This window comes from Mesorhizobium sp. M7A.F.Ca.US.007.01.2.1, from assembly GCF_003998165.1.
In the GTDB taxonomy this organism is placed as follows: domain Bacteria; phylum Pseudomonadota; class Alphaproteobacteria; order Rhizobiales; family Rhizobiaceae; genus Mesorhizobium; species Mesorhizobium ciceri.
Genome location: NZ_RZQP01000023.1, coordinates 1 through 50,768, shown reverse-complemented (window position 1 = coordinate 50,768; position 50,768 = coordinate 1). Strand labels below are relative to the sequence as shown.

General features: G+C 62.8%; 44 protein-coding genes, 1 tRNA gene, 2 pseudogenes and 1 riboswitch. Of the genes and pseudogenes, 23 read left to right on the top strand and 24 right to left on the bottom strand.

What is annotated here, in order from left to right; all coding sequences use genetic code 11:
• A pseudogene (locus EN949_RS07040) lies at window positions 1–418 on the top strand (dihydroorotate dehydrogenase (quinone)); the annotation flags it as partial.
• Window positions 419–686: 268 nt separating this feature from the next.
• Here the strand turns inward: EN949_RS07040 and EN949_RS07035 are convergent.
• The gene (locus tag EN949_RS07035) at window positions 687–2,060 is read right to left on the bottom strand and encodes an MATE family efflux transporter (protein WP_082826726.1); all 1,374 of its coding nucleotides are present in this window, start codon (window positions 2,058–2,060) and stop codon (window positions 687–689) included.
• A 132-nt stretch (window positions 2,061–2,192) separates the two neighbouring features.
• Between EN949_RS07035 and EN949_RS07030 the strand changes: the two genes are divergently transcribed.
• Complete coding sequence (locus EN949_RS07030; protein WP_063170026.1) at window positions 2,193–3,098, top strand: histone deacetylase; 906 nt, start codon at window positions 2,193–2,195, stop codon at window positions 3,096–3,098.
• A gap of 76 nt (window positions 3,099–3,174) precedes the next feature.
• Here the strand turns inward: EN949_RS07030 and EN949_RS07025 are convergent, their stop codons facing one another.
• On the bottom strand, window positions 3,175–3,438 hold the full coding sequence (locus EN949_RS07025; RefSeq protein ID WP_013533620.1) for a DUF6460 domain-containing protein: 264 nt from the start codon (window positions 3,436–3,438) through the stop codon (window positions 3,175–3,177).
• A gap of 457 nt (window positions 3,439–3,895) precedes the next feature.
• On the opposite strand from EN949_RS07025, the gene EN949_RS07020 reads away from it, so the two are divergent.
• The 10 genes from EN949_RS07020 (at window position 3,896) to EN949_RS06975 (ending at window position 13,428) form a co-directional block, all read left to right on the top strand.
• Window positions 3,896–4,513, top strand: coding sequence for an outer membrane protein (locus EN949_RS07020; RefSeq protein WP_082826646.1), 618 nt, complete (start codon window positions 3,896–3,898; stop codon window positions 4,511–4,513).
• A gap of 315 nt (window positions 4,514–4,828) precedes the next feature.
• On the top strand, window positions 4,829–5,221 hold the full coding sequence (locus EN949_RS07015; RefSeq protein ID WP_013533622.1) for a hypothetical protein: 393 nt from the start codon (window positions 4,829–4,831) through the stop codon (window positions 5,219–5,221).
• Between the two features lie 40 nt (window positions 5,222–5,261).
• Entirely contained in the window at window positions 5,262–5,936 is a 675-nt protein-coding gene (locus tag EN949_RS07010) for a response regulator transcription factor (protein WP_013533623.1), read from the top strand.
• Complete coding sequence (locus EN949_RS07005; RefSeq protein ID WP_063170024.1) at window positions 5,933–7,432, top strand: HAMP domain-containing sensor histidine kinase; 1,500 nt, start codon at window positions 5,933–5,935, stop codon at window positions 7,430–7,432. Before EN949_RS07010 ends, EN949_RS07005 begins: the two co-directional genes overlap by 4 nt.
• Before the next feature lie 80 nt (window positions 7,433–7,512).
• On the top strand, window positions 7,513–8,502 hold the full coding sequence (locus EN949_RS07000; RefSeq protein WP_181172679.1) for a glycosyltransferase family 2 protein: 990 nt from the start codon (window positions 7,513–7,515) through the stop codon (window positions 8,500–8,502).
• Window positions 8,495–9,196, top strand: a complete 702-nt coding sequence (locus EN949_RS06995) for a class I SAM-dependent methyltransferase (protein ID WP_063170022.1) — start codon at window positions 8,495–8,497, stop codon at window positions 9,194–9,196. Before EN949_RS07000 ends, EN949_RS06995 begins: the two co-directional genes overlap by 8 nt.
• Entirely contained in the window at window positions 9,174–9,641 is a 468-nt protein-coding gene (locus tag EN949_RS06990; protein ID WP_063170021.1) for a GtrA family protein, read from the top strand. The genes EN949_RS06995 and EN949_RS06990 overlap by 23 nt, the downstream gene beginning before the upstream one ends.
• A 40-nt stretch (window positions 9,642–9,681) precedes the next feature.
• Window positions 9,682–11,163 (top strand): hypothetical protein, encoded by a 1,482-nt coding sequence (locus EN949_RS06985; protein WP_063170020.1) that lies wholly within the window; start codon window positions 9,682–9,684, stop codon window positions 11,161–11,163.
• A 196-nt stretch (window positions 11,164–11,359) separates the two neighbouring features.
• Window positions 11,360–13,273: an acyltransferase family protein gene (locus tag EN949_RS06980; protein ID WP_063170019.1), complete on the top strand. Its 1,914-nt coding sequence runs from the start codon at window positions 11,360–11,362 to the stop codon at window positions 13,271–13,273.
• An 81-nt stretch (window positions 13,274–13,354) separates the two neighbouring features.
• Window positions 13,355–13,428, top strand: a tRNA-Gly gene (locus EN949_RS06975).
• A 2-nt stretch (window positions 13,429–13,430) separates the two neighbouring features.
• Here the strand turns inward: EN949_RS06975 and EN949_RS06970 are convergent.
• Both EN949_RS06970 and EN949_RS06965 read right to left on the bottom strand, forming a co-directional pair.
• Window positions 13,431–13,667, bottom strand: coding sequence for a hypothetical protein (locus EN949_RS06970; protein WP_024503153.1), 237 nt, complete (start codon window positions 13,665–13,667; stop codon window positions 13,431–13,433).
• 130 nt (window positions 13,668–13,797) lie between these two features.
• Window positions 13,798–14,787: a LysR family transcriptional regulator gene (locus tag EN949_RS06965; protein ID WP_027161714.1), complete on the bottom strand. Its 990-nt coding sequence runs from the start codon at window positions 14,785–14,787 to the stop codon at window positions 13,798–13,800.
• 311 nt (window positions 14,788–15,098) lie between these two features.
• Here EN949_RS06965 and chvE point away from each other — a divergent pair, with 311 nt between their 5' ends.
• From chvE to araD1, 4 genes are all read left to right on the top strand, one after another.
• Window positions 15,099–16,169 carry a multiple monosaccharide ABC transporter substrate-binding protein gene (gene chvE, locus EN949_RS06960; protein WP_027161715.1) on the top strand — a complete coding sequence of 357 codons (1,071 nt, stop codon included), beginning with the start codon at window positions 15,099–15,101 and terminating at the stop codon, window positions 16,167–16,169.
• A 123-nt stretch (window positions 16,170–16,292) separates the two neighbouring features.
• Window positions 16,293–17,825 (top strand): multiple monosaccharide ABC transporter ATP-binding protein, encoded by a 1,533-nt coding sequence (gene mmsA / locus EN949_RS06955; RefSeq protein WP_063170018.1) that lies wholly within the window; start codon window positions 16,293–16,295, stop codon window positions 17,823–17,825.
• Window positions 17,822–19,108, top strand: coding sequence for a multiple monosaccharide ABC transporter permease (gene mmsB / locus EN949_RS06950; RefSeq protein ID WP_013533634.1), 1,287 nt, complete (start codon window positions 17,822–17,824; stop codon window positions 19,106–19,108). Before mmsA ends, mmsB begins: the two co-directional genes overlap by 4 nt.
• A 305-nt stretch (window positions 19,109–19,413) precedes the next feature.
• Complete coding sequence (araD1, locus tag EN949_RS06940) at window positions 19,414–20,406, top strand: AraD1 family protein (RefSeq protein WP_013533635.1); 993 nt, start codon at window positions 19,414–19,416, stop codon at window positions 20,404–20,406.
• A gap of 52 nt (window positions 20,407–20,458) precedes the next feature.
• On the opposite strand, the gene EN949_RS06935 is transcribed toward araD1, so the two are convergent.
• Together EN949_RS06935 and EN949_RS06930 are read right to left on the bottom strand one after the other, a co-directional pair.
• Complete coding sequence (locus tag EN949_RS06935) at window positions 20,459–21,232, bottom strand: ABC transporter substrate-binding protein (RefSeq protein ID WP_050596217.1); 774 nt, start codon at window positions 21,230–21,232, stop codon at window positions 20,459–20,461.
• A gap of 100 nt (window positions 21,233–21,332) precedes the next feature.
• Complete coding sequence (locus EN949_RS06930; protein WP_127365488.1) at window positions 21,333–22,427, bottom strand: 2'-deoxycytidine 5'-triphosphate deaminase; 1,095 nt, start codon at window positions 22,425–22,427, stop codon at window positions 21,333–21,335.
• Between the two features lie 74 nt (window positions 22,428–22,501).
• Window positions 22,502–22,579: riboswitch (SAM riboswitch) on the top strand.
• A gap of 57 nt (window positions 22,580–22,636) precedes the next feature.
• Between EN949_RS06930 and EN949_RS06925 the strand changes: the two genes are divergently transcribed.
• Window positions 22,637–23,827, top strand: a complete 1,191-nt coding sequence (locus EN949_RS06925) for an O-succinylhomoserine sulfhydrylase (protein WP_064995695.1) — start codon at window positions 22,637–22,639, stop codon at window positions 23,825–23,827.
• Window positions 23,828–23,834: 7 nt separating this feature from the next.
• Here EN949_RS06925 and EN949_RS06920 read toward each other — a convergent pair whose 3' ends face one another.
• The gene (locus EN949_RS06920) at window positions 23,835–24,986 is read right to left on the bottom strand and encodes a ceramide glucosyltransferase (RefSeq protein WP_127365489.1); all 1,152 of its coding nucleotides are present in this window, start codon (window positions 24,984–24,986) and stop codon (window positions 23,835–23,837) included.
• Between the two features lie 233 nt (window positions 24,987–25,219).
• Here EN949_RS06920 and apaG point away from each other — a divergent pair, with 233 nt between their 5' ends.
• A complete protein-coding gene (apaG, locus tag EN949_RS06915) occupies window positions 25,220–25,612 on the top strand; it encodes a Co2+/Mg2+ efflux protein ApaG (RefSeq protein ID WP_013533640.1) in 393 nt (130 codons plus the stop codon).
• Window positions 25,613–25,659: 47 nt separating this feature from the next.
• Here the strand turns inward: apaG and EN949_RS06910 are convergent, their stop codons facing one another.
• The 3 genes from EN949_RS06910 to EN949_RS06900 all read right to left on the bottom strand — a co-directional run bounded on the left by EN949_RS06910 (window position 25,660) and on the right by EN949_RS06900 (window position 28,930).
• Complete coding sequence (locus EN949_RS06910; RefSeq protein ID WP_127365490.1) at window positions 25,660–26,691, bottom strand: Hsp33 family molecular chaperone; 1,032 nt, start codon at window positions 26,689–26,691, stop codon at window positions 25,660–25,662.
• Window positions 26,692–26,801: 110 nt separating this feature from the next.
• The gene (argF, locus tag EN949_RS06905) at window positions 26,802–27,713 is read right to left on the bottom strand and encodes an ornithine carbamoyltransferase (protein ID WP_013533642.1); all 912 of its coding nucleotides are present in this window, start codon (window positions 27,711–27,713) and stop codon (window positions 26,802–26,804) included.
• Between the two features lie 17 nt (window positions 27,714–27,730).
• Entirely contained in the window at window positions 27,731–28,930 is a 1,200-nt protein-coding gene (locus EN949_RS06900) for an aspartate aminotransferase family protein (RefSeq protein WP_063170013.1), read from the bottom strand.
• Window positions 28,931–29,288: 358 nt separating this feature from the next.
• Between EN949_RS06900 and EN949_RS06895 the strand changes: the two genes are divergently transcribed.
• Window positions 29,289–29,807, top strand: a complete 519-nt coding sequence (locus tag EN949_RS06895; RefSeq protein ID WP_127365491.1) for a GcrA family cell cycle regulator — start codon at window positions 29,289–29,291, stop codon at window positions 29,805–29,807.
• 146 nt (window positions 29,808–29,953) lie between these two features.
• On the opposite strand, the gene EN949_RS06890 is transcribed toward EN949_RS06895, so the two are convergent.
• The 3 genes from EN949_RS06890 to EN949_RS06880 form a co-directional block, all read right to left on the bottom strand.
• Window positions 29,954–30,964, bottom strand: a complete 1,011-nt coding sequence (locus EN949_RS06890; protein WP_013533645.1) for a magnesium and cobalt transport protein CorA — start codon at window positions 30,962–30,964, stop codon at window positions 29,954–29,956.
• A gap of 90 nt (window positions 30,965–31,054) precedes the next feature.
• Complete coding sequence (gene phoU, locus EN949_RS06885) at window positions 31,055–31,780, bottom strand: phosphate signaling complex protein PhoU (protein ID WP_013533646.1); 726 nt, start codon at window positions 31,778–31,780, stop codon at window positions 31,055–31,057.
• A 112-nt stretch (window positions 31,781–31,892) separates the two neighbouring features.
• Window positions 31,893–33,158 carry an ATP-binding protein gene (locus tag EN949_RS06880; protein ID WP_164753417.1) on the bottom strand — a complete coding sequence of 422 codons (1,266 nt, stop codon included), beginning with the start codon at window positions 33,156–33,158 and terminating at the stop codon, window positions 31,893–31,895.
• 121 nt (window positions 33,159–33,279) lie between these two features.
• On the opposite strand from EN949_RS06880, the gene ppk2 reads away from it, so the two are divergent.
• On the top strand, window positions 33,280–34,188 hold the full coding sequence (ppk2, locus tag EN949_RS06875) for a polyphosphate kinase 2 (RefSeq protein ID WP_013533648.1): 909 nt from the start codon (window positions 33,280–33,282) through the stop codon (window positions 34,186–34,188).
• A 49-nt stretch (window positions 34,189–34,237) separates the two neighbouring features.
• Here ppk2 and EN949_RS06870 read toward each other — a convergent pair whose 3' ends face one another.
• From EN949_RS06870 to EN949_RS06860, 3 genes are all read right to left on the bottom strand, one after another.
• Window positions 34,238–34,987, bottom strand: a complete 750-nt coding sequence (locus tag EN949_RS06870) for an enoyl-CoA hydratase-related protein (protein ID WP_013533649.1) — start codon at window positions 34,985–34,987, stop codon at window positions 34,238–34,240.
• 14 nt (window positions 34,988–35,001) lie between these two features.
• Complete coding sequence (locus tag EN949_RS06865; RefSeq protein WP_013533650.1) at window positions 35,002–35,640, bottom strand: acyl-homoserine-lactone synthase; 639 nt, start codon at window positions 35,638–35,640, stop codon at window positions 35,002–35,004.
• 96 nt (window positions 35,641–35,736) lie between these two features.
• Complete coding sequence (locus tag EN949_RS06860) at window positions 35,737–36,468, bottom strand: LuxR family transcriptional regulator (RefSeq protein ID WP_024503165.1); 732 nt, start codon at window positions 36,466–36,468, stop codon at window positions 35,737–35,739.
• A gap of 249 nt (window positions 36,469–36,717) precedes the next feature.
• Between EN949_RS06860 and EN949_RS06855 the strand changes: the two genes are divergently transcribed.
• The gene (locus EN949_RS06855; protein ID WP_063170010.1) at window positions 36,718–37,566 is read left to right on the top strand and encodes a transporter substrate-binding domain-containing protein; all 849 of its coding nucleotides are present in this window, start codon (window positions 36,718–36,720) and stop codon (window positions 37,564–37,566) included.
• A gap of 12 nt (window positions 37,567–37,578) precedes the next feature.
• Here the strand turns inward: EN949_RS06855 and EN949_RS06850 are convergent, their stop codons facing one another.
• A complete protein-coding gene (locus tag EN949_RS06850) occupies window positions 37,579–37,986 on the bottom strand; it encodes a tellurite resistance TerB family protein (protein WP_013533653.1) in 408 nt (135 codons plus the stop codon).
• A 165-nt stretch (window positions 37,987–38,151) separates the two neighbouring features.
• Here EN949_RS06850 and EN949_RS06845 point away from each other — a divergent pair, with 165 nt between their 5' ends.
• The gene (locus EN949_RS06845; protein WP_063170009.1) at window positions 38,152–39,798 is read left to right on the top strand and encodes a lysine--tRNA ligase; all 1,647 of its coding nucleotides are present in this window, start codon (window positions 38,152–38,154) and stop codon (window positions 39,796–39,798) included.
• On the opposite strand, the gene EN949_RS06840 is transcribed toward EN949_RS06845, so the two are convergent.
• From EN949_RS06840 to EN949_RS06810, 7 genes are all read right to left on the bottom strand, one after another.
• On the bottom strand, window positions 39,764–40,615 hold the full coding sequence (locus EN949_RS06840) for a thermonuclease family protein (protein WP_348629878.1): 852 nt from the start codon (window positions 40,613–40,615) through the stop codon (window positions 39,764–39,766). The genes EN949_RS06845 and EN949_RS06840 overlap by 35 nt on opposite strands.
• Window positions 40,616–40,624: 9 nt before the next feature.
• The gene (locus EN949_RS06835; RefSeq protein WP_013533656.1) at window positions 40,625–41,275 is read right to left on the bottom strand and encodes a helix-turn-helix transcriptional regulator; all 651 of its coding nucleotides are present in this window, start codon (window positions 41,273–41,275) and stop codon (window positions 40,625–40,627) included.
• An 82-nt stretch (window positions 41,276–41,357) separates the two neighbouring features.
• Window positions 41,358–43,577, bottom strand: coding sequence for a 3-hydroxyacyl-CoA dehydrogenase NAD-binding domain-containing protein (locus EN949_RS06830; protein WP_127371432.1), 2,220 nt, complete (start codon window positions 43,575–43,577; stop codon window positions 41,358–41,360).
• A gap of 14 nt (window positions 43,578–43,591) precedes the next feature.
• Window positions 43,592–44,800, bottom strand: a complete 1,209-nt coding sequence (locus EN949_RS06825; RefSeq protein WP_013533658.1) for an acetyl-CoA C-acetyltransferase — start codon at window positions 44,798–44,800, stop codon at window positions 43,592–43,594.
• Between the two features lie 33 nt (window positions 44,801–44,833).
• Window positions 44,834–46,006, bottom strand: a complete 1,173-nt coding sequence (locus EN949_RS06820) for an acyl-CoA dehydrogenase family protein (RefSeq protein WP_013533659.1) — start codon at window positions 46,004–46,006, stop codon at window positions 44,834–44,836.
• A gap of 46 nt (window positions 46,007–46,052) precedes the next feature.
• Window positions 46,053–47,843 carry an acyl-CoA dehydrogenase gene (locus tag EN949_RS06815; protein WP_013533660.1) on the bottom strand — a complete coding sequence of 597 codons (1,791 nt, stop codon included), beginning with the start codon at window positions 47,841–47,843 and terminating at the stop codon, window positions 46,053–46,055.
• Between the two features lie 307 nt (window positions 47,844–48,150).
• On the bottom strand, window positions 48,151–48,609 hold the full coding sequence (locus EN949_RS06810) for a MerR family DNA-binding transcriptional regulator (RefSeq protein ID WP_013533661.1): 459 nt from the start codon (window positions 48,607–48,609) through the stop codon (window positions 48,151–48,153).
• Between the two features lie 455 nt (window positions 48,610–49,064).
• On the opposite strand from EN949_RS06810, the pseudogene EN949_RS06805 reads away from it, so the two are divergent.
• Window positions 49,065–50,768 (top strand): annotated as a pseudogene (locus EN949_RS06805) (peptidoglycan-binding protein); the annotation flags it as partial.

The window sequence follows — 50,768 nt, the reverse complement described above, 5'->3', positions numbered from 1 at the left end:
GCTGGAGGACATCGCCGCCGAAGTCACGGAAAAGCGGGTGGACGGCGTCATCGTCTCCAACACCACCATCTCCCGACCGCCACTGCGCAGCGGCGACACCGCGCGCGAGAGCGGGGGGCTCTCCGGCAAGCCGCTGTTCGAGCGTTCGACCATCGTGCTGGCGAAGATGCGCAAACTGCTCGGGCCGGAGCTTGCCATCGTCGGCGTCGGCGGCGTCGATTCCGCCGATACGGCGCTGGACAAGATCCGTGCGGGTGCCGATCTGGTGCAGCTCTACACCGGCATGATCTATGCCGGGCCTTCGCTGCCAGGCCGTATTCTTTCCGGAATGGCCCGTTTCGTCGAAAAAGAACGGCTGAAGTCGATTTGCGAGTTGCGCGACAGCCGCCTCGACTTCTGGGCGTCCAGGCAACTCTGAACTGCTCTCAGGAGCGCAGGTCGCGGCTGACGGCCCGCTCGCAGATGGTGCAACGAACTCGGGTCAAAGGGTTCCTTCGGAGCTTTCGCCGGGCGTTGGCTGACGGCGCATCAAACAAAAAACCCGCCAGTGCGGCGGGTCATTGGCGCAAATCAGCACCATGGGCAAAAATCTACCACAGCTGAGGTCACCGAGTCAAGAAAAAATTCCTATCGCGAAGCTGCCGCTCAGTGTCCTGGACGGCGCAGGGCCTTCCGGGGGACACCGTCTAAAACGCCGTCCGCACCCTGAGCCGCAGGATCGTCAGCAGGCTGAAGCCTCGCACCAGCAGGAAGACGTGCAGCGCCGCCCAAAGTCCAGTGTTGCCGAAGGCCGGCGCAAGGGTCAGCAGCGCGGCCGCGAAAACCAGGAACGACAGCAGCATCATGTTGCGCATGTCGCGGGACCAGGTCGCGCCGATGAAGACGCCATCCATCTGGAACGCCAGCACACCGCTCAGCGCCGTGAATGCCGCCCATGGCAGGTAGATGTCGGCCACCGAACGGACGTCCTCCGATGTCGTCACGAGAGCGACCAGATTGGCGCCACCAGACAGCATTACCAGCGTCGCGGCTCCCGCCAGCCCGAAACCCCAGAACAGCGTCAGCCGCACGGCCTGGCGGAACGGTGCGGCGGCACGTGCGCCGACGGCACGGCCCGCCAGCTGTTCGGCGGCGGTGGCAAAGCCATCGAGGAAATAGCCGGCGACGAGGAAGAAATTCATCAGCACGGCGTTGGCGGCCAGCGTCACCGTGCCGAACTGCGCGCCCTGGCGGGTGAACAATGCAAAGGCGGCGAGCAGCGAGAACGAACGGATCATGATGTCGCGGTTGAGCGACAGCATGCGCAGGAAGGCGGTCATGTCGAGCAGGCGATGGCGCGGCAAGGGCGGGGCCGCGCGAAACCGGCGGATCACGATGGCCAGGCCGAGCAGCATGGCCAGGAACTCACCGGTGACGGTCGCCCAGGCAACGCCGGCGACGCCCCAGCCAAGTTCCAGCCCAAGCAGGAAGCACAGCGCGATGTTGATGCCGTTCAGCACCAATTGCAGCACCAGTCCAAGCCCGCCCTCGCCCCGCCCCAGCACGTAGCCGAGGATGGCGTAGTTGATCAGCGAAAAGGGGGCTGCAAGCAGCCTGATCCTGATGTAGACGCCCATCGCCTCGCTGACGCGCGGTTCGGCGCCCATGAATTTTTGCCCGGCGATGGCGACCAGCGGCGCAAGGGCAGCGAGCACGATGCCGGCGATAACCGCGATCAGCACGGCGCGCCAGAACACCGCCTGTTCCTCCAGGGCATCGCCACGCCCGAACGCCTGTGCGACAAGGCCGGTGGTGCCCGAGCGCAGGAAATTGAAAGAGGTGAAGACGACGTCGAAGATCAATGCGCCGGCCGCCAGGCCGCCAAGCAAGGCGGCATCGCCGAACTGGCCGACGACAGCCGTGTCGACCAGGCCGAGCATCGGCGTCGTCAGATAGGCTAGCGTCATCGGCACCGCGATGGCGAGCACGGAGCGGTTGGTGACGACAAATGATCCGGAGTGAATCGGCGATCCCGAGAGGATCGGGGATCCGGCGTCGGCTGGGGTTGCACCTTTGTCCAAGGATTGCTGCCTTGCTGATTGCGGCTTGATGGAACCGTCGATGTGCCCCATTTTCCGGCCACCGCGCAATCACCTATCCCTTGACGGCCAACCGAAATCCCGGTCTGGCGTGAGCCAGCCGGATACGAGTTCATGCCTCTGCAGATCGTCCATCATCCCGACTACGACGCCGGCTTCGCCGTCAACCATCGCTTTCCGATGAGCAAATATCCCCTGCTGATGGAGGCGCTGCGGACACGCGGCCTCGCCGGCCCCGAGGCGCTCAGCACCGCCGAACCGGCGCCGGCTTCATGGCTGGAGCTTGCCCATGCGGCGGACTATGTCGACCAGGTCGTCAACTGCCGCGTGCCCGAAAAGATCGAACGCGAGATCGGTTTTCCGATCGGCCCCCGCGTCTCGCTGCGCGCGCAGCTTGCCACCGGCGGCACGGTGCTGGCGGCGCGGCTGGCCTTGCGCCACGGTATCGCCTGCAACACTGCCGGCGGCAGCCACCATGCGCGGCGCGCGCAAGGCGCGGGCTTCTGCACCTTCAACGATGTCGCCGTCGCCGCATTGGTGCTGCTGGCCGAAGGCGCGGCACGAAACATCCTGGTCGTCGATCTCGACGTGCACCAGGGCGACGGCACGGCGGATATTCTCGCCGATGACCCGCGCGTGTTCACCTTTTCCATGCATGGCGACCGCAACTACCCCGTGCGCAAGATCGCCTCCGACCTCGATGTCGCGCTGCCCGATGGCACGGGTGACGCTGCCTATCTCGAGAGGCTCGCCGCCATCCTGCCGGAGCTGTCCGCCCAGGCGCATTGGGACATCGTGTTCTACAATGCCGGCGTCGACGTCCATGCAGATGACCGGCTTGGCAGGCTGTCGCTGTCGGATGACGGTCTGCGCGCCCGTGACGACATGGTCATCAGCCATTTTCGCGCGCAGGGCGTTCCGGTCTGCGGCGTCATCGGCGGTGGCTATTCCACCGATGTGCCCGCCCTTGCCGCGCGCCACGCCATCCTGTTCGAGGTCGCCGCAGGCTACGCCCGGTAGTTCTTCAAGCATGATCTCGGGACAAACGGTTTCCGTTTGTCCGAGAAAACCGGTTCCCACTTTTCGGGATCATGCTCTACTTCCGGTAGTTGGCAAGCCTGAGCAGGATGAAGGCCGGCACGACGATAGCCGCGCCCAGCAGGATATAGCCGAGGAAGCGGTCGATGGCGTGGAAGCCGAGATTCCACAGGTCCATGAAGAACTTCCGGATGCCGTAGAGCACATCCATCGGCGACCAGCCGAAGGCATTCATGACCAGGCCGACGAGGAAAGACACCACCAGCAGTTTCAGGATCACCTTGAGCGGCGAGTCGCCAAGAAAGCGCGTCAGTGCGGACAAGGCTCGTCTCCCGATTGAGGCACCCAGGCTCGAGGGCGTCGGCCAGACATACGCACTTGGCTTGTCCGCTTCAAGCCGGGAGTTTTGCGGGATGCCAACGGCCTGCACCGCGCGATTGCATGGCAGGCTTGTGCTGCCAAACGGACTAAACCCGCGCCAGACTGTTAAATTTGCGTAAACAACATCGCTTTAATTTATTGAAAACAAAGCGAAAAACCTTCATTTTTCGATTTCCCGCAATGTGCGTGCAATTTTCGCCTGCGAGACGGTCGGCGTCTTTCAGGCGATTGGCCGCGCGGGCGATCTGACCCCCTACCACAACTGGCGAAAGCCAGTCCCAGGACCGCGCAACCATCCCTGAAAGACACCAAATCGGAGCCCGACCGCCTCAACGGTCGAGTTCTTCGGGAAACCTGCGCATCGATTGCCGGATGCGCGCGTGTGTTGGAGTAATGCAGTGTTCTCTCAAGCAAAGATCATCCTGACGGCAAGTGCCCTTGCCATGTACCTCCTGGGGCCGGCGATGGCCGCCGACCTTTCGCCCGCCTACAATGATCCCCCCGCGTTCCAGTGGAGCGGCGCCTATGTCGGCGTGCATGGCGGCACGGCGTTCACCGGGATGCCGAACCCGTTTGCCGGCAGGAATGGTCTCAGCGGCGGCGTTCAGGCCGGCTACAACCAGCAGATGGGTCCAGCGGTTCTCGGTGCCGAGATCGAGGGCTCCTATCTGGGCGGCGCCGAGCACGACGTCCGGGGCGGCAAGATCAAGGAAAAATGGCGCGGTGCCGCCAAGGCCAAGGCCGGCTTGAGCTTCGACCAGACGCTGCTGTTTGGAACCGGCGGCGTCGCCATGACCAAATTCGACAAGGGCGACAAGGTGAACGATATCGACGGATGGAAACTCGGCTATCTGGTCGGCGGCGGCATCGAGCAGGGTTTTGCCGGCGGCCTCTCGGCCAAGGTCGAATATGACTATGTGCGCACCCCAGGCGTCGAAACGACGTCCGCCCTGGGCAAATCCAAGGCGACGATCGGCAGCCATGAACTGAAGGCCGGCATCAACTACCGGTTCTAGGGCAGGCCATGGGTTCCGTTGAACCTGTTCTGTATTCTGCTTGAACGACCTTGCGCGGCGCCCGGATGCAACGGGGCCGCGCGATTGCTTTGCCTCCATCCGCACCGTCATCGACGCATGTCGGCAGACCGCATTTGGGTGCCAGGTCCTGCGTAATGCCGATGCAATCTTCACGTCCTAAAGCGCGTCGCATCGAAACGGATCATGCGGCCCGCTTCAGGTTTTGTTTTGTGCATGTCGTTGTCCCAAAACCGGGACCGCTTTTGGGCGACATGCATTCGGTGCCGCGGATGACCTTGATGACGGGAATCGGATATGTCCAAACGCAGCGCAAACCATCTGGTGTGGATCTCCAAGGCGTTCTTCATCGCGATCGTGCTGGTGCTGACGGGATGCGCCTCCGACATCATGAAGAACTACATCGGGCAACCGGTCGAATCGGTCATTCTGGACTACGGGCCGCCGACCGCCGTCGTTGATCTCGGCCGGGGCGAGCGGGCCTATCAGTGGCGGAAAATATCCACCAATGCGGTTTCCGGAAGCTCCAGCGGCGAAGTTCGCCACACAAAACACGGAACCGTCTACGAAGAAACCGAAACGCCTGGCTATATCGAGCGCCAGGAATGCTTCTATACGTTCTATGCCCGCGCCTCGGGCGGCAGATGGTTCATCACCAATTTTCGTCAACCGAAGCTGGAATGCGAATGAATTGCCACAGCGTGCCGGCTGCCTGTGACGGAGAGTGCGCATGCGCATCCTGCTGATCGAGGACGAGCCGGAAATGGCCTCGGTGCTGAAGACCGCGCTCGAGCGCCAGGACATCATCGTCGACCATGCCGCGACACTGGCGGATGCCGAAGCCGTGGCGCGGCTCGGCCACCATGACGCGGTGGTGCTGGACCGCCGGCTGCCGGATGGCGATGGCCTCAGCCTGATCCCGCGCCTGCGGGCCTTGCATCTGGACGTGCCGGTGATCGCGTTGACGGCGCTCAGCGGGCTCGACGATCGCGTGGCGGGGCTCGACGCCGGCGCCGACGACTACATGGTCAAGCCGTTCGCCACGGTGGAACTGGTCGCCAGGCTCAATGCCTTGCACCGGCGTTCGTTCACCACGCGTGCCAATCAGGTGATGGTCGGCCGCCTCACCTATGATTTCCGCCATCGCGAGGCGCTTGTCGAGGACCAGGCGCTGGAACTGCCGCGGCGCGAGCGGCTGGTGCTCGAAACGCTCATCCGCAGGCCGGGGCGGACGATCATGCGCGGGGCGCTGGAAGAAGCCGTCTATGCTCTCGACGACGAGATCGGCTCCAATGCATTGGATGCGCACATTTCGCGGCTGCGTCGCAAGCTCGACGACGTCGCTGCCGGCATCGAGATCAGGGCGATCCGCAACCTCGGTTATCTCTTGCGGGCCGCCTCGTGAAGAAGTCGCGCACGCGATCGCTGCAATGGGTGCTGGTGCGGCGGATGATCCTGTTGCAGGCGGCGACGCTTCTTGTCTTCATCGTGCTGTGCGCGGCCGCGCTGTGGATCGCCGATCCACGGCTTCTTGTCGACAACGAGGCTGCCGTCGCCACCCTCAAGGATGCCGTCGATCGTGACGGCAACGGCAGATTGATCGTCCATGAGACCGATGGATTGCGTTCGTTTCGTAAGGGGTTCCCCAATGTCTGGTACATCATCCGCGACAACAACGGCCAGAGCATCCGCTTCGGCAGCATACCCGACGTCTACACCAGGAATTTTGGCGATCTGCTGGGCCAGGCCGATCACGCCACCATCGGATTTTCCGAAGATGATTTGAGGCCGGAGGCCTACCTCGAAAAAGTTTCGACCAAGGCTGGCACGGTTCAGATCATTGCCGCGACGCGATCGTCGCGGGAAGAGACCGACGGCCTCGAAGTCACCATTTCGGCCACCATCGACGTCGCCAAGAACCCGGACGGCAGCAGGAACTGGGAGAAGGCGCTTCCCGCTCTCGCGGCCATCATCGTCATCCTGCTGCTGCCGATCGTCCTCGTCATGGGAGCCACGACCCTGGTGACGACGCCAGCCGTCGTGCGCCGGTCGTTTGCCGGCCTCGTCGACACCGTCCAGCAGGCCGCGCGCATCGACATCGGCACCCGTGCGATGCAGCTGCCGGTCAAGAATGTGCCGCAGGAGATCGCGCCGCTGGTGCATGCCTTCAACCAGACGCTGGCGCGCCTCGCCCAGGGCTATGACCGGCACAACCGCTTCCTCACCGACGCGGCGCACGAACTGCGCACGCCGATCGCCATCCTGCGCACGCGCGCCGAATTGCTGAAGCAGGAACCGCAAAGCGCGCGCCTGCTGCATGACATCGAGCGCCTGTCGCATCTTGCGCAACAGCTGCTCGACCACCAGCTGCTCGACCGCCCGGCGGACCAGCGCCAGATCATAGACCTCTGCGATCTTGTCGGCCGGGTCGCCGCCGACTTCGCCCCGCTCGCCATCGAAGCAGGCTACGATCTTGCCTTCGAGCCGCCAGCCAACAAGGTCCATGTCGAGATCAACGTGCTGCAGATCGAGCGGGCGCTGGCAAATCTCGTGCGCAATGCCATCGATCATGGCGGCGGTTCCGGCACGATCACCATAGCGATCGATGAAAACGGCGGCGTCGAAATCCGCGACGAAGGCCCAGGCATTCCAGCCGATGAGCACGAGAACGTTTTCGAGCCCTTCTACCGACTGCGGCCGCAATCGCGCGGCGCGGGCCTGGGATTGAACCTTGCCCGGCAGATCGCACTGCTGCACGATGGCTCCATCCGGATATTGGCCGGCTCCTGGCAAGGCGCCCGCATCCGCATGGAGTTGCCGGTTCGGGCGGTGGCCGCGTGCGGCAGAAATGATGGCCGGCCCACGGTTGCGGCCGATCCCGCTGGCTTATCTGTTTTCTAACCAATTGCCGCTATTCCCAATCGGATAGCGGGAGCAAGGCTTTGGTGGAGACGGAGAGAAACACCGCGCGACGCGGCGTCATGCTGTCGGTGGTCATCCCATGCTACAACGAGCTGGATGGCGTGGCCGAACTGCATCGGCGGGTAACGGCCGCATGCCTTGGGCAAGGCCCTTCCTACGAGATCGTCCTTGTCGTCGATGGCGCGACCGACGGTACGCGCGAGGCCATTCTGCAGCTGGCCGAAAAGGACGACCATATCGTCGCCATCGACCTTGCCCGCAATTACGGCCACCAGATCGCGTTGAGCGCCGGGCTCGAATTCTGTCGCGGCCAGCGCATTCTCATTCTCGATGCCGACCTGCAGGATCCGCCTGAACTGCTCGGCGCGATGATGACGAAGATGAACGAAGGCTTCGATGTGGTTTACGGCCAGAGGCTGACGCGCGATGGCGAAAGCTGGTTCAAGCTCGCCTCCGCATCCATGTTCTATCGCTTGCTGCGCCGGATGGTCGACGTCGACATAGCCCCGAATACCGGTGATTTCCGACTGATGAACCGTCGCGCGCTCGACCATCTGAACGCGATGCCAGAACGTTACAGGTTCATTCGCGGCATGGTGAGCTGGATCGGGCTGAGACAGGTGGCTTTCCCCTATGAGCGGCACCGCCGCTTTGCCGGCACCACCCACTATCCGCTGAAGAAAATGCTTCTTCTGGCGGTCGACGCCATGACCAGCTTCTCCATCGTGCCCTTGCGGTTCGCCTCGCTGCTCGGAATGATGTTCGGGCTTCTGGGGCTGGTCGTGCTCGGCTACACGCTGCTCGAATGGTCGGTCGGAAACGTGTTGCCCGGCTGGACCAGCCTCGCCGCGATCGTGCTGATCCTCGGCAGCGTCCAGCTTATGGTGCTTGGAATCTTCGGCGAGTATCTCGGGCGCATGTACATGGAGACAAAGCGGCGGCCGCTCTACTTCGTCAACGAGATCGTTTCGCGCAGCCAGGCGGTGGAGGACGGCGAATTGCCGGTCCATCGCCTGCAGGAGATGGCAAAGAGGGCCGCACGTGCTTGAGGCGGAATTCGACCAGTTTGCGCGGGAATATCAGGAGCAGCATGCCGCAAGCATAAGGCTGAGCGGCGAAAACCCGGATTTCTTCGCCAGGTACAAGATCGACGACGTCGCCGCGACGCTGCGGCGGGCCGGTGTCAAACCGCGACGAATACTGGATTTCGGCGCCGGCGTCGGCAATTCGCTCGGCCATATGCGCAACGCGTTTCCCGACGCGGAGATCACCTTGCTCGATCCTTCGCGGGAATCGCTCGACATCGCCAGCAAGCGCTTTCCCGGCCAGGCCGCCTTCACGCATTTCGACGGCAAGACAATTCCCTTTGCCGACGGCAGCTTCGACCTGGCCTTCGCGGCCTGCGTCTTCCACCATATCCCCGAGAACCTGCAGATCGGACTGTTCGCCGAGATCGGCAGGGTGCTGGCCTATGGCGGCAGCTTCTTCGTCTTCGAACACAATCCTTGGAACCCGCTGACCACGCACGCGGTGAGGAACTGTGCCTTCGACGAAAACGCGGTTTTGATAAATTCGCGCGAGATGCGCGGGCGCATGGCCGAGGCGGGCCTTGCCAATACGAGGATCGTCTACCGGATTTTCTTTCCTCGGATGCTTGCGAGACTGAGGCCGTTCGAGCGCTTCCTCACCAAGGTACCTGTCGGAGCCCAATATTTTGCGCATGTGGTCAAGCCTGCCGTTTGACTTCCCGAGGATGCTGCGATTTGGCGCCGTCGGTCTGTTGAACACGGCGCTGGGATACGCGGTCATTCTGGCCGGGCTTGCGCTGGGTCTGGGCGACATCCTTGCCAACGCCACGGGCTATGCCGCCGGCCTTGTCCTCGGCTTCTTCCTCAACCGCCAATGGACCTTCAGCAGAGCCGATGGCTTCAAGCCCGGGACCGCGCTGCGCTATGGGGGTGTCTTTCTGGTCGCCTACAGCATCAATCTGGCCGTCGTAATCGCCGCCCGTTCAGCAGGCATCGTCGAAAACCCGCTGGTCCACCTCGCGGGAATCTGCGTCTATTCGGTTGTTTTCTATCTTGGCTCGGCTCGCTTCGTGTTTGTGGGGCGTGGGGACGACAGCACCGACCGCACAGTTCGGGTGGCCGACAAGCCTCGGCGGCAGCCCGCCAATCCAACACCTTGAACACCCAACTGTCACCGGAACCGATTAGAGGCGGCGCAGCATGAACGACGCTCAGGCCAGTGCGGCGGCCGCGACATACAACGAGCGGAGCAGGCTGATCTTCTGCCTGCTCGCGGCCTTGGCGATGGCGGGTGCGTTGGGTGCCCAGGCAGGCGCCACCCTGCAGGATCCCGACAGCTGGTGGCAAGTGAAGGTCGGTCTGGATTTCCTGACTAACCGGACATTTCCGACCGTCGATCCCTATTCCTACACGTTTGCCGGCCAGCCCTGGATTGCCAAGGAATGGCTGGGGCAGGTCCTGCTGGCTCTTGCCTACCGGGCGGGCGGCTGGAACGGGGTCGTCAACGCGATCATCGCCTCGATCTCCCTGACGGTTTTCCTGATGGGGTGGTTTCTCAGCGCATGGCTGAAGCCGATCCTGGCGATTACACTGGCGTTCGCCGCGGTGTTCCTGATCAACCCGATCTTCACGGCGCGTCCGCATGTCTTCACCTTCCCGATCATCGTCATCTGGACAGCGGTCCTCTTCGGTGCGGCAAGGGAAGAACGGGCGCCGCCCTGGTGGCTGCTTGTGCTGGTCGTATTATGGGCGAACCTGCACGCCACCTTCACCTTGAGCTTCGTCATCGCGGCTTTCGCCGGTCTCGATCTGCTGGCGCGCACGGGCCTGTCGAAACCGTCCCTGCTGGCGAAGTGGATCGCGTTCGGCCTGCTTTGCCCGCTGGTGAGCCTGATCCACCCCTACGGCGTCCAGGCCATCCTCGCGACGCTCGCCGTGGCCTACGGCAATGAGGCGGTGTCGCTGATCATGGAATGGAAACCGTTCAGTCAGCCGGACAGTCCTGTCCAGGAAGCGGCGATGCTGCTGGCGCTTTTCGGGCTTCTGGTATCCCGGTTGCGAATTGGCTGGGCCAAGGCGTTGTTCGTCGTCTTCACCCTGCATGTCTATCTCGCCCATGTGCGCTTCATGTATCTGTTCTTCCTGCTGATTCCGCTGGTGATGGCGGCCGAGGTCGCACAGCAATATCACTCGCTTTCAGCCACCGCATGGCTGGCCGAAAAGCGCGACGGGCTGGAGAGATTCTTAGCCAGACGGTTCTACGCCATCTGCGGCACGGCAGCCGTTCTGCTGATCGGCGGGATCGCCGTGCTCGGCAGCGCCTATCAGGTCGCGCCGAGCCCGAAGACATCGGCCAGCGGGGCGCTGGCCTTCGCGCAAAGCCATCATCTGTCCGGCAATGTGTTGAATTCCTACAATTTCGGCGGCACGCTGATTTTCCATGGGTTCAAGACCTATATCGACGGACGGACGGACCAGCTGTTCCTGGGCGGCTTCACAAAGAGCGACAACGACACCGGACGCGGAGACGGCAAGCCGCTCCTCGAAGCCCGCCTGAAGAAATACGCAATAGATTGGGCGCTGCTGTCGGCCGACGACAGCCGGATTCCCTTCTTCGACCAGTTGGGCTGGAAACGGGCCTACTCGGACGATTACGCGGTAATCTATCTGCCCGGCGCCTGATCCTGTGCGTTCCTGGCGGATTTCGCGACAGCCAATATATGCCTTGACACCCATGTTGCAGCGCAGCAAAATTGCTGCCTGAGGGTAAGCCTGTGAGACCGACGAGCCGGGATTTTCAGCACGACCGAAGGCATCGCCGCATGAGCGTGTCGGGTGCGGCCGCACGGATCATGGTGGTCGCGCGCGAGCCGGCCGGATGAACTACCGGCGCGACATCGACGGCCTGCGGGCCGTTGCGGTGCTGCCCGTCGTGCTCTTCCATTTCGGCGTGTCCGCCATTCCTGGCGGCTTCACCGGTGTCGACATCTTCTTCGTCATATCGGGCTATCTGATCAGCGGCAGCCTGCTCGATGATCTTGAGCGGGGCCAGTTCTCGATCGGCCGCTTCTACTGGCGCCGCGCCCGGCGCATCCTGCCGGCGCTGACCTTCGTCATCCTGCTCTCGAGCATTGCCGCCTGGTTCATCCTTCTGCCTTCGGATCTCCACGAATTCAGCCTTAGCGTGATCGCCGCCGCGACCTTCTGGTCGAATATCTATTTCTGGAGAACGATGAACTATTTCTCCATCGACGCAGAACTGCGGCCGCTCCTGCACACATGGTCGCTTTCGGTGGAAGAGCAGTATTATATCTTCGCGCCGATCCTGCTTTATCTGATCCACCGATACGTCTCGAAGCGCTGGCTGACGGTACTTCTGCCGATGGCCGTCGGCAGCTTTGCCCTGGCAGTCATAGCAACCTCGCTGGCACCGACGGCAGGCTTCTATCTCTTGCCGACGCGCATATGGGAGCTGGCGCTGGGCGCCATGCTGATGTTGCGGAAGCCTCCGGTCCTAGCCGGTCGGCTGGCGGTGGAACTGATCGGCCTCGCCGGCTTTGCCCTGATTGCGTTTGGCTTTGTGATGATTTCGGACAGCGATCCGTTTCCCGGCTACAATGCCCTATTCCCCTGCATCGGAACAGCACTGCTGATCTATGCTGGCCAGGATAACGCGGACAGGCCGGCACCTGTCGCCACTCGCGTGCTTCGGTTGGCGCCGCTGGTCTGGGTCGGCCTGATTTCCTATTCGCTTTACCTCGTCCACTGGCCAATCAACTCGTTCGTCCATTATCTCTCGCTGAAGACCGTCGGTGTGCCAACGATTGTCGCGATGACGGTGGCCAGTTTCGCCCTGGCGGCATTCTCCTGGAAATATGTCGAGCAGCCCTTCCGCCAGAAACGAGCCTATACCGCACCGCTGCCTATCTTCGCTTTTTCGGCGACGGCCATCGCGCTGCTGTGCGCCGGTGGTTTGGCCGGTGCACTGGGCAACGGTTTCCCGCAACGGTTCCCGGACTTCTCGACCGAACGTATCCGGGTCGGCGACTGGCGCAACGGCATCTGCTTCAACGAAAACGGGACCCGCATCGAAGACTGGAATCTCGCCGACTGCACCCGTACAACGGGCTTTGCCACCAATGTGCTGCTGTGGGGCGATTCTTTCGCTGCCCATTATGTATCGGGACTTGAGCCCAACGCCCAGAAAATCCAGGCCAATGTCATCCAATACACCTATGCCGGCTGTCCGCCCGACCTGACCTATTTTTCCTATGCTCGGCCCGCCTGCACCCGCTTCAACGAACGGGCCTTGTCGATCATTCGCGACGCAAACATCCAGGCGGTGATCCTGAGCGGCCGATGGACCGACTACCAGGCCAGGGGCTTCGCCGGCCTGCAGAAGACGATCGACCGGCTTCGCGAGATGGGGGTCAAGGTCTATACCGTCGGCCAGTCTCCGGAATTCATCGCCGACGTCCAGAAGATCGCTTTCTTGGTGAAGCGGGAGCATGCCGGAACCACATCCTGGCCTATGGCTATGGATCCGGGCATCAACGCACGGGTTCTGCCGTTCACCAAAGGGGCCGATTTCATAGATCCGCTGACGTATCTGTGCGACTCGGCCGGTTGTTCATACGCCGACGCCAAGACCAATGAATTTCTCTACTTCGACTATGGCCACTTCTCTTCCGCCGGCGCGACGCTGGCCATCTCGAAATACTGGCCAAGTTTCGCCACCAGCGACAAGGCCGCGAAGGCAAACCGGCAATTCACGGCCGCAGGCGCGCCGTGATCCGCAGCACGACGGCGTCGTGCCGAAACGGACCGCTTTGCGATTGCCCGAAGGCCAACCCTCATGCTAACGAGGGCGCACGCGGGTATGATGTAATGGTAGCTTGTCAGCTTCCCAAGCTGAACGCGCGGGTTCGATTCCCGCTACCCGCTCCAGCCTAAGGCGTCAGAACCATTTCAGCGCCTGCCTGTTCGTCGAACACAACCGAGCAGCCTCTCGCCAGCGCCACCGTTGCGAGGGCGTTTGCCGCCGCGTCATCCGATGAAACGAAGTCGCCGGTCAACACCCGCAATTCTTCCACGCCTTCAGCCATGGACACGAAATTGCCGACCGATCGATCGTGCTTGCAGGCCTCGATCACGCAAAGCAGGTCGATGATTTCGAAGCTGCGCATGTTCAGCCTCCAGAAGAAATCGTCCCTTGCAAGATCATGAACGCATCGGCGGGAAATAATGTTCCCAGTTCGCTTTCGCTGGCCTCGGCCTGGCGGCGCTTTCGCCGGAGAAGCTTACCTGATCCAGCCATCATCCCACTTCCCTCAGAATGAAGTCGTGCAGCATCTTGGCGGCCGGCGACAGCGCGCGATTCCTCACCGTGATCAGGCTGTAGGGCCTGACCTCGATGTCGAATTCGGTCTGGACGACGTCGATGGCGCCGGCCAGCCCGTCAGGGTTCTGGATGAATTTCGCCACCTGGACAGAGACCGGTGCGATGGCATCGGATTGCGCGACCATGACCAGGGTCAGGAGCAGCGAACTGGTGTTCAGGATACGGTCCGGCAAAGCGATGTTGCGGTTGAGGAAGTTGCTCTCCATCGCCTGGCGCAAGGGCGAGCCGCCCGACTGGAAGACCCAGTCATAGGCGGCGGTGTCTTCCAGCCGCACCACGCTGCCCCTGGTGAGCGGGTGGCCACGGCGCACGATCAGGCAGGCTTTCTCGACGCCGATGACGCGCGACTCGAACAGCCGCGGATTGAGGTCGTCCGGGATGCGCGCGATGATGAAGTCATGGCGCGTGGCGATCAGCTCGCGTGCCAGCACATTGGAGGTCTCGACCTGCATGGTGATCTCGATGCGCGGATAGATGCGGCGGATTTCACGAATTGCCGGCACCGCCAGCTCGATTGCCGGCGCGGTCACGGCACCCAGGAAAACCGAACCACCCTTGCCCGCCTTGAGCTCGGAAATCTCGCGGTCGACCTCGCGCATCTCCAGCAGGATCGAGCGCGCGCGCCTGGCCAAAGCCTTGCCGTATGGCGTCAAGGTGATGCCGCGCGGCAGCCTCTCGCACAGCTTGACCTCCAGCACCGCCTCCATCTCCGCGATCATGCGCGAGGCCGCCGGCTGCGAAATGTTCAGAACCTGGGCTGCCGCGCTGACCCGGCCATGGTCGTCGAGCGCGACGATCATGCGCATGTGACGCAGACTGAGACCGCTGCGCAGCAGGGTTTCGCCATCGCCCGGTGCTTCTCTGTAACCATCTGAAGCTGTTGTCGGATTCGCTGGCCGCGCCATCGCTTTCCCTGCCTTCTGCTCGTGTACGACCGACATCGGGGTCAGCCCGTCACGTCGCAATACATATACCAACCATGATATAGCAACCATCAAAGATCGCATTTGACAGTTATGGCAAAGACCCACACCCTCCGCGCGTTCCAAGACGTGACGGTCGCCGACGAGAAAAATCGTATCGATTGAATCAGCGTCTCGGGGCCATGGGAGGATACCGGAGATCGATATGACGGCAGCGGTGCCTTGGCGCTTCTGCACGATTGCGCGGCCCGCGACCCCCGGGGTGCCGCGTCCATCAAACAGGGAGAGTTAAAGTGAAAATCATCAAGACACTGGCCGCCGTCGCGGCCCTTGGCATCGCTGCCATGACCTACTCGGCGCACGCAGCCGACAAGGGTCTCGTCGGCGTGCTGATGCCGACCAAGACCTCGCAGCGCTGGATCAATGACGGCGATGCCGTCAAGTCCCAGCTCGAGGCTCTCGGCTACACCGTCGACCTGCAATACGCGCAGGACGACATCCCCAACCAGCTCAGCCAGCTGGAAAACGAAATCACCAAAGGCCCGAAGGCGCTGATCATCGCTTCTATCGACGGCACCACCCTGTCGGATGCTCTGCAGAAGGCCGCTGACGCGGGCGTCGTCGTCGTCGCCTATGACCGCCTGATCAAGAAGACCGCCAATGTCGACTACTACACCACCTTCGACAATTTCGGCGTCGGCGTGATCCAGGCGAATTCGCTGGTCAAGGGCCTCAAGGAACGCTTCCCGAACACCAAGCCGTGGAACGTCGAACTGTTCGGCGGCTCGCCCGACGACAACAACGCCTTCTTCTTCTACAATGGCGCCATCTCCGTCCTGCAGCCGCTGATCGACGACGGCTCGATCAAGATCAAGTCCGGCCAGACCGGCATGGACAAGGTCGGCACGCTGCGTTGGCTCGCCGCCACCGCCCAGGCACGCATGGACAATCTGCTGTCGGCCAACTATTCGGATGGCAGCCGCGTCGATGGCGTTCTTTCGCCCTATGACGGCCTGTCGCGCGGCATCACCGCCTCGCTGCGCGCCGTCGGCTACGGCACCGAGGCTCAGCCTTGGCCAATCGTGACCGGTCAGGACGCTGAGACCGCTTCGGTCAAGCTGATCATCTCGGGCGAGCAGTACTCGACCGTGTTCAAGGACACCCGCGAACTGGCCAAGGCCACCGTCGAGCTCGTCGACAAGGTGCTCTCGGGCGGCAAGCCGGACGGACTCGATGAAAAGACCTACAACAACGACGTCAAGGTCGTTCCCTCGATCCTGTTGACGCCGCATGAAGTCGACAAGTCGAACTACCAGGCGCTGGTCGTCGACTCCGGCTACATCAAGGCCGACGAACTGAAGTAATCCCGGTTACAAAGTCAGGGGGTCCTGCGCAACGCAGGGCCCCTTTTCGTTCACCAGCGAGCCCGGTATTGTCACCGACCTCGCCGGCAATATTTGCCGAGCTCTCAAGGAGCGGTAGTCCCCATGGCCCCGACGATTTTGGAGATGCGCGACATCACCAAGACGTTTCCCGGCGTGAAGGCGCTGTCGAACGTCAATCTCAGCGTCGAGGAAGGCGAGATCCACGCCGTGGTCGGCGAAAACGGCGCCGGCAAGTCGACGCTGATGAAGGTGCTGTCGGGCGTCTATCCCTCCGGCACCTATGACGGCCAGATCATCTTCCAAGGCCAGGAATGCCAGTTCAAGGGCATCCAGGACAGCGAACACAAGGGTATCGTCATCATCCACCAGGAGCTAGCGCTGGTGCCGATGCTGTCGATCGCCGAAAACATCTTCCTCGGCAACGAGCACGCGAAATTCGGCGTCATCGACTGGGACGCCAACGAGGAGCGCACCAGTGCGCTGTTGAAGAAGGTGGGCCTTAAGGAGGACCCCAAGACGCTGATCACCAATATCGGCGTCGGCAAGCAGCAGCTGGTCGAGATCGCCAAGGCGCTGAGCAAGGAGGTCAAGCTCCTGATCCTCGATGAGCCTACGGCATCGCTCAGCGAAAAGGACAGCCAGGCGCTGCTTGACCTGCTGCTCGAATTCAAGCGGCAAGGCATGACCTCGATCCTGATCTCGCACAAGCTCAACGAGATCAACCGGGTCGCCGACAAGGTGACGGTGATCCGTGACGGGCGCACCATCGAGACGCTGGCCAAGAAGGACATCTCCGAAGACCGCATCATCACCTCGATGGTCGGTCGTTCCCTCGACGACCGCTATCCGCCGCGCGAGCCTGATATCGGCGAGATCGTGTTCGAGGTGAAGAACTGGTCGGTCTATCACCCGCTCCATGCCGAGCGGCAGGTGATCAAGGGTATCGACATCAATGTGCGCGAGGGCGAAGTGGTGGGCATTGCCGGGCTGATGGGCGCCGGCCGCACCGAATTCGCCATGAGCCTGTTCGGCCGCTCCTACGGCCGCCGCATCACAGGCGAGGTGCTGCTCAAGGGCAAGCCGATCGATGTGTCCTCGGTAAGCAAGGCGGTCCAACACGGCATCGCCTACGTCACCGAGGATCGCAAGACCTACGGGCTCAACCTCATCGACCATATCAAGCACAACATCACGCTGGCCAATCTCGGCGGCGTGGCCCGCCACAGCGTGATCGACGACATGCGCGAGCTCGCCGTTGCCAACGACTATCGCAAGAAGACCAATATCCGCGCTTCCAGCGTCTATCAGTTGACCGGCAATCTTTCCGGCGGCAACCAGCAGAAGGTGGTGCTGTCGAAATGGCTGTTCGCCGACCCGGACGTGCTGATCCTCGACGAGCCGACACGCGGCATCGATGTCGGCGCCAAGTACGAAATCTACACGATCATCGCGCGACTCGCCTCGGAGGGTAAGGCGATCGTGGTCATCTCGTCGGAAATGCCGGAATTGCTCGGCATCACCGACCGCATCTACGTCATGAACGAAGGGCGCATCGTGGGCGAAATGCCCGCCGCGGAAGCAAGCCAGGAAAAAATAATGCGCGCCATCGTTCGTGGAGAAGGAAAAGCAGCATGAGCACCGAAAGCGCCCCCGCCCCGCACGGCAATGTCGCCGAAGAGCAGCGCCCACGCATCGCCGTCTCGGCGCTGGCCACGAACCTGCGCGAATACGGCCTGATCATCGCGCTGATCGTCATCATGCTGTTTTTCCAGTTCACCACGTCGGGAACGCTGTTCAAGCCGGTGAACCTGAGCAACCTGGTGCAGCAGAACTCGTTCATCATCGTGATGGCGCTGGGCATGCTGCTGGTGATCGTTTCCGGCTATATCGACCTCAGCGTCGGATCGGTCGCCGGTTTCATCGGCGCGCTGGCGGCAAACATGATGGTCATCTGGCAACTTGGACCGCTCAGCAATCCGCTGGTGGTTTCGATCATCTGCCTCGTCGTGGGCGGCCTGATCGGGGCGGCGCAAGGCTACTGGATCGCCTATCACAGAATACCGAGCTTCATCGTGACACTGGCCGGCATGCTGATCTTCCGCGGCATCTGCCAGGCGCTGCTGGGCGGCGGATCCTCGGTCGGTCCGCTTCCCGACGACTTCAAAATGCTCAGCTCGGGCTTCATCCCGGATGTCATCGGCCCGCTGACGCTGATCCCGCCGACGGTGAACGCGGCCGGCAAGACCATCATGGGCAGCGGCCTGACGCTGCACATGACGACGATCGTGCTGGGCCTGATCGCCGTGCTGGCCTATGCCTATTTCGGGGTGAGGACGCGTCGCAAGCGCGAACGCCATGGCTATGAGGCCGAGCCCTTTGCCCTGTTCGTCGTCAAGACGCTGGTCGCCAGCGCCCTGGCGCTGTTCCTGGTCTATGAGTTCGCCAGCTACAGAGGCCTGCCGGTCGTGCTGCTCGTCATGGGCGTGCTGATCTCGCTGTTCGTCTTCGTCACCAAGCGCATGACCATCGGCCGCCGTATCTACGCCATGGGCGGCAATGCCAAGGCCGCGCAGCTGTCAGGCATCAACACCGAGCGGCTGACGCTGATGGTGTTCATCAATATGGGCGTGCTGTCGGCGCTCGGCGGCCTGATCATCGCGGCGCGACTGGGACAGGCGGTGCCGGCCGCGGGCCTCGGCAGCGAGCTCGACGTCATCGCCGCCGTCTTCATCGGCGGCGCCTCGGCGATGGGCGGCGTCGGTCAGGTCATCGGCGCGGTGGTCGGCGGCTTCATCATGGGCGTGATGAACAACGGCATGTCGATCATGGGCGTCAATGTCGACTGGCAGCAGGTGGTCAAAGGCCTGGTGCTGCTCGGCGCCGTGATCTTCGACGTCTACAACAAGAACAAGGCTTGAACGGACTTAAGAGCAATTCCAGGAAAAGTGTGAAACGGTTTTCCGCCCGGAATTGCGCCAAGACAATGAGTTAGAGCGGTTCGCCGTTTCCGTGAAACGGTGAACTGCTCTGATCGAGGAAAGCAGGAGGCATACGATCGCGACGCTGCCGGCAACCCGCCGGTAACAGAAGTCCCTGAGGGACCAGGCCCGCGAGCGCAATCCGAACTGAGAATTTAAACCGTGGCATGGACGAGGTCCCGGCCGCGCTGAGCAAGGTTTGCCGTTTTGGCAGCCCTGCCAAGGCAAATGAGAGAGGATTCATCATGCTGATCTCCCAGATCCTTGACGACGCCGAGACCATCCGCGTCGTCGCCCGCAATGGCGGCAAGACCCGGATCATCAATGGCGCCCGCAGCGTCTATTCGCTGGCGATGGAGGCCGCCCGCACCGGCGTCGGCCTCGTCGCGCTGATCGAACGCAAGGGGCTTGGCGAGACGGTCGATCTCGAGGCCGCTTACAAGAAGGGGCGGCTGCTGTCGCCGATCAATCACCCCGATCCGGCGCATCTGCACCTGACCGGCACCGGGCTGACGCATCTCGGCTCCGCCGCGACGCGCGATTCCATGCACAAGAAGCTGAGCGCCGACGGCGAGGAGCAGCTCACCGATTCCATGAAGATGTTCCGCATGGGGCTGGAGGGCGGCAAGCCGGCGAAAGGCCAGATCGGCGTGCAGCCGGAATGGTTCTACAAAGGCAACGGCACGATGGCGGTGGCACCAGGCGCCGCACTCCTGTCACCGGCCTTTGCCAAGGACGCCGGCGAAGAGCCCGAGGTCGCCGGCATCTACGTCATCGGCGACGACGGCGCACCTTTCCGCGTCGGCTTCACGCTGTCGAACGAGTTTTCCGACCACGTCACCGAGCGCGTGAACTATCTGTTCCTCGCGCATTCCAAGCTGCGCAACGCCTCGTTCGGGCCGGAGATCCTGATCGGCGACCTGCCGTCCGACATCCGCGGCACCTCGCGCATCGTGCGCGACAGCGAGGTGCTGTGGGAGAAGCCGTTCCTGTCCGGCGAAGCGAACATGTCGCACACCATCGCCAATCTCGAACATCATCATTTCAAATACGCGGCCTTCCGCCAGCCGGGAGACGTGCATGTGCACATGTTCGGCACGGCGACACTGTCCTTCGCCGACGGCATCACGACCGAGGCCGGCGATGTCTTCGAGATCGAGGCCGGGGATTTCGGCCTGCCGCTGCGCAACCCGCTCGAGATCGAGCAGCCGGTGAAGGTGGCTGTGAAGGCGCTTTGAGAGCGCGCCCTGTCCTTCTCCCCTTGCGGGAGAAGGAAAAGGCGCCTCTGCCTCAATAAATATCGAAGTCGAAATACTTGGCCTGGATCTTCTTGTAGGTGCCGTCGGCAACGATCGCGTCGATGGCTGCGTTGAGCTTGTCGCGCAGGGCCGTGTCGTCCAGGCGCACGGCGATGCCGGCCTGGGTCTCGGTGCCCTTGACGTCGCCGACCAGCTTGCAGCAGCCGTCGCTTGCTTTCTTCAGCCAGTCCATCAGCACGAACTTGTCCGAGATCACGGCGTCAAGACGACCGTTGGTCAGGTCGGTGATCGCCTCTTCCTGGGTGGGATAGAGTTTGGCCTCCGCGCCCGCCTTGCCATATTCATTCTGGGCATAGTCGGCCTGCGTGGTCGAAGCCTGGGCACCGACCGTCTTGCCGGCAAGGGCCGCCGGTTCGGTCGAGGTGAGATCGGTGTCCTTCGGCGCCACCAGAGCCAGCGGTGTCGTATAATATTTGTTGGTGAAGGCGACCTGCTTCTTGCGCTCCTCGGTGATGCTCATCGAGGCGATGATGGCGTCGAACTTCTTGGCCTGCAAAGCGGGAATGATGCCGTCCCAGTCCTGGGTAACGATCTCGCATTCGACCTTCATCTGCGCGCACAGCGCATTGGCGATGTCGATGTCGAAGCCTTCGACCTTGCCGTCAGCGGTGATGGTGTTGAACGGCGGATAGGCGCCCTCGGTGCCGATCTTGATTTTCTCCGCCGCCTGCACCGACGGAGAGCCGGCCAGCATTGCCAGCATGGCAGCGCCCGCCGCCGATATGACCCATTTCGAAAATCGCATTTTCTTGGTTCCCCTTGAACGCCGCCAGCTTGACGGGCGGCAAGGCAGCCAAGCATGCCGAACCGGCACAGGCAAGTATTTTGCCTTGGGGCAATGAGGGTCAGCGCGCGGCGCGGAAATGCTTGGACAGCTTCAGGCCTTGCGCCTGGTAGTTGGAGCCGAGATCGGTACCGTAGAGCGCCTGCGGCCGCTTCAGCATATGCTCGTAGACCAGCCGGCCGACGATCTGGCCGTGGTCGAGGATGAACGGCACTTCATGGCTGCGCACTTCCAGCACCGCCCGGCTGCCGGTGCCGCCGGATGCGGAATGGCCGAAGCCCGGATCGAAGAAGCCGGCATAATGAACGCGGAATTCGCCGACCAGCGGATCGAAGGGCGTCATCTCGGCGGCGTAGAGCGGCGGCACATGCACCGCCTCCTGGCTGACGAGGATGTAGAATTCATCGGGGTCGAGCACCAGTTCGCCGGCGCCGCTCTTGTGGATCGGTTCCCAGAAGTCGACGACTTCCTGGGCCGCGCGCTTGTCGACATCGACGAGGCCGGTGTGATGCTTGCCGCGATAGCCGACCAAGCCGCTTTGATCGCCGTTGAGGTCGATCGACAGCGCGATGCCGCCGCCGGAAATGTTCGGCGGCTCGGTGGCGACCAGCATCTGCGTGCGATGCAGGTCGTGCAACTCGGCTTCGGAGAGCAGCGCATTGCCGGTGCGGAAACGGATCTGCGACAGGCGCGACCCGGTGCGGACGACGATCGGGAAGGTGCGCGGGCTGACTTCCAGAAAGAGCGGGCCATGATAGCCGGCGGCGATCTTGTCGAACTCGTGGCCGCGATCGGTCATGACGCGGGTGAAGATGTCGAGCCGCCCGGTCGAGCTCTTCGGATTGGCCGAGGCTGAAATGTCCGCCGGCAGCGCCAGGCTTTCAAGCAGGGGCACGATATAGACGCAGCCGGTCTCCAGCACCGCGCCCTCGGCCAGATTGATCTCGTGCAGCTGCAGCCGGTCGAGCTTTTCCGAGACCTTGTGATTGGGGCCGGGCAGGAAGGAGGCGCGCACCCGCCAGGCCTTGTCGCCGAGCCTGAGATCGAGGCTGGCCGGCTGGATCTGGTCGGCATCGAGCGCACGCGCCGACTTCAGCGCGCCGGACTGGAGCAGCGCCGATATGTCCTGGTCGGGAAGAATGCCTGTCTGCCGCAAGGCTCCACTCCTGCTTGGTACAAACCTCTTAATGAAGCCGGCAATTGACGCAAGCGCGGTGCGGGTCTAAAGGGTCGTTATCCCGTGGTGATTTGGCCGGTCGGCTTGCAGCCACGTTAAACAAGTCGCTAAAGGACCGTCGGGCCGCAAGGCCGTATGGACCGGTTGCGACTTTCGCGGCCGGTTTTTTTGTGTCTGGAAGAAAAGCGATGAGCACCAAGAAGCGCAACTGGAAGCCTCAGACGGCACTCGTGCACAGCGGAACGCTGCGTTCCGGTTTCGGCGAAACGTCAGAAGCGATCTATCTCACCCAAGGCTATGTCTACGAAACGGCGCAAGCCGCCGAAGCCCGTTTCAAGGGCGAAGAGCCGGGTTTCATCTATTCGCGCTACGCCAATCCGACCGTCGACATGTTCGAGAAGCGCATGTGCGCGCTGGAAGGTGCGGAAGACGCGCGCGCCACCGCGTCCGGCATGGCGGCGGTAACGGCCGCCCTTCTGTGCAGCGCCAAGGCCGGCGACCATATCGTGGCGGCACGCGCGCTGTTCGGCTCCTGCCGCTGGGTGGTCGAGACGCTGGCGCCGAGATACGGCATCGAGGCGACGCTGGTCGACGGCACCGACATCGCCAACTGGGAAAAGGCGGTCAAGCCGAACACCAAGCTGTTCTTCCTGGAAAGCCCGACCAATCCGACGCTGGAAGTGGTCGATATCGCCGCTGTCGCTTCGCTTGCCAATTCGATCGGCGCCAGGCTGATCGTCGACAATGTCTTCGCCACGCCCCTGCAGCAGAAGCCCTTGCAGCTCGGCGCCCATATCGTCGTCTATTCGGCTACCAAGCACATAGACGGCCAGGGGCGCTGTCTCGGCGGCGTCATCCTGTCGGACAAGAAGTGGATCGACGAGAACCTGCACGACTATTTCCGCCATACCGGCCCAAGCCTTTCGCCTTTCAACGCCTGGACGCTGCTGAAGGGCCTGGAAACGCTGCCGCTGCGCGTACGCCAGCAGACGGAAAGTGCCGGCCGGATCGCCGATTTTCTGGCCGAACGGCCGGAAATCGCGCGCGTCATCTATCCCGGCCGCGCCGACCATCCGCAGGCCGACATCGTCAAGAAGCAGATGTCGGGCGGCTCGACGCTGATCTGCCTGGACGTCAAGGGCGGCAAGCAGGCGGCCTTCGCCTTGCAGAACGCGCTCGACATCGTCCTGATCTCCAACAATCTCGGTGACGCCAAGAGCCTGATCACCCACCCGGCGACGACGACGCACAAAAATCTCAGCGACGAGGCGCGCGCCGAGCTCGGCATCGGGCCGGGCACGCTCAGGCTGTCGGTTGGCCTGGAGGATACCGACGACCTGCTCGAGGACATCGCGCAGGCGCTGAAGGGGGCCAGGTAGGAGGCCTTCAGGCGCCGGACGGCGTCTCTTCCAGCTCGGCCGTCTTGGTGCCGATGGTCATCGCATTGCCGCGCCAGTCGACGGCGCCGCCGAGCCAACCGCGCCCCCACATCGCCGGCAGGATCAGGTCGCGCGCCATGATCGCGGCGACCATGCGTGGCGACAGGTACCAGCCCTTGGACCAGGCCAGGGCGCACTCCGGAAGATAGAAGGCCGCCAGCACGGCAAGGGCGGTTGCCCAGAGGCTGAAGCCGGCGCTTGCCGCCGCAAGCAACGCAAGCACCAGCGGCACCACGGCGCCGGTCAGGATTTCGGGTGCGAAGAACAGCGGGAAAGTGACGCGGCGCAGGCGCGCCCAACGGGCCTGACGCGACCAGATGTCGTCAAACGAGCGCCGGCCAAGCGGCTGCTCGAAGGGGGCGGCGACGAGATTGACGCGCAGGCCGAGACTGTTCACCAGCTTGGTCGCAGCGGCATCCTCGGCGATCTCGGCGGCCAGCGCGCGAATGCCGCCATTGGCGTCGAGCATCGGCTTGTTCCAGAGCATGCTCTTGCCCTGGGCAAAGCCGAGGCCGAGCGCCTCGCCGGCATACTGCCAGCGCGCCTGCAGCGTGTTGAGGAAAGCGCATTCGACCTCGGCCCAGAAGCCGGCCGGCCGCGAGCCGATCGGCGTCGAGCAGACAAGGCCGGTGCCGGGCCGCCAGGCAGCCATCAGGTGCTGGATGTAGTCCCTCGGCATCAGCACGTTGGAATCGGCCAGGACGACCCAGTCGTGCCGCGCCGCTTCCCAGCCCTTGACGCAATTGTTGAGTTTCGGATTGGCGCTGATGCGGTCGTCGCCGACAAGCAGCCGGGCCGGCACTTTCGGAAACCGGACGATCGTCCTGTTTATCAATTTGACCACCGGATCGTCGGCATGGGCGACGCAGAAAATCAGCTCATAGCGCGGCCAGTCGAGCGAGAAGGCGCGCTCCAGCGTCTCCTGCGTGAACGGCTCGACGCCGCGCGACGGCACGACGATCGACACCGGCCGCGGCTTGCCGGCCGGCGGCGCAATGGTGCGACGCCGTCTCAGACGCGACGCGGCGAGCACGATGCTGGCGAGATTCGAGAGGATGAGGACGGTTGAAAGCGTGGCGGATATGAGAGTGAGTTGCATCGAGATCCGGTCACTCCAGGAAAACCGGTCCGCAAGACGGCCGGTTTCAACAGTTCAGCAGAGCGCCCGAGTCGCGCGTCACCAGTCCGCGCACACCATCATTGTCATATGTCACTTAAATGACATTCTTTGTCGGCACCTGCCCGCGAGGTCGGCCAGAGGAGGCTTCGATCGGTTGACCTAACCGCACGGAGCGCCGAAAGTTCCGCTGGAACCGTTTTTTGGAGCCGCTTATGTATAGCGCCGTCACGCGCAACATCGAAGTGCAGGTCAGGCCGTTCTATCTGGAGGACCGTTCGGATCCCTCTGAGAACCGCTATGTCTGGGGCTATCAGATAACGATCGACAATCAGTCGGACGATTTCGTGCAGCTTCTGTCGCGCTATTGGCACATCACCGACGGCACCGGCCGGGTCGAGGAAGTGCGCGGCCCCGGCGTGGTCGGCGACCAGCCCGAACTCAATCCCGGCGACAGCTACCAGTACACGTCCGGTTGCCCGCTCTCGACACCGTCCGGCATCATGGTCGGGCATTACACGATGCGCAACAAGCGGGGCGAGACGTTCGACATCGCCATTCCGGCGTTTTCGCTGGACTTGCCGGGGACGCGGCGGACGGTGAATTGATTTCGCCTCACCGGCCGCGGAGCGACCGGTGAGGCGTGGTTTCTACTCTACTGGGCCGCGAATTCCGCCGGGTCGAAATCATATTGCTTCGAACAGAATTCGCAGGCGACGTGGATGCCGCCGTCTTCGGTGCTGTCCTTGATCTCCTGGGCGGAAAAACCCTCGAGGATGCCGCGGATCTTGTCCCTGGAGCACGAGCACTGGTCGGCGACCGGAACGCCGCCGAAGACGCGCACGCCATGCTCGTGGAACAGCCTGTAGAGCAGCCGCTCGGCGCCGATCGTCGGGTCGATCAGTTCGGTCGGCTCGATGGTGCCGAGCAGAGCCAGCAACTCCTGCCAGGAATTGTCGACCGGATCGTGGATCTCCCCGCGCGGATCGCCATCGCCGCCCGGCAGGTCCGGGACGCGCATGCGCTCGGGCGACTGCGGCAGGAACTGCGCCAGGATACCGCCGGCGCGCCATTGCTCGCGGGCGCCGCCGGGACCGGGCGTCAAAAGCTTGGCCACCGACAGCCTGATATCCGTCGGGATCTGCTCCGACTGACGGAAATAGGTGCGTGCCGCGTCTTCCAGGGTCTCGCCATCGAGCTGGACGATACCCTGATAGCGCTGCGTATGGGCGCCCTGGTCGATGGTCAGCGCCAGCACGCCACTGCCGAGCAGCGTCTGCTGGGAGGTTTCGCCCGCCGCGACCAGCGCTTCCAGCCGGTCGGCATCGAAACGCGCATAGGCGCGCAGCGCCGAGGGCGTGGAAAAATCCGCAACCAGCATGTCGACGGGTCCGTCGGTGCGGGTCTGCAGGATGAACTTGCCCTCGAACTTCAGCGAAGTGCCGAGCAGCACGGTCAGCACACAGGCCTCCGCCAGCAGGCGGGCGACCGGCTCGGGATAATCGTGGCGGCTGAGGATGGCGTCCAGCATCGGCCCGAGTTGGACCGTGCGGCCGCGCACGTCGAGAGGGCCGACCTCGAACGGCACGACGTGATCGTCGCCGGCATAGCCGAATTCGCCGAGTTTGGGGTGATGTTCAGTCACTTGACAGGTTTCCAACATGACAAAGCTCCAGGGCGCGGCCATGCCGCCCTCCGGGGCGCATGCGTCGAAACGCGCTTGATTTGCGTGATGCGGCGCAAATAGGCATCACACGCCCGCAGATCAAGCTCCCAGGGATCAAGCGCCCAGACACTTCAAGCGCCTAGACACCAGGCAAGCACGGCCTTCTGGGCATGGAGCCGGTTCTCGGCCTCGTCGAAGACCACCGAATGCGGTCCGTCGATAACCTCGTCTGTCACTTCCTCGCCGCGATGCGCCGGCAGGCAGTGCATGAACAGCGCGTCCGGCTTGGCTCTCGCCATCAGCTTGGCATTGACCTGGTAGGGCGAGAACACATTGTGGCCGCGGGCGCGATGCTCCTGGCCCATCGACACCCAGCAATCGGTGACGATGCAGTCGGCCTGATCGACGGCTTCCTCGGGCGAGCGGGTGAAGTGCAGCTTGCCGCCATGCGCCTGCGACCAATCGATATGCTTCTGCGCCGGCTCGCTGCCTTCGGGAACGGCGACGTTGAGGTTGAAGCGGAACCGGGCCGAGGCCTCGAGCAGGGAATGCAGCACATTGTTGCCGTCGCCGGTCCAGGCGATGGTCTTGCCGGCTACCGGACCGCGATGTTCCTCGAAGGTCATGATATCGGCCATCAGCTGGCAGGGATGGGTATCGTCGGTCAGTCCGTTGATCACCGGCACGGTGGCGTTCTCGGTCAATTCCAGCAGCCGCTCATGCGAGGTGGTGCGGATCATGATCGCATCGACATAGCGCGACAGCACCTTGGCGGTGTCGGCGATGGTCTCGGAACGGCCGAGCTGCATCTCGGTGCCGGTCAGCATGATGGTCTCGCCGCCGAGCTGCCGCATGCCGACGTCGAAGGAGACGCGCGTGCGCGTCGACGGCTTGTCGAAGATCATCGCCAGCACCTTGCCTTCGAGCGGTTTGGTGCGCTCGCCGGCCTTGAGCCGCGCCTTTCGCACCACCGCGTCGTCCAGCATCAAGCGCAGGTCGCCTTCGGAAACGGTGGAAAGATCGGTGAAATGGCGAACTGACATCAGCAATGATTCCGGGATTACTTCGCCGCGGCGGAAGCGATCGCCTCCGCCAGGCCCTTGGCGCCGGCGCGGATGCGGTTGAGCGCGTCATGGATCTCGGCGTCGGTGACGGTGAGCGGCGGCAACAGGCGAATGACGTTGTCGCCGGCCGGAACCGTCAACAGGTGCTGGTCGCGCAAGGCCATGTTCACCTTGGTGTTGGGCATGGCGCATTTGAGGCCGAGCATCAGCCCGGCACCCCTGATGTCCTCGATGATTTCGGGAAACTCGTCGGCGACCGACGCCAGACCCTGCTTCATCAGCAGCGCCTTGCGCTGGACATCTTCGAGGAAGCCGTCTTCCAGCACGACATCGAGCACGGCGTTGCCGACCGCCATGGCAAGCGGGTTGCCGCCGAACGTGGTGCCATGCACGCCGGCGGTCATGCCGACCGCCGCTTCATCCGTGGCAAGGCAGGCGCCCATCGGGAAGCCGCCGCCGATACCCTTGGCAATCGCCATGATGTCGGGCGTTACACCCGACCATTCATGTGCGAACAGCTTGCCGGTGCGGCCGATGCCGCACTGGACCTCGTCGTAGATCAACAGCAGGCCGTGCTGCTCGCACAATTGCCTGAGCCGCTTCAGCGACTGCGTCGGCACCGGGCGGATACCGCCCTCGCCCTGCACCGGCTCGATCAGGATCGCGGCCGTCTCCGGCGTGATCGCCTTTTCGGCGGCGTCAATGTCGTCGAAGCCGACCTGGTCGAAACCTTCGACCTTGGGGCCGAAGCCCTCGAGATACTTGTACTGGCCGCCAGCCGCGATGGTCGCCAGCGTGCGGCCATGGAAGGCGCCTTCGAAGGTGATGATGCGGAAGCGCTCGGGATGGCCTTTGACGAAATGGTAGCGCCGCGCCGTCTTGATCGCGCATTCCAGCGCCTCGGCGCCGGAATTGGTGAAGAACACCTTGTCGGCGAAGGTGGCGTCGGCCAGCCGTTCGCCAAGCCGGCTCTGCCCGGGGATCTCGTAGAGGTTGGAGACATGCCACAGCTTGGCTGCCTGCTCGGTGAGTGCGGCGACCAGGTGCGGGTGGCTGTGGCCCAGCGAATTGACGGCGATGCCGCCGGCGAAATCGAGATATCGCTCGCCCTTGTCGGTAATCAGCCATGTGCCTTCCCCGTGGTCGAAGGCCAGGGGTGCGCGAGCAAAGGTCTCGTAAAGCGCCGAACCGCTCATTATATGCGTCTCCGGTACCGGAAAATCAAAAAAGCCGCCAAAGCGGCGGCCTGTGCGGCTTATCCTGTTTTTCGGCCATGAAGTCAACGAAAACGTCGCGTAGTGGCGCGCGGCAAGCCCCCCGACGGGACGCCGGCTCATAAGCGACCGGGCAAGTTGGGGAAAACCGAAAAAACCGATTCGTGTTGCACTTGGGACTCTTGTCACCGAGTCAGCGCATAGAGTAGTTGTAGTCGAGAAATAACTAGATTTCGTGCGGCGGACCTAATCACCAGATATATGTGGTGTCTGCCCTGGCAAATGTTGCCGGGTCGGGAGAAGGATTCCGATTGCCGCACGCTTAGAGGAGCGCGGTCTCATGAACTGGACTGACGAGCGGGTAGAACTCTTGAGAAAACTGTGGTCGGAGGGTCTGAGCGCAAGCCAGATTGCTGCGCAGCTTGGAGGGGTCAGCCGCAATGCGGTCATCGGGAAGGTGCATCGGCTGAAACTGTCGGGCCGCGGTCGCTCGACCGCCACGCCGGCACGCCAGAAGAAGGCAGCGCAAGGATCGACCGTCCAGAAATCGGTATCACGCGCCGTAACCACGGCACGCCATGTCACGACATCGGTCGGCGCCACTGCTTTGCAGACGCAGTTCGACGCCGAACCCGTGGCACGCCATTACATCCGCCCGGTCGAAAATGTCGTGCTGCCGATCTCGCGGCATCTGCAGCTGGTCGAGCTGACCGAGCGGACCTGCAAATGGCCGAACGGCGATCCGCTTTCAGAGGACTTCCATTTCTGCGGCAACGATGCCGCCGAAACCGGTCCCTACTGCAAGTACCACGCCCGCGTGGCATTCCAGCCGGCATCGGAGCGGCGGCGGAGCAGGTAGATAAGGGAATAGGGGAGTAAGGCAGTAGGGCAGTATGTGCGCGGAAAGTCGCGCTCACGAAATGCCACCCTACTGCCCTACTGCCCTACTGCCCTACTGCCCTACTGCCCTACTGCCCTACTGCCCTACTGCCCTACTGCCCTACTTCACAACCAGCCATTCTTCCTGAACCGCCAATACAGAAACGCGCAGATCAGCGCGATCGTGGCCAGAACCACCGGATAGCCGTATTCCATCTTCAGTTCCGGCATGTCGCTGAAGTTCATGCCGTAAATGCCGGCGAGCGCCGTCGGCACCGCCAGGATTGCGGCCCAGGAGGCGAGCTTCTTGGTGTTGGCCGTTTCCTGACTCTGGCCGACCAGCAAGCTCGCCTCGAAAGCAAATGCCAGCACCTCGCGCAGGCTGTCGATCTTCTCCTGAACGGTGCGGATGTGATCGGTGACGTCGCGGAACAGCGGATGCATGGCGGTGTGGATCTGCGGCAGCTCGGCGCTGGTCAGCCTTCGGCAGACTTCGACCAGCGGAAGCGCGGCATTGCGCAGGCGCAGGAGATCGCGGCGCAGCATATAGAGCCGCTCTATGTCGGGAGCGGTCATCGGCTTCAGCAGAACCTTGTCCTCGATCGCCTCGACCTCGTCCTCGATCTGCTCGAGCACCGGCATGTAATTGTCGACGATGAAATCGAGGATGGCATAGAGGACGAAATCCTCGCCCTTGGCCAGCGAGTGCGGGCAGCTTTCCCAGTGCTGACGAACGGCGGCATAGGACGTCGAGGGACCGTGCCTGACGCTGACTATGTAGCCTGAGCCGACGAACAAATGGGTCTCGCCGAAGGTGACCCGGCCCTCGATCAGCTGCGCGGTGCGGGCGACGATGAACAAGGCGTCGCCATATTGCTCGATCTTCGGCCGCTGGTGCGGGTGCTCGGCATCCTCGATCGCCAGCTCATGCAGGTGAAACTGCGCCTGGACGCGCAGCAACAGGTTACGGTCGGGCTCCAACAGGCCGATCCAGACGACGTGACCGGATTTTTTTGCCCATTCGCCGGCTTCCTCGATGGGAATGTCGGCGATGCGGCGCCCCGCGGTGTAAACGCCGCAAGCGATAATGCCGGATATCGGCGCAGGCGCCGGGGTCAGGTTCCGAACATTTTCCATCACGACCTCCCGGAGCAAATCCACGGACGAGGATAGAGGCAAAGCCCGGAAAGCTTATCGTAAATCGGGTGACGGTTCGAGAGGCGGCGTTCACTTCACCGGCTGCGTCTCGGAAAGGCTGATTTTGTCGGTCTTGTCGCCCTTGGGCCGCTCAGCCGGCAACTGATCACCGGTGACGATGTAGTAGATGGTCTCGGCTATGTTGGTGGCGTGATCACCGATACGCTCGATGTTCTTGGCGCAAAACAGCAGATGCGTGCAGGGCGTGATGTTGCGCGGATCTTCCATCATGTAGGTCAGCAATTCGCGAAACAGCGATGTGTACATGGCGTCGATCTGGTCGTCACGATCGCGCACGAAGCCGATTTTCTCCACCGAACGGGACGCGTAGACGTCGAGCACTTCCTTGAGCTGGGTCAATGCCAGGTTGGACAGAGCCTCGAGGCCGCGGAACAGGCTGGTCGGCTGGCGTCCGTCGGTGACGGCGACCACCCGCTTGGCAACGTTCTTGGCGAGATCGCCAACCCGTTCGAGGTCGGCGGAGATGCGGATGGTCCCGACGATCTCGCGCAAATCCGCCGCCATCGGCTGACGCTTGGCAATGATGATGATCGCCTTGTCGTCGATTTCGCGCTGGCCCTCGTCCAGTACGGTATCGTCGCGGATGACCTTCTGGGCAAGGCCCGGGTCGGCATTGACGAGAGCGGTGACCGCCTGTTCGACCATGCGCTCGGCATGGCCACCCATCGCGGCGATGCGCTTCGACAGATATTTCAACTCCTCGTCATAAGCGCTGACGATGTGCACGGACTGCATGGCAAATGCCTTCCCACGGGGTGTTTTGATTTTGAGTCGTTTCCTCGAATCCCCGCTGATACGCTAGCCGGATGACAGAAAAAAGAAACAGTGCCCTTGAATTAGGGCGATATCAGTGCGCCGGCAAATGAACCGAGAATGCCGCGCCGTTGCCGACTTCGGACTTGATCGAAAGCCGGGCGTTGTGGCGCGTCAGGATATGCTTGACGATCGACAGGCCGAGGCCGGTGCCTTTCTGGGTCCGGCTGGTCTCGACATCGACGCGGTAGAAGCGCTCGGTAATGCGCGGAATGTGCTCCTCGGGAATGCCAGGGCCAAAGTCCCTGATCGTGACGTCGATGCCCGGCTCTGATCCGGCCTCGCTATGCGCTATGGATACAACCACGCGCCCACCCGACTGCCCATATTTGCAGGCGTTTTCCAGGAGGTTCTCGAAAACCTGGAAAAGCTCATCGCGATCGCCAGGCACATGAAGCGGTCCATCGGCGTAGCGCCGCTCGATGGCAACGGCGTTTTCGCTGGCCAGCGGTCCGAGCGAGTCGATGACGCTGTCGACGGTCTGACGCAGGTCCACCTCGGTTCCCGGCTTCAGATAGGGTTTCATCTCGAGCCGCGACAGCGACAACAAATCGTCGATCAGACGCGCCATGCGGCCGGTCTGGCTCTGCATGATCTGCAGAAACTGGTCGCGCGCCGCCGCGTCGTTGCGGGCTGGTCCGCGCAGCGTTTCGATAAAGCCGGCGATGGAAGCAAGCGGGGTGCGCAGTTCGTGGCTGGCATTGGCGATGAAGTCGGCGCGCATGCGGTCGATCCTGCGCGTTTCGCTCTGGTCCTTGAACACCAGCACATAGAGATCGGTGGCATGACCGACCGAGGACACGCTCACCCGGTAAGCCCGTTCGACCGGCAGCTTCTCCATGTAGTCGACGACATCGGAGGCGACATCGCCCGATAGCACGCCATCCAGCAGAGCCTGCATTTCCGGCGCCCGGAATTTCAGCGACAGCGACATGCCTGGCGCGATGCCGCCGAAAGCGGCGAAGGCGGCGGCGTTGGCATGGACGATGGTGGCAGCCCGGTCGAAGATGATGAGCGGATCGGCGACGGCGGCGGCCAGATATTCACCCGAGAGCCGCTGCAGGCCGATGGCCTCGATGGCAGCGCCGCTGCCGGTGGATTGGCGCGCGCCGCCGGCCGGCAGTATTGCCGCTGCAAATAGCAACAGCAGCGCCGCGAGGACGATATAGGCTGAAATCCCGGCCAAGGCATAAACGGCGACGACCGCGACGACGCCGGCCGCAAGCAGCCAGCGGCTGTTCCACAGCCGTGCGGCCATGGTTTGCGCGATGCCTCTCTGCTCTGTGTCCAGGTCAGCCATCTGCCCGCGGGCCCGCACCCCATGCCTTCGCACCCGGTCCACGGTGGCGGAAAAACTTCCACTAGACCGTTCCGGAGGCTCCCCATAGCATGAGTCCCGAAGCTGGAAAGGGTTCGTCTCGATGAAAAAAGCCAAGGAAAGTCCCGCCGCGCCAACTTCGGGGCCGCTGAAGATCAGGATCGGCGGCAAGGAGCGGGAGTTCGATATCGAAAACCCCGTGCTTCCCGACTGGGTCGAGGACAACAAGCTGACTGCCGGCGGCTATCCCTACGACAAGAAGATGAAAAGCGATGAGTATGACGAAACGCTCGAGAAGCTGCAGATCGAGTTGGTCAAGGCGCAGGCCTGGCTGCAGTCGACCGGCAAACGGGTGATGGCGCTGTTCGAGGGCCGCGACGCCGCCGGCAAGGGCGGCACGATCTTCGTGGTGCGCCAGTACCTCAATCCGCGCACCGCACGCAACGTGGCGCTGACCAAACCGACCCCGACCGAACTGGGGCAATGGTACTACCAGCGCTATGTCGACCATTTCCCGACTTCAGGCGAATTCGTCACCTTCGACCGCTCCTGGTACAATCGCGCCGGCGTCGAGCCGGTGATGGGTTTCTGCACGCCGCAGCAGCACGAGCAGTTTCTCGACGAGACGCCGCATTTCGAGCGGATGATCTCCAACGAGGGGATTCACTTCTTCAAATTCTGGCTGAACATCGGCCGGGAAACGCAGCTCGAGCGCTTCCACGACCGCCGCTACAGCCCGCTGAAGAGCTGGAAGTTTTCGCCCATCGACGTTGCAGGCATCACCAAGTGGGACGACTACACCAAGGTGCGCGACACAATGTTCGAGCGCACCCACAAGGAATTCGCGCCGTGGATCATCGTACGGGCCAATGACAAACGGCGCGCGCGGCTGGCGGTCATGCGGCGCATCCTGTCGTCTCTGCCCTATGAGGGGCGCGATCTCGAAATCATCGGCAAGGAAGACAAGAAGATCATCGGCGAAGGGCCGTCATTCCTGGGAAAACAGGATTGACGCTTTTTTGCGTCGCGCGGCAAGGAACCGCGCGACGCAATCATGATGCTTAAGCCGCCAGCCTGGCGATACGCTGCAATCGCCGCAGCGTCGTATCATCCTGCAGCGCCTGCTGGAAAAGCGAGATCTCCTGATCGATGCGGTCGCAGAGGGCCTCGGTGTTCCCCTTCAGCAGGCCGCGCGTCTGCAGCAGGGCGGCGACCGGCTTCTTGACGAGCTGTCTTGCCCGACCAAGGGCCGCCTCCTCGACGGTGCCTCCCGGCACGATCTCCGCGACCAGGCCGAGCGCCCTGGCATCTTCGGCGCGAAGCGTGTCGCCGAGGCAGAAGAAGCGGAAGGCACCGGCGTAGCCGAGCTTCTGCGGCGCCAGGATGCTGGTCGCCGCATCCGGCACCAGGCCGAAATCGACGAACGGCACCCTGAACGTGCTCTCATCGGACGCGATCACCATGTCGCAATGGAACAGGATGGTGCAGCCGACACCGACGGCATCGCCATCGACGCAGGCAAGGATGGGCTTTGGAAACGTCGCCAGCGTGCGGAACAGGTCGGTGACGGCGGCGATCAGTTTCTGGTGCTTGGTGGCGTCGAGGAATTCGGAGAAGTCGCCGCCCAGACAGAAACAGCCTGCCAGGCCGCGCAAGACGACGACGCGAACCTCCTCATTGTCGGCTGCTTCATGGAAGGTCCTTGCCAGGCTTTCATAGGCCCTCCTGTCCAGCACCGGCCGGCCGTCACTCGACGACACGGTGACCACCAGCGTGTGGTTGCGAAGTTCAGGTTGCGGATGTGTGCTCATGACTGTCTCCGATCTCATGACGCACGCCTTTGCCCGAGCATGTCGGGATATCCCCTGGCCAGCACGGGAGCAAAATGATTGCGGCGCGACCGCACCACATCGAGTGTGTGCTCGTTGAAGGTCAGCAAGGTGGCGACCACCTGCTGGTTGCCATAGGTGCGCTGATAGCCAAGCGGGGTCGCCAGGAAATGCAGTTGCAAGGCGCGCAGCACCCACATCGGCTCGAACTCGATGATCACCTTGTCGACGCCGCGCTTCAGCCCCCACTCGACGAAACCGGCAATCAGTTCGGTGCCGACGGTCGAAACGCCGCGACGACCATCGCGAAAACCGGGAGCCACCGCATAGCGGGTCAATTCCCAGATGTTTGGACCCGACGGCGGCGTTCCTTCGGAAAGATCGGTCAAGACCTCGGTCAGCAGATGTGGCCGCGTCGTCGGCAACATCCTCTGATAACCCGCCACTTCACCGCCCCTGATGACGATCTGATGGACCGCCTCGTCGTGATCGAACTGGTCGAGTTCGAGCCCATCGGGGCGCCTGAGGTCATCCCACCCCATCTCCTCGACGAATATCTTGTAGCGCAAACGATGGACGGCCTCCCAAAGGTCGGGACGTTCCATCAATTCCTGGGTTGTAAGGGAAAAAAGCATTCCGCCGTCTCCTGCGTTCAGAGGAAGATACGGCCGTGCTTTGATGAGAAAATTGCGTGATCGCGTAGGCAAGGATTTCAGGTCGGCACGGCCGACCTAACTAATGTAGCCGCGCCGTATCGCTTCCGCGACGGCCTGCACCCTGTTGACGGCACCTAGTTTGCTTTTGGCGTTAAGAAGATGTTTCTCCGAGGTGTGTTCGGAAATGCCGAGGATTTGCGAAATCTCCCATTCGGACTTGCCGACGGCGGCCCATTGCAGGCATTCGCGCTCGCGCGGCGTCAGCACGATATGATCGATGGTCTTGTTCGCCATGGTGTGGAGTTGCATGGCGCGGCCAACCGCGTAGGTCGAGACCAGCGACACCTGGCCGAATTCGGCGGCGGACAATTCCACGGCCTCGCCGCCCAGCGACACCATGACGATCTGGCCGTCGAGCGTGATCAGCGGAAAGGCCAACCCATCGCGCAGTTTGAAGGCGCCGGCATCGCCCATCACCTCGCCGCTGCTCTTGTCTATGCGGATGCCTTGGGACGCTTCGTGCCACTGGAAGGGCGCCTGCAACTGTTTCATATGGCTGACGACCGGGTCATGATCGACATAGTTGCGCGCGACATAGCGCTCCAGCCACTCGCCAGGCCAATCGCAGAGAAGCACATGCTGCTTTTGCTGGCCGGCCGGCGTGCCTGGCTGCGGGACGGTTCCCGCCATCAGTGCGGTGAGACCGAAATCCGATGTTATGCCCAGCAGCCTTTCGCAGACCGCCGCCGCCGTTGCGGCGTGCTGCAGTTGGTCTATGTATTCCAGCGTGCGATCGAACTGACCCATCGCAACATCAACCCCATGTTGCCTTGTGCATTGCGGCCAATGATGCGTGCCTGATCTACACTTCGCCACCGACCACGGATTGCAAATCGCATACTTATTTTGTGGCTCCCTCTCATCGAGGCGACCGAAGCTGATTTGCAAACCGGCTAAATCATATCCTGAAATCGGCGTGTTGAAATCAAAAACCATTGTGCCTGTACCATTTTCGTACCAAAACCGGTGCGAGCACGACTGTGGCGGAGTTTTATCTTGGCGTTCCGGTGGAGGTCCTTCGCCTTTGCGATGCTGATCGGGTTGCTGTCGTTCGCCGACGGTGCGCGCGCCGCGGCGCCTCAGGTTCCGGTGCTGTGGGATGCCAAGGAGCGGCTGCCCAAGCCAGACCTTTCGAAGCTGCCCCGGCTGAGATTCCTCACCACCACGGACTTCCCGCCTTTCAACTTCCTCGACGGTGCGGGAAAGCTGTCCGGCTTCCACATCGATCTGGCACGCGCGATCTGCGCCGAGCTTGGCATTGTCGAAAAATGCCAGATCCAGGCCCTGCCCTGGGCCGAGCTGGAAGGCGCACTGCGGAAAGGCGAAGGCGAGGCGATCATCGCCGGCATCGCCGCCACACCGGAATCGCGCGCGACCTACGCCTTCTCACGCTCCTATCTGCAGTTTCCGGCGCGCTTCATCATGCCGAAGGGCAAGGCGCTGACCGAGCCCGTCTTTGACAAACTGCACGGCAAGCGTGTCGGCGTGATATCAGGCTCGGCGCATGAGCGCATGCTGCGCGACTATTTCAACACGGTCCAGGTCGTCCCTTTCGACAGGCCGGAAGAACTGTATGCCGATCTCAAGGCCGGCAAGGTCGACGCCGCCTTCGGCGACGGCATGCGCCTGGCTTTCTGGCTGGGCGGCTCGGACGCGGCGGGCTGCTGCCGCTTTGCCGGCGGGCCCTATCTGGCGCCCGAATATCTGGGCACTGGCATGGCCATCGCCACCAAGGCGGACAATCCGGCGCTGGCCGCAGCGATCGACTACGCGCTGCAGGAAATTTCAATGAAAGGCACGTTCGCCGAATTTTATCTGCGCTATTTCCCCGTCAGTTTTTTCTAAAGCCAAGGACTTTCAGGTCAGGGTACGCAGCCGCGCCTTGGCCGCGCGGCCGATGGCAGCAACCGTCAGCGTGTCGAGATCGAGCTGACGCCGGATCAGCTGCAGCACCCGCACCTCTTCCATGCGCATTTCGAGGTCGACGGCGGCAACCTCGAAGGCGGCGGCATAGGCGGTGTCGCGCAGCCGCTCGGGCAAGACCTCGGCGACTTCGGCCAGCACGCCCTCCAGCCCATCCTTTTCGTGCAGGCGCTTCTGGCAGTCCTGGGCGACGCCGACCAGCCTGTCGTGGTTGAAGTCCTCGAACACCGGCCAGGAGCGGACGACCTCGCCGATCCGCGCCAGTTCAACATCGGTCATGTCGCGGTCGGAGGCCGAGGTGATGACCATCAGATAGATCAGGGCTTCATGAGGTGTCGGCAATTTTTTCTCCTTGAACCGGGCCTCGAAGTTAGGAACGCCCGTTCTGCACCGCAAGGAAAAAGCGCCGCACGCGTTGACGCTCCGGCGCTGCACGCCTAGAGACCGGTTGAAAAACCCTTGCTGCGGCCCGCCTTCGGGCCGGCAGATGATTTGGAAAACTGTGACATGGCGGGATCAAACATCATCGATCTCAACCCCGAGCTGCTGGCGGCCGCGACCGAAAGCAAGGCGTGGCCGTTCGAGGAAGCCAAAAAGATCATCGAGCGCTACAAAGGCGCCGACTTTCCGCAAACAGTCCTGTTCGAGACCGGCTACGGGCCGTCCGGCCTGCCGCATATCGGCACGTTCGGCGAGGTGGCGCGCACCTCGATGGTGCGCCATGCCTTCCGTGTCCTGACGCAGGACAAGGTCGCGACCAAGCTGCTGTGCTTTTCCGACGATATGGACGGCATGCGCAAGATACCCGACAGCGTGCCGGACCGCGCCGCACTCGAGCCGCATCTGCACAAGCCGCTATCGTCGGTCCCCAACCCCTTCGGCGGCGACTATGCGAGCTTCGCCGACCACAACAATGCGATGCTCTGCCGCTTCCTCGACACGTTCGGCTTCGACTACGAGTTCGCCAGCGCGACGCAATACTACAAGGCCGGCCGTTTCGACGCGATGCTCAAGCGCGCTGCCGAGCGCTATGAGCAGATCATGGCGGTGATGCTGCCGACGCTCGGGCCCGAGCGGCAGGCGACCTACAGCCCGTTCCTGCCGATCTCGCCGAAGAGCGGCCGCGTGCTTTACGTGCCCATGAAGCATGTCGACGCCAAAGCCGGCACCATCACCTTCGACGACGAGGGCACCGAGACCACGCTTTCGATCACCGGCGGCCGCGTGAAGCTGCAGTGGAAGCCGGATTTCGGCATGCGCTGGGCAGCGCTTGGCGTCGATTTCGAAATGTTCGGCAAGGACCACCAGACCAATGCGGTGGTCTACGACCGTATCTGCAACATTCTGGGCGGACGGGCGCCGGAGCATTTCGTCTACGAACTGTTCCTCGACGAGAATGGCCAGAAGATCTCGAAGTCGAAGGGCAACGGGCTGACCATCGACGAGTGGCTGACCTATGCGCCGACCGAAAGCCTCGGGCTCTACATGTACCAACGGCCGCGGCAGGCCAAGAAGCTGTATTTCGACGTCATCCCGCGGGCCGTGGATGAATACTACACGTTCCTCGCCGCCTATCCCCGCCAGGACTGGAAGGAGCGGCTGGGCAACCCGGTCTGGCATATGCATGACGGCAACCCGCCCGCGATCGACATGCCGGTGCCGTTCTCTCTGCTGCTCAATCTGGTCAGCGCTTCCAACGCGCAGAACAAGGATGTGCTGTGGGGATTCATTTCACGTCATACGCAAGGCGTGACGCCGGCGACGCATCCAGAGCTCGACCGGCTGGTCGGCCATGCGATCCGCTATTTCGACGATTTCGTGAAGCCGACGAAAACCTTCCGGCCCGCCGACGAGGTCGAGCGCGAAGCGCTGGCAGCGCTCGACGAAGCACTTGGCGCGCTGCCGGCGGACGCCAGCGGCGAAGCGATCCAGAACGCCTCGCTCAACGTCGCACGCAGGATCGAGCGCTATCAGGATCATTCCAAGCAGAGCCCGGAAGGCGGCCCCGGCGTATCGGGCGCCTTCTTCCAGATGATCTACCAGGTGCTGATCGGCCAGGAGCGCGGCCCGCGCTTCGGCTCGTTCGCAGCACTCTACGGCGTTGCCGAGACGCGTGCGCTCATTGAGCGGGCGCTGGCTGGTCAGCTGGCTTGAGCACGCCGTCGACCTCTTCCAGGATCGAACCCGGCGCCTGAGGTGCCGGGCCTGGCGCGGCCGGCATCGCCGGCATGCCGGACAGATCAGGCGCCGATCCGAAAATGCCCTTCCTGCCCGTGCGCGCCTTGTCGCCGGCCTCGACATAGGGGCCGCCCTTGGCGGCGCGCGCCCAGCCATTTTCGACCAGCCACTGACCGACATCCTGCTTGCCGATCCGGCACTCGGCTGCGATCAGGTCGCGGCCGCCCTGCGGCGGCACCGTGCAGACCACCGCGCGGCCGCGCAGGAAGGCGCGGAACGCTGTCCTCGCCCGGACACCGCACGGCCAGGACTTGCCGTCCTCGCTGCAAATCTCGTCCTGCCTGACGATGTCGATGCCGGAAACCGCGACCGAGTAGCCCTTCGCCTCGATCAAGCCGGCGGCCGGCGCAACCGGCTGGAACAGCTTTGTGCCGTTCCAGTCGTCAGGCATTTTCGGCTTGGGCGGCACGGCCAGCGCGAGTTTGCTCAGCGGCTCGCGCGGCTCGATCCGTTCAAGCCCGTCGGCGGGCAGTTCCGGCGGCGCGACGATTTCGGGATCGATCGCCCTCGAATGCGTCGCCGGCTTCGGCGGCTGCGGAGCTGCAATGGCCGATGTAGCCGGCTCCTCGGGCAGCGTCCCGGCAGCCTGCTGCGCCATCGCATCGGCGCCCGGATCAAGCTGGTCCACGGTGATGACGCTTTCACTACCTTTCAGAGTGCGACCGCCAGTGACGACGATGGCTGCCATCACAGGGACCATCAGAACCGCCAGCGCGTGATGGAGAAGCCGCACCAGCTTAACCTATTGGCTTGCCCAGACAATCCGCGCCACCCATTCGACATCGCGCATGGGAATATCGCGGTCGGGATGATCGGGATTGAGCGAGACCAGCGCAATCGACCTGACGGTCTGGCGCTCGAGCACCTTGGCCATCACTTCGCCTGATGTGGTCTTGACGACGACGCGATCGCCCTTGCGGGTAACGGCGCCCGGTTCGACGATGAGGACGTCGCCATTGCGGTAGAGCGGCAGCATGGAATCGCCCTGCACCTGCAAAGCATAGGAACTCTCGGTCGATTGCGTCGGCAGTTCGATCAGATCCCAGCCCTGCCCGGCTGGAAAGCCGGCATCGTCGAAGAAGCCGCCGGCGCCGGCCTGGGCAAAGCCGAGCAGCGGCACGGAGCTTCGGCGGGCGACCGAAGCCGCATGGCTGGCCCCGGCCCGACCTTCAATCAAACCGGTGAATTCGTCGAGGGAGGCGCCCGTTGCCTCCATGATCTTTGCCAGTGATTCGGTCGAGGGCCAGCGCGGCCGGCCATCCGACGACAGGCGCTTCGACTTGTTGAAGGCGGTGGAATCGAGCCCCGCACGCTTGGCCAGCCCCGAGGCCGAAAGCGAATAGCGCTCGGCAAGAGCATCAATGGCAGCCCAGACACGGTCATGCGAGAGCATGTGTCGCTCTCCTTTGAACAGGAAAAAATACCTTCCCTGTTCTAACCCCGGACCGCCATCTTGTCCACAGTGCAAGGCTTACTCACGCCGCTTTCCTGGTCTCGCCTTTCGCATAGGGATCGAAGCGCTGATAGAATCTCTCACCCTTCTCGGCCATGTCGAGCAGCAGCTTGGGCGCCTTGAACTCGGCGCCGTATTTCTTCTGCAGGTTTCTGGCGATCTTGACGAACGCCTTGGCGCCGATGCCGTCGATGTAGGACAGCGCACCGCCGGTATAGGGCGCGAAGCCGAAGGCGAGGATCGAGCCGACATCGGCCTCGCGCGGGTCGGTGACGATGCCTTCTTCCATCACCCGTGCCGCTTCCAGCGCGATGGTGACCAGAAGCCGCTGCTGCAGCTCCTCATAATCGACCTTCTCGGGCGCAAGCTGCGGATAGAGCGCCTTGAGGCCCGGCCACAGCTTCTTCTTGGCGGGCTTTGCCGGATAATCGTAAAAACCCTTGCCATTCTTGCGGCCGAAGCGGCCGTGATCGTCGACCATGGTGTTGATCAGCGCCATCTGCTTGGGATCGACCGCCTTGTCGCCCAAATCCCTGATGGTCTGCTTCATGATCTTCTGGGCAAGGTCGATGGCCGTTTCGTCGGTCAGTGCCAGGGGGCCGACCGGCATGCCGGCTGCCTCCGCCGCGTTCTCGATCATCGGCGCGGGCACACCTTCGATCAGCATCTTGTAGGCTTCCGACATGTAGCGCAGCACGCAGCGGTTGACGTAGAAGCCGCGCGTGTCGTTGACGACGATCGGCGTCTTCTTGATGGCGCGAACGAAGTCGATCGCGGTGGCCAGCGCCTTGTCGCCGGTCTTCTTGCCCAAAATGATCTCGACCAGCATCATCTTGTCGACCGGCGAGAAGAAATGGATGCCGATGAAATTCTTCGGCCGCGCCGAATTCTTGGCCAGCGACGAGATCGGGATGGTGGAGGTGTTCGACGCGAAGATCGCCGATGGCTTCAACACGGCTTCCGCCTGTTCGGTGGCGCTCTTCTTGACGCCCGAATCCTCGAACACCGCCTCGACCACCAGATCGCAGCCGGCAAGGTCGGCGTAGTCCGCCGTCGGCGTGATCAGCGACAGCAGTTTGTCCTTGTCCTCCGGCTTGGCGCGGCCCTTCTTGACCTGATCCGAGACCAGGCTGTCGGAATGCGCCTTGCCCTTGGCGGCCGACTCCAGATCACGGTCGAGCAGCACCACCGGGATGCCGGCCTTGGCGGTGACATAGGCGATGCCGGCGCCCATGAAGCCGGCGCCGAGAATGCCGATCTTCTTGAACTTGGTTTCGGGCACGCCGGCCGGGCGGCGGGCGCCCTTGTTCAGTTCCTGCAGCGACACAAACAGCGAGCGGATCATCGCCGCCGCTTCCCTGGTCTGCATGATCTCGGTGAAATAGCGCTGCTCGATGCGCAAGGCGGTGTCGAACGGCACCAGCAGGCCTTCATAGACGCATTTGAGGATCGCGGCGGCGGCCGGATAGTTACCATAAGTCTCGCGGCGCAGGATGGCGATCGCCGGCGGCCACAGATTGAAACCGGCCGGCGAATAGATCTGGCCGCCTGGCAGCTTGAAACCTTTCTCGTCCCATGGCGCCACCGGCTTCAGCCCATTCCTGATCATCGCCTTGGCGGTCTCGACCAACCTGGCCGGCTCGGCGATCTCATGGATCAGGCCCATCGACTTGGCCTTCTGCGGCGACAGCGTCTGGCCGGAGGTCAGCATCTGCAACGCCTGCTGCTGATCGGTCAGCCGCGGCACGCGCTGGGTGCCGCCGGCGCCCGGGAAGATGCCGATCTTCACCTCGGGAAGCGCCATCTTCACCTTGTCGCTATCGGCGGCGACACGGCCGTGGCAGGCGAGCGACAATTCGAAGGCGCCGCCCATGCAGGTGCCGTTGATCGCCGACACCCACGGCTTTCCGCAAGTTTCCAGCTTGCGGAACAGGCCGGTCATCATGCCGGCATTGTCGAACAGCGCCTTGGTCGCCTTTTCGGCGTCCTTGCCCTTTTCCGCGGCGAAGGTCGTCAGCATCTTCTGCAGCAAAGAGATATCTGCACCGCCGGAGAAGGTATCCTTGCCGGAGGTGATCACGGCGCCCTTGATGGCGGCGTCACCAGCCACCTTGTCGACAATGGCGTTCAATTCCCGCATCGCCTCTTCGGTGAAGACGTTCATCGAACGGCCGGGCATGTCCCAGGTGACCAGCGCAATGCCGTCGGCGTCGGTGTCGAGGGCGAAATTGGTGTAGCTCATCGTTTCTCTCCCCGTCAGACGCGTTCGATGATGGTTGCGGTGCCCATGCCGGCGCCGATGCACAGCGTCACCAGAGCGGTGTTGAGATCGCGCCGCTCGAGTTCGTCCAGCACCGTGCCGAAGATCATCGCGCCGGTGGCGCCGAGCGGATGACCCATGGCGATGGCACCGCCATTGACGTTGATCTTGTCATGCGGAATGTCGAAAGCCTGCATGTAGCGCAGCACCACCGAAGCGAAGGCTTCGTTGAGCTCGAACAGGTCGATGTCCGAGAGCTTCATCTTGGCGCGCTTCAACAGCTTCTCGGTGACGTCGACCGGACCGGTCAGCATCAGCACAGGCTCGGAGCCGATGTTGGCGAAGGTGCGGATACGCGCGCGGGGCTTCAGCCCCATCGCCTTGCCGGCCTTCTTCGAACCGAGCAGCACGGCCGCCGCACCATCGACGATGCCGGACGAATTGCCGGCATGATGGACGTGGTTGACCTCTTCCACTTCGGGATGCTTCTGCACCGCGACCGCATCGAAGCCGCCCATTTCGCCGGGCATGACGAAGGACGGGTTGAGCGAGGCCAGCGACTGCATGTCGGTCGACGGGCGCATATGCTCGTCATGGTCGAGGATGGTCAGGCCGTTCTGGTCCTTGATCGGGATTACGGATTTCTTGAAGCGGCCATCCGCCCAGGATTTGGCGGCGCGCTTCTGGCTCTCGACCGCATAGGCGTCGACGTCGTCTCTTCTGAAGCCGTATTTGGTGGCGATCAGGTCGGCCGAGATGCCTTGCGGCACGAACCAGCCGGGCAGGCCGACCGAAGGATCCATGAACCAGGCACCGCCCGAGGCGCCCATGCCGACGCGCGACATCGATTCGACACCGCCGGCAATGACGATCTCGTCCGCTCCCTGCGCGATCTTGGCGGCACCGAAATTGATGGCGTCGAGCCCGGAAGCGCAGAAGCGTGAGATCTGCATGCCGGGCGCCTTGGTGTCGTAGCCGGCCTCGAAGGCGGCGGCGCGCGGAATGACCGAACCCGCCTCGCCGACCGGATCGACGCAGCCGAAGATGATGTCGTCGACGTTTGCAGTGTCCAGCCCATTGCGGTCGCGCAGCGCCTCGAGCGTCTTGGCGGCAAGCCGCACCGCCGGCACCTCGTGCAGCGATCCGTCTTTCTTGCCCTTGCCGCGCGGTGTGCGCACGGCGTCATAGACATAAGCTTCAGCCATTTGCTTGCTCCTTGGGTTTGCCTGATGTCGCCTTCAGAGAGAGCGTCCGATCAGCAATTTCATGATCTCGTTGGTGCCGCCGTAGATGCGCTGGACGCGGGCGTCGCGGAACATGCGGGCGATCGGGTATTCATTCATGTAGCCATAGCCGCCATGCAGTTGAAGGCATTCGTCGACGACTTTTCCCTGCAGGTCGCTGAGCCAGTACTTGGCCATCGACGCTGTCACGGGATCGAGACCGCCCGCGATGTGGCGGGCGACGCAATCATTGTAGAAGACGCGGCCGATGGTGGCCTCGGTCTTGAGTTCGGCCAGCTTGAACTGGGTGTTCTGGAAATCGATGATCGCCTTGCCGAACGCCTTGCGCTCCTTGACGTAGTCGATGGTCAGCGCCAGCGCCCGCTCGATCATGGCGATGGCGCCCGTGCCGATCTGCAGCCGCTCCTGCGGCAGTTGCTGCATCAACTGGACGAAGCCCTGACCTTCCTCGTGGCCGAGCAGGTTGGAGGTCGGCACGCGCATGTCGTTGAAGAACAGCTCCGACGTGTCGTTGGCCTTGAGCCCGATCTTGTCGAGGTTACGGCCGCGCTGGAAACCTTCCACCTCGTCGGTCTCGACGACGATCAGCGAGGTTCCCTTGGCCCCCTTCTCCGGATCGGTCTTGGTGACGACGATGATGAAGTTCGCAAGCTGGCCGTTGGTGATGAAGGTCTTGGAACCATTGATCTTGTATTGGTTGCCATCCTTCTGCGCTCGCGTCTTGACGCCCTGCAGATCGGAACCGGCGCCGGGCTCGGTCATGGCGATGGCGCCGATCAGCTCGCCGGTCGCCAGCTTCGGCAGCCATTTCTTTTTCTGATCCTCGGAGCCGTAGTGGAGGATATAAGGGGCGACGATCGAATTGTGCAGGCCGATGCCGAACCCGTCGACGCCGACATGGCCAATGGCCTCGATGATGGCGCTCTCATGCGCGAAGGTGCCGCCGGAGCCGCCATATTCCTCCGGCATAGAAGCGCAGAGCAGGCCGGCGGAACCTGCCTTCAGCCAGCTTTCGCGATCGACCATCTCGTTCTTCTCGAACTCGTCGTAGCGCGGCGCGATCTCCTCCGACATGAAGCGATGCGCCATGTCGTAGAGCATGCCGACCTCGTCCGCCGCCCAGGCGGGCTTCGGCAAAGAGAGCACTTCGGCGGGATTTGTCGCCACGATTTCCTCCGCGTATCGACAGACAGAAAGGCCAGTGAGGTCGAGCTTAGAACGCTTCCGCCGGCAGTGCCATCAATGTGTCAGCGCCGCTCGAAATGCGGGCGAGATGCGCCGATGTCTCCGGCATGATCCGCTCCATGAAGAAGCGCCCCGTCACGATCTTGTTGTCGTAGAAGGATTGCGCGCCATTGGCGTCCGTCTTGCCAAGTGCCACCTTGGCCATCTGCGCCCACATATAGCCCAGAGCGACCAGGCCGAAGAGATGCATGTAGTCGGTCGAGGCGGCACCCGCATTATCGGGCTTGGCCATGCCGTTCTGCACCAGCCACATGGTCGCAGCCTGCAAATCGTTGAGACCTTTCTTCAACGCCTTGGTGAACGGCGCCATCTTCTCGTTAGCGCGGTTCTCCTCGCAGAATTCGCCGACCTCCTTGAAGAAGGCCTGCACGGCGCGGCCGCCATGCAAACCAAGCTTGCGGCCGACGAGGTCGAGCGCCTGGATGCCATTGGCGCCTTCATAGATCATGGCGATGCGGGCATCGCGCACGAACTGGCTCATGCCGTGCTCTTCGATATAACCGTGACCGCCGAACACCTGCTGCGCCATGACGGCGTGGTCGAACCCTTTGTCGGTGAGCACGCCCTTGACCACCGGTGTCATCAGGCCGGTGTAGTCGTCGGCGGCCTGGCGATCCTTGTCGTCGCCGGAGCGGTGGGCGATGTCGGACTTGATCGCCGTCCACAGCGCCAGCGCGCGGCCGGCCTCGTTGAAGGCTTTCATGGTCATCAGGCTGCGGCGGATGTCGGGATGGACGATGATCGGATCGGCCTTCTTGTCCGGCGCCTTCGGTCCAGACAATGAGCGGCCCTGCAAACGGTCCTTGGCGTAGCCGACAGCGTTCTGATAGGCGATCTCCGACAGCGACAACCCCTGCAGGCCGACACCGAGGCGCGCCTCGTTCATCATCGTGAACATCGCCTTCAGGCCGCCATTGGGCTCGCCGAGCAGCGTGCCCTCAGCCTCGTCATAGTTCATGACGCAGGTCGAATTGCCGTGGATGCCCATCTTCTCCTCGATCGAGCCGCAGGAGACGGTGTTCCTGTTGCCCGGATTGCCCGACGGGTCGAGCTTGAGCTTCGGCACGATGAACAGCGAGATGCCCTTGACGCCTTCCGGCGCACCCTCGATGCGGGCCAGCACCAGATGGACGATGTTGTCCGACATGTCGTGTTCGCCGGCCGAGATGAAGATCTTCTGGCCTGAAATCTTATAGGTGCCATCGCCGTTCGGCACCGCTTTGGTCCGCAACAGGCCGAGATCCGTGCCGCAATGCGGCTCGGTCAGGTTCATGGTGCCGGTCCAGGCACCCTCGATCATCCTCGGCAACCATGTCGCCTTCTGCTCGTCGGTGCCGTGGGTGATGATTGCCGCGATCGCGCCCTGCGTCAGGCCCGGATACATCATCAAGGACATATTGGCCGAGACCATATATTCGGCGACGGCGGTGTGCACGGCATAGGGCAGGCCCTGGCCGCCGAACTCGACGGGTGCGGCCAATCCCATCCAGCCGCCCTCGCGGTACTGGTCGAAGGCCTCCCTGAAGCCTTTCGGCGTGGTCACCGAGCCATCGTCGTGACGCACACAGCCTTCCATGTCGCCGACACGGTTCAGCGGATGCATGACGTTTTCGGCGAGCTTGGCGCCTTCGGCGAGGATCGCCTCGAGCACATCGGGCGTGGCGTCGGCAAATCCGGGAAGGTTCGAATAACGCTGATAACCCAGAACCTCGTTGAGCACGAACAGCGTATCCTGAACCGGAGCCCTGTATGTCGGCATGCTTTTTCTCCACCCTGCAAACCCGGTCCGAATGCCCCGAAGACAAGCCAGGGCGGCATGCGGACCCATATTGGGAGCGGGATAGCAAAAATTGACGTTTGCGTAAACGTCAATTTTCTCGATGCGACAAGATTCCCCGCCCCCTGGAGCAATGAGCGTAGCGGCGCGACGTTGCGCAAGCCAGCGCCGAAAGGCCATAAGAGTGGGCCAGGACAACGAAAAGCCGCGTGGCAGGCCACGCGGCTAGACAGAACTCGGACAATCAGCAGACGACTTGGTGTCTGGCGCAATTCCTGACGGAATTGCTTCAGCTGGCGGCGCTCGCCTGCGGCGCCGAACGCTCGCTCAGCATCTGGCGCACCGCCGACATCGAGCCGCTGAGCTCGTTGATGGCGTCGTCGATCAGCGCCCGTTGCTTCTGCAGGCGGGCAAGCTGCTTTTCCGACTTGTCCAGCGCAAGCTTGAGCTGCTTGGTGTTTGAACCGGTGGGATCGTAGAGATCCATCATCTGCTTGACGTCGCGCAGCGAGAATCCGACCTTGCGGCCAAGCAGGATCAGCTTGAGGCGGGCCTTGTCGCGGCGCGTGTAGAGACGGGTCGAACCGTCGCGCTGCGGGTTGAGCAGGCCCTTGTCTTCGTAGAAACGCAGCGTGCGCAGCGTCACTCCATATTTCTTCGCCATCTCGCCGATGCGGACGAGGTCCTCGCCGGCTTCGGCAGACATATTGGTATTGGCCGCGGTCTCGCCGGCCGAGATAAGCTTCATGGTCACTGGCTTTCCCCGTCTGGTGGCGTCGCGGTCCTGGACCGTGCGTCGCCTGACTGGAAGCGGGGGCCTGCTTCCAGTCGTGGTTTCAACAAACAAATCGCAAACATGCGCTCAATGCGCCTTTTACGTTTACGTCAATTCTATACCGATTGCCGCAGGATGACGCAAGGGCGTTCTGCGCCCCGCCCTTTATGCCGCACCGTCAGGCCGGCAGCCAACATCCTTTCGATTTCTTAAGTTTGGTTAACGCGTTGTTTACCACGTTGGGGGAAATGTGGGCGCGTCGGCTACCCGTGTTTATCCTGTATCGAATTTTTCACGGTTTTTCGGAGCGCGGGCGAGAGCCCGGGAAGCTCGTCTTCCGCCGCGGCATCGCCGCCGGTCGCCTTCGTTCCGATAGGGACCTGGGGGAACTGGCCGCGAGCCAGCCATTCTGAAAGACGGACGCACCGATGAACAGCAAGCGGTCCTATCTCGATACACTCAATGCCGGCAGGCAGCGCAGGCCGCAGACCACGCTCGATCAGTTGAACCAGTCGCTGGAGACACTGGAGCAGCGGCTGGAGCGGACGCGCGAGGATCCGATGGCACGTCCCGAACTCCGCCAACCCGATCCCCGCCAATATGGTGCCGATGCGCGCTACCCCGCCGCCCGGCCCTCTGGCCAGCAGCGCTGGTATGAGGACCCGCAGCCCGCGTCGCGTCCGAAGAGCCCGATGCAGGGAGCCGCCGCTTTCGAGCAGAATTACCAGGCCATTGCCCGCGATATCGATCGCGTGCGCGGCCAGGAGGATGGCGTTGCCATGGTCGGCAAGATCGCCGGCGAATTGCGCGGCATGCGCGAGGAATTGCGCCACCAGATGACCGCAGGCCTGCAGCGGGAATTCGAAGCGCTGCGCAAGGACATCGAGCGGGCCTTCCAGTCAGGCGCAAGGCCCGGTGCTTCGGCCAAGGGCAGTGCTGAACTCGGCCTTGAGTTCGAGCGTCTTTCGGGCGCCATCCAGACCCTGGCCGAGAAGAGCGACGACAGAAGCGTCAACATGCTGCGCCTCGAGCTCGAACAGGTCAAAGCCGCACTCGAAACGCTGGCACGCGAAGAGAGCGTGCAGAAGGTCGACCGCCGCTGGGACGATTTCGATCGCCGCTGGACGGCGTTCGAAGACCGCGTCGACGCCGACCAGCGCAAGCGCTCGGACGACCCGGGCCTGTCTGCTCTCACCGCCCGGCTCGAGCAGATCAGCAATGCCGTCAACAATTTGCCGGAATCGTTGTCGCTGCGCTCGCTGGAGGAGAAGGTGCGCACGCTTGCCGGCGCTGTCGACCATTTCGCCAGCCAGCAAGACAATCGCGGCAGCGACACGCTTGGCATGATCGACGAGCGGCTGGACGAGATTTCCCGCGCCATCGTGGCATCGACGGTCGCCGCGCAAGCCAATTCATTCGACCACGAGGCTTTCGAGCGCATAGAGAGACGGATCGACTCGCTTGCCGGCCAGATCGAGGAAGTGGCGCAGGATCGTCCCGGCAACGCGGTCATGGATCGGTTGAGCACGCTGTCGGGCCGGGTCGACGAACTCGCCGGCCGCGCCAATCTGCCGGAGCAGGCGATGGAGCGCCTGGCCAAGCAGATCGCATTCATCGCCGACAAGATCGACCAGGCACCCGCCATGCCTGACGCCGACTACATCTTCCATGGGCTGGAGCAACGCTTCGACGTGCTGTCGAGCATGATGGAACGCCGCCAGGGTGACGCCATCGAGCAGGGCAACATGCTGTTCCGCGATCTCGAGCGCAGGCTGGACGAGGTTGCTGACAGGCTCGACCAGCGCATGCCGCAGGTCGACAGCGTCGGCATCATGGAAGCCATCGATGCCCGCTTTACGGCGCTCGCCAAGCGCCTTGAAACGCGTGTGCCCGATCCCGCGGGCGAAGCGGCGATCCGCGGACTGGAGAGCCGGCTCGAAGACATTTCAAGCCGGCTGGACGCGTCGGCCGCACAGGTCGCCGGCATCGATCCGGCGCTGATCCGCAGCCTGGAAGCACAGGTTGCCGGCCTGTCGGCTCATCTTTCCAAGCCCAGCACCCCGCTGCCGGAATTCGAGGACATCAGCCCGCGTCTCAACGAAATTGAAAAGTCGCTCGCAGGAACCCGCGAT

Bases quoted from the DNA above. Each gene is read 5' to 3' on its own strand.
- EN949_RS07030 (WP_063170026.1), top strand. From the start codon at position 2,193: ATGCCTCTGCAGATCGTCCATCATCCCGACTACGACGCCGGCTTCGCC.
- EN949_RS07015 (WP_013533622.1), top strand. From the start codon at position 4,829: ATGTCCAAACGCAGCGCAAACCATCTGGTGTGGATCTCCAAGGCGTTC.
- EN949_RS07010 (WP_013533623.1), top strand. From the start codon at position 5,262: ATGCGCATCCTGCTGATCGAGGACGAGCCGGAAATGGCCTCGGTGCTG.
- EN949_RS07000 (WP_181172679.1), top strand. From the start codon at position 7,513: ATGCTGTCGGTGGTCATCCCATGCTACAACGAGCTGGATGGCGTGGCC.
- EN949_RS06990 (WP_063170021.1), top strand. From the start codon at position 9,174: ATGTGGTCAAGCCTGCCGTTTGACTTCCCGAGGATGCTGCGATTTGGC.
- EN949_RS06985 (WP_063170020.1), top strand. From the start codon at position 9,682: ATGAACGACGCTCAGGCCAGTGCGGCGGCCGCGACATACAACGAGCGG.
- EN949_RS06980 (WP_063170019.1), top strand. From the start codon at position 11,360: ATGAACTACCGGCGCGACATCGACGGCCTGCGGGCCGTTGCGGTGCTG.
- EN949_RS06970 (WP_024503153.1), bottom strand. From the start codon at position 13,667: ATGCGCAGCTTCGAAATCATCGACCTGCTTTGCGTGATCGAGGCCTGC.
- EN949_RS06965 (WP_027161714.1), bottom strand. From the start codon at position 14,787: ATGGCGCGGCCAGCGAATCCGACAACAGCTTCAGATGGTTACAGAGAA.
- mmsA (WP_063170018.1), top strand. From the start codon at position 16,293: ATGGCCCCGACGATTTTGGAGATGCGCGACATCACCAAGACGTTTCCC.
- mmsB (WP_013533634.1), top strand. From the start codon at position 17,822: ATGAGCACCGAAAGCGCCCCCGCCCCGCACGGCAATGTCGCCGAAGAG.
- araD1 (WP_013533635.1), top strand. From the start codon at position 19,414: ATGCTGATCTCCCAGATCCTTGACGACGCCGAGACCATCCGCGTCGTC.
- EN949_RS06935 (WP_050596217.1), bottom strand. From the start codon at position 21,232: ATGCGATTTTCGAAATGGGTCATATCGGCGGCGGGCGCTGCCATGCTG.
- EN949_RS06925 (WP_064995695.1), top strand. From the start codon at position 22,637: ATGAGCACCAAGAAGCGCAACTGGAAGCCTCAGACGGCACTCGTGCAC.
- EN949_RS06920 (WP_127365489.1), bottom strand. From the start codon at position 24,986: ATGCAACTCACTCTCATATCCGCCACGCTTTCAACCGTCCTCATCCTC.
- apaG (WP_013533640.1), top strand. From the start codon at position 25,220: ATGTATAGCGCCGTCACGCGCAACATCGAAGTGCAGGTCAGGCCGTTC.
- EN949_RS06910 (WP_127365490.1), bottom strand. From the start codon at position 26,691: ATGGCCGCGCCCTGGAGCTTTGTCATGTTGGAAACCTGTCAAGTGACT.
- argF (WP_013533642.1), bottom strand. From the start codon at position 27,713: ATGTCAGTTCGCCATTTCACCGATCTTTCCACCGTTTCCGAAGGCGAC.
- EN949_RS06900 (WP_063170013.1), bottom strand. From the start codon at position 28,930: ATGAGCGGTTCGGCGCTTTACGAGACCTTTGCTCGCGCACCCCTGGCC.
- EN949_RS06895 (WP_127365491.1), top strand. From the start codon at position 29,289: ATGAACTGGACTGACGAGCGGGTAGAACTCTTGAGAAAACTGTGGTCG.
- EN949_RS06890 (WP_013533645.1), bottom strand. From the start codon at position 30,964: ATGGAAAATGTTCGGAACCTGACCCCGGCGCCTGCGCCGATATCCGGC.
- phoU (WP_013533646.1), bottom strand. From the start codon at position 31,780: ATGCAGTCCGTGCACATCGTCAGCGCTTATGACGAGGAGTTGAAATAT.
- EN949_RS06880 (WP_164753417.1), bottom strand. From the start codon at position 33,158: ATGGCTGACCTGGACACAGAGCAGAGAGGCATCGCGCAAACCATGGCC.
- ppk2 (WP_013533648.1), top strand. From the start codon at position 33,280: ATGAAAAAAGCCAAGGAAAGTCCCGCCGCGCCAACTTCGGGGCCGCTG.
- EN949_RS06870 (WP_013533649.1), bottom strand. From the start codon at position 34,987: ATGAGCACACATCCGCAACCTGAACTTCGCAACCACACGCTGGTGGTC.
- EN949_RS06865 (WP_013533650.1), bottom strand. From the start codon at position 35,640: ATGCTTTTTTCCCTTACAACCCAGGAATTGATGGAACGTCCCGACCTT.
- EN949_RS06860 (WP_024503165.1), bottom strand. From the start codon at position 36,468: ATGGGTCAGTTCGATCGCACGCTGGAATACATAGACCAACTGCAGCAC.
- EN949_RS06845 (WP_063170009.1), top strand. From the start codon at position 38,152: ATGGCGGGATCAAACATCATCGATCTCAACCCCGAGCTGCTGGCGGCC.
- EN949_RS06835 (WP_013533656.1), bottom strand. From the start codon at position 41,275: ATGCTCTCGCATGACCGTGTCTGGGCTGCCATTGATGCTCTTGCCGAG.
- EN949_RS06830 (WP_127371432.1), bottom strand. From the start codon at position 43,577: ATGAGCTACACCAATTTCGCCCTCGACACCGACGCCGACGGCATTGCG.
- EN949_RS06825 (WP_013533658.1), bottom strand. From the start codon at position 44,800: ATGGCTGAAGCTTATGTCTATGACGCCGTGCGCACACCGCGCGGCAAG.
- EN949_RS06815 (WP_013533660.1), bottom strand. From the start codon at position 47,843: ATGCCGACATACAGGGCTCCGGTTCAGGATACGCTGTTCGTGCTCAAC.
- EN949_RS06810 (WP_013533661.1), bottom strand. From the start codon at position 48,609: ATGAAGCTTATCTCGGCCGGCGAGACCGCGGCCAATACCAATATGTCT.